The sequence below is a fragment of the Lysinibacillus sp. IITD104 genome, assembly GCF_036698265.2.
Classification (GTDB): domain Bacteria; phylum Bacillota; class Bacilli; order Bacillales_A; family Planococcaceae; genus Lysinibacillus; species Lysinibacillus boronitolerans.
In genome coordinates, this window is the sequence record NZ_JBAHYH020000001.1 from 801,587 (window position 1) to 846,904 (window position 45,318).

Below are 45,318 nucleotides of genomic sequence, written 5' to 3' on the forward strand. Positions count from 1 at the left end.
AGCGCCGATGGTAGTTGGGGGCTTCCCCCTGTGAGAGTAGGACGTCGCTAGGCTATATACTAAAATTATTCCGAAGTAGCTCAGTTGGTAGTAGCACCTGACTGTTAATCAGGTTGTCGCAGGTTCGAGTCCTGCCTTCGGAGCCATTCTTGGAGAGTTGTCCGAGTGGCCGAAGGAGCACGATTGGAAATCGTGTAGGCGGTTAACACTGTCTCAAGGGTTCAAATCCCTTACTCTCCGCCAGCACTTTGATGTGTTCCAAACGATGGCCCCTTGGTCAAGTGGTTAAGACACCGCCCTTTCACGGCGGTAACACGGGTTCGAATCCCGTAGGGGTCACCAATTCAATACCCAGATGGAGGATTAGCTCAGCTGGGAGAGCATCTGCCTTACAAGCAGAGGGTCGGCGGTTCGAGCCCGTCATCCTCCACCATTATTTTTACAACATTATAGTATTATCGCGGGGTGGAGCAGTGGTAGCTCGTCGGGCTCATAACCCGAAGGTCGTTGGTTCAAATCCAGCCCCCGCAACCAAATGGTCCCGTGGTGTAGCGGTTAACATGCCTGCCTGTCACGCAGGAGATCGCCGGTTCGATCCCGGTCGGGACCGCCATTTATTTTAAAATATGGGTCAGTAGCTCAGTTGGTAGAGCATTAGATTGAAGCTCTAAGTGTCGGCGGTTCGATTCCGTCCTGACCCATCTTGTTTTTTTGCCGGTTTAGCTCAGCAGGTAGAGCAACTGACTTGTAATCAGTAGGTCGTGGGTTCGATTCCTATAGCCGGCACCAGATTTTCCCGGAGGGGTAGCGAAGTGGCTAAACGCGGCGGACTGTAAATCCGCTCCTTAGGGTTCGGCGGTTCGAATCCGTCCCCCTCCACCAGTTTTATTATTTTAGGGGCATAGTTCAACGGTAGAATAGAGGTCTCCAAAACCTTTGGTGTGGGTTCGATTCCTACTGCCCCTGCCAATTAATTTTATGGCGATTGTGGCGAAGTGGTTAACGCACCGGATTGTGGTTCCGGCATTCGTGGGTTCGATTCCCATCAGTCGCCCCATCTAATATAAAATTAATAAACATCATAATACAATGGCGATTGTGGCGAAGTGGTTAACGCACCGGATTGTGGTTCCGGCATTCGTGGGTTCGATTCCCATCAGTCGCCCCATTGTTGGGGTATAGCCAAGCGGTAAGGCAACGGATTTTGATTCCGTCATGCCTAGGTTCGAATCCTAGTACCCCAGCCATTTTTGCGGAAGTAGTTCAGTGGTAGAACACCACCTTGCCAAGGTGGGGGTCGCGAGTTCGAACCTCGTCTTCCGCTCCATGTATGACGGCGGCATAGCCAAGTGGTAAGGCACGGGTCTGCAACACCCTTATCACCGGTTCAAATCCGGTTGCCGCCTCCATATTTTAACTGTTAATCGGTTTATCCGATTTTTTTTATCTCCATTATGCCGGTGTGGCGGAATTGGCAGACGCGCACGACTCAAAATCGTGTTCCTTTGGAGTGTCGGTTCGACCCCGACCACCGGTATCTAAAAAGAAGCTATTTATTCTGTAATTTAATCGTGAATAATACCGTAATATCAACCGTTTCTCACAGTGTGGGGAACGGTTTTTTCGTGTTCATCTTCAGTTATTTTGTCTTTACTGAACATCTTCAAATCGTGTGAACTAATCGTACGTATAGGAGGATACCATATTGGCAAGACGTAAAAACGTTCTGAATGAAGCTGAACTAAGTATTGTCAGTCATGAAAAACAATCGTACTTGGAAACGTTTAAAGAAGCTTTTGATTTATTTGAGAAGGATTGTGATATAAGAAATTTAAGACCGTACACTATTAAATTTTATCGCAATGAAATATCAGCATTCCTTACTCACTTATCCGAACAAGGAATTGATTTAACAACACTAAAACCTTCTGATGTAACCGAAGAGTATATTAAGGAAAAAGTGATTCTTTATATGCGTAATTACAAGGGTTCAAAGGTAGTATCGGTAAACACTCGTTTACGTGGCTTGCGTGCATTTTTTAACTTTCTGTATAAACAAAAGTACATTCCAAAAAATCCAATGGAGAATATAAAGCTTTTAAAAGATAGAAAGCGTGTTATAGCTACGTTTACAAAAGAACAATTAAACAAGTTATTTAGACAACCTGATTTAACAACATTTATTGGTGTTAGGGATTATACGATAATGTTGTTGTTTTTGGAAACTGGTATACGAGTAAATGAACTTATAGGAATAACTCTTGCTGATATTCGTTGGGAAGATAACCTTATTTGTATTAGAAACGCAAAAACATATAGAGAAAGATTAGTTCCAATCCAAAATGAAATGAAAAGCCAACTTAAAAAGTATGTTTCTATTCGTGGTTATGTTGAAAGTGACGCTTTATTTGTCACAATGGATGGAACGGCTTTAACAAGACGCGGGATACAGAACCGAATAGAAAAGTATGGTGTACTTGCTGGTGTTAAAGGGGTTCGTTGTAGTTGTCATACCTTTAGACATACCTTTGCAAAGATAAGCGTTCAGCAAGGTGCAAACATCTTTGAGTTACAATCCATTCTTGGTCACACCAGTATGGAAGTTGTAAAAATTTATGTGAATCTTTTTGGCACAGATGTACGTGAAAGTCACAAGAAATTTTCACCATTAAAAGTGTTAGAAAAAAGATAAAAAGAAAAGCCACCTACTCGCAATAGGTGACTTAACAGTAAATCGAACTTCTAGTTCACGCAAATAAACTGAATACGATATACCTTATCTTGCTTTAATTTTACCGAAAAAAATTAAGATTAGCAAGGTTTATTAAGTGCACCCTTTTTTAGGTATATCCAACGTGGAACGCCAAATAATACGTTGTAAATCAAACCTTGATAGGTTATGACTTAGCCGATGCAATAATTAAGTCTAGGACACAAATAAATAGTACCCTTGTTTACTATAGTGTCTGAAAGGTGCTGACAACCAATTTGAAAGGTCAGGAGTGGAAGGTCTGATTAGTTACGGCTATGCAGAATACATAATACATTGTAATTGTTGCCGAGTTTCTCACAACAGTAGAATAAGCATTTACGATACACGCAGAAGGCATGTAGACGGATTACAAGACGTTTCGGGGGCAGAAGTAGAAACTATGTGTATTGTTCGAGAGAACGCATTTAACAAGGGCATACATACACGGAATACCTCAAATGACGGATTCATGTACATACATAATGCAATGGCTGTCTACGTTTTAGATTCTTGTTTATTAGTTTCTGAAATGTAGGCAGTCATTTTTGCACCAAGCCGTTGTCCTCAACTCTGGCTTCATGGTGAAGGGAACTGCTTAAACAGTAAAGAACTATATTACTGAAAGTGAGATTCAATGAAGTGTATTTATAATTGTGACAAGGTTGTGCAGTCGATTCGTCTCATGTACTATCGTTATACTTTATAAAGTAGTGCTTGAAAATAAATTATTACTTTCATAAAGGAATTGAATTAAGCTAGATGTATATATTTTTATTTATGAAGGAGAAGGCTTTTTATGTACTGGAATTATAGAGTTGTTGAATTCACTAGTAAACAGAACAAACCATACTTTGAGATATGTGAAGTTCATTATGATGAAAACGATAAGCCTTATGCGTGGGGTGAAATAATGCCTGCTGAATCATTGGATGAATTAAAAGATGATTACGAGTATATGCGTAAAGCATTTGAAAGTCCTGTATTGAAAGTAGTTGATGATAAATTAGTACAAGTGACAGAATAATGTGTAGTATGTATATAATGTGTAATAAAAGAGAAGGTGCTTCTGCAACTAACAGGTGCTTTAATTCAATAAGATTCAATAAGAAAAGTCGATTCCTTAACATACTGGAATTCGACTTTGTTTTTTATGATTATTGCATGAACTCTTGAGAGTTATTACATATGTGTTTCTATCTATACTTAAATCAGATAAGTTCAGGGAACAAAGCCAATACTTTTTTCGGTTCACGTTCCATGTAGTCCATAAATGAATAGTAACAGTCTTTTCTGCTTTTCCCATTTACAATGTTTTTAATGGTGGTTCTTGATACTGGAAATTGTTTTTCTATCTGATATGGAAGAAGCTTTTTAACCTTGTTTAGATATAAGATTTTGTAAACATCCTTATCAGTAAGTTTTACGTTATATATGTTATTTGACATGCTACAAGTCCCCTTCCAAATAGTCAGTCAGAAGTGTTCTCATACGCTTTGATGGGATATACAGGTTTATGGGCTGTTTATCACGTATACGACTTCTCCATATCCACTGGATAAGTTCAGATAGTGCATACATATCTTCTTTTACTTTAACACCCTTTGAAGTAAAGAATTTCTTTTCATAAGGGTTCATAAAGCGATTTACTGCATATGCCAGGGATTCTTTTCCTTTAAACTCATTAGTAGCACGGGCATTACAAGCAACAAAACCTTTTGTGTATCCTTTTCCCTTTAGCTTTGATACATCAGCTTCATAGCAAGTCCACATATTTGATTCTGTAGGTGTTTTAACATTATTTTTGAAGTAAGTGGTGATATTCTTCTTTAGTTTTTCAGTTAAATGCTGGTTCTGTTCTTTACCGAACCAAGACTTTGAAAAAGCAAATTTATTATCACCGACATTATTCAATTTACCTTCATAAATGTATATTAGCGACTTCAGATGGGTTTTATCATAGGATTCTTTATCCGCATGGTTTATCAATTTATATTCACCAGTTGGTAGCTTTTGAACGGCTTTATAACTGTATTCAAGGTTATACATATCGTAATAATATTTTTGCTGTTGGCACTGAAAAAGGTATGTCATGATATACACCTCTTTAAAGGCTTGAAATACTGAAATTGGGAATGTCCAAAACAGCACTGTGTTTTCAAAGAAATACAAGTTTTCCGATTCAGCAAGTAATTTAATATCTTTGTATCGTGTTTTTTGATATTTACCTTCACTATTCCAACTGATTAAATCAGTTTCTTTATCTACTTTAACCATCCCACCATCAAGCAACCACTGAAAATCATCTTTGTTTAAATCATGATGTTCAACAACATTCATTACTTCATCAAGAATCAACGTGTAGTTTCCAGCTTTAATTAATTCAATCAATTCATCATCAGCTTTCTGGAATAGTTTATGTGTTGCTGCAATGTCTCGTTCATTCAATAATAGTTCTTTTAGATTTGCTAATTTACCCTTATTTTTGCCACTTGGTTCTGGTGTTACGAACTTTCGACTTGTTACACATTCTTTAATGCGTCGTGTTTCTGACAAGAATGGTGTGATGTAAAGAAAATTCTTGTCAGAATCAGCTTCATTCATATATTGAATTGCCCAACTGGTTTTACCTGAACCCATAATACTATCAACAATGTTTACTACTGTTTGTGGTTTAACCTTTGTGTAATTTGTTTCTTTTACTAAATTATTCATGTACAATTTCCTCTCTATTTTGGCTACAACCCTTAAACAAGAAAAGGTGTACATTCAGACAGGTGAAATTTGTGATATTACAAAGTATAAACACATCAAAAGTTCTTAATTTATCTAGAAACGTTGATATATCAAGGGTTATAGCGTCCACCCTTAAAGAAGATATATAGGAAAAGGGTTATGCCGTTCTCTATGCTTCGCATTGGAAAGAAAAGCACTTCCCAAAAATAAAGTAGTAATCTGCAAAGCAAAACATGCATTGTTCAGAACAAGCAATTCAATGTTTTAGTTTGAAGATGCTTCGAGAACATTGTTCGAGAAGAATGTTTTGCACTATTACGCTTTTAAAGGTGGAGGATTGTTCAGACACAAAGTAGAGTGACTATATGGTGTCGTAAGTATAGAAATATTTAACGTGTGTACCAATTGTGTCTGATGTGTGTCTACGTGGACAGTGAATATCGTGGTGAACCCCCCATGTATCGTGCCTTGCTTGTGGACAAGGAAATAATGTGTAAAGTGTTTTCCCTTGATATTTAAAAGCTATAGAAAGCCGTGTGGGGGGCAATTTTAAATAAGATAAAAGTATCACGAACAGCTTTGAGTACCGCTGGTGACGTTATACGAGGTGCTGAAAGCTAATAGAAAACAAAGAGAAAGAGAACCAGCAAAAGCCGATTCTCTATAGTTTAAAATTCAACAAGCTGTTTTCAATTTCTTCTTCAGTGATGCCGATATACTTCAATGTTATGTCAGGGTGTGAGTGGTTGAGTATCATCTGCAATTTAGCTACATCTTTTGATTGTTTATAGTACCAGTAGCCGAATGTTTTCCTCATTGTATGAGTACCGATTCCGTCAGGTATATCTACCATGTCAGACGCTTTATTTAGCTGTCTGTACGCTTGAATTCTACTTATAGGCTTATCACCTTTACGAGAAGGGAAAAGCCATTCAGTGCCCTGTAGGGTGTCGATATAGGCATTCAATTCTTCATAAACGTTATTTAATTGAATAGTTCGTTGCTTCTTCGTTTTCCCTTCCTTAATGACAAAATCCTTCTTCTTCTTCACGTCACTAATTTTTAACGCCAATAAATCACTTACACGTAAACCAGTATTGATTCCTAAAAGGAAAAGTATGTAATCACGTTCTCCACACCACTTCTTCAATGACCATTTCATGTCCTCTAACTTTTCTAATGACCGTATCGGTTGCACATCTTTAATTTCATCTTTTTTACTTGCCATTACTGTAGCCCCTTTAAAATCAATGTTTTGAATGTAACATATTTTTTATTAAAGTTAGAATACCACTTATTATCATGATAATCCAGTATTTTAGGTAAAATGAATGTAACTTTTTATGTATTTTGTTACATTGGAAAAATAATCTGTTTATTCATTTACACAATATGACTGATGTGTTACATTAGCATCATAGTACACATCAGTCATATTAGTCTGATGCGTAAAAATTAATGGGGGTGTAAATTTTATGGCAACTTCTGCTAGAGTACAGGTGATAAATGAGATTGCTTACGATGAAAGCAAGGTAGGAAATGATTGGGTTCTTTGTTTACAGTGGTGTCGTTATATTTATGATGATGGCACTATGCAAATGGGCTTTCGATTTATCTGGAGACGACCAGACGGAACTCTACAAGCAGCAAGGGGGCAAGCAAGAATACCTGATTTAGGTATTGCTACAACTCTTATGGAAAAAGCCAACGAATTGGGTTGGGGTCATAACGCAGGCAGTAGCGACAGAACTGATAACACTTGATACGTGGAGGTGCATTAATTGCACCTCTTTTTTATTACACTACTATAAAGCTACAAAGTTTAATTATCAGTAGAAATATTAACCTTTAAACTTGCTTGAGACCAATCGAAGTGCAGTTAAGTGGGGAAGGCATAGTCTCAATTATTCCCACATCGATTTTGATGTTTTTTTGCTATAATAGGAAAGCAATTTACATAAAAATTTTGCGAAATTATCTTTATAATTTTTTGGAGGTACATCATGACTGACATAGAATCTACAAATAAAATCGAGTTAGACCAGTTCTATCAAAAGGAAAAACAAGTTGAAAAGAAACAGGTGTCTATCTACTTAGACATTGACGTTATCGATTCTTTGAAACAGTTCGGTAAGCAAAAGGGAAAGGGTGCAAAGAGTGACCTTGTTAACAACTTTTTAAAGAATGTTTTCGGTATTAGACAAGGGAAGCAGATAGAAGTGTCTAAGACAAAAACGTCTAAGACAGCTGAACAAATGATTTCATTAGTTAAAGATATGGAGAATGGAGAACGTAATAAATTTTTAGAATACCTTTTCCATGCCCATTTTGATTCGAGGACTACAGATGATTATGACTTAGCAACCTTAAATCAAATTGAAGATAATTTAGACCGTGATTTAACGGAAGAAGAGATGCTTATTATGAATATAGCCTATGGGAACGGATACTTTAGAGGTGGGAAAGATGGTATAGATAAAGTACTGAAGGGATATTCTAAGAAATAGGGTTATTCCAATCCAACTAAACCCCTTTTCAATCAATTTGAAAGCCCGCCAATTTCTACTGGTGGGTTTTTCTTATAGCTTAATATTTAAAAGGGGCACTGATTCTATATTACCCCATACCCCAGTCACTTTCCTATTATCCAGAACCTACCAGCAACCACATAAGATACTGCTTAATATTATACTACCCACTGAACACCACCTCTTATTATAATTACGTATTCCATTAGGGAACACGCAACAATATAATATATCCACTTATTCAAACCCTTATTGCACCGTTTAATTCTTTCGTGTTCCCATTCTGAAACAGAATATATTTGTTTCGTGTTCCCTTTTGCAGATAGATAAATAATTTATAATTTAATTTGTAATTGATTATTAATTTTCCAAAGCTGGTAGTGGGGATATGGGGGGAAGGGGGGCTGTTCCCTATAACTTACCAGTTACACAAAATAGCCACCCAATTTTTAATATTTGGAAAATAAATACCAATTATCTTTGCTTAATTCACAGCACCAGGTAGAGTACAGTTGAATGGTATAGAAGTATTTTTTGTATCGGACACCTGATTATTCAAATAATAACTGTCAATTAAGCTTGAAGTTTTAAAAGACCCTGATAGATATCTAGAAATGATTTTTTTACCAGCAGTTAAAGCGAAATATGTACTTGCTTCTTCAACTGGAACCCATTCTTGAGTAGCCATATCTGTTACGATATTTTTAAATTCTTCAGGAGTTTTCCAATCTGCGAATGTAAAGTCTTCGATTGGTCCAAGTTTTAAATCTTTGTCATAATTAGAATTTGTTTCTTCAATAATGGAAACATACTCTTTGTAGCATAATTCTTTTTGTTCTTGTGTGAACCCTGTTGCTGATGCCTTATTTACAAACCCAAATACGATAAATGTTGCAAATAAAGTTATGAAAGTTTTCGTTATTTTTCTCATATTACCCCTCCTTTAGGTAAAATATAGAATAAATTACACCTATAGTAAATAGTTTTGACAAACAAAGATAGCGAGTTTTTATAATTTTTGAAAATCTAGATATATGGAATGGAATTCTTTCACTAGCAGAAGGATAAAAGGCTGATATACAGGTTCTAAAAAATTTTTTCATAATGTGTCTTACTTCGGAGTTCTTTAAAGACCCCTATATATAAGGAACTGTATAGCCGTCAGCTAGTGGGTTGGTGTGGTCATTATTGGCTGCACCTTTTCTTTTTAAGTTGTACTGCCAATTTGAACAGTAAAGGAAGTGAAATAAAAAAATGTTTTCAGTTAAATTATTAAAACAAATGCGGATGTTTGTGGGCTATTCCCAGCAAGACTTAGCGAAAGCTACGAATTACAGTCGCAGTTATATAAGCAAAATTGAACAGGGCACAGTACAACCTTCGTCAATTGTACAGTGGCATATTCTACAGGCATGTAAACGTGCTGGACTACAAGATTGGCAATTTGCGATGTTAAAAATCATTGTAGACGGTGATGAAAAGGACTTGGAGGAACTATTGAATGGACTTAATCGACAAGCTGAAAAAGTGTAAAAAGATGCTAAGTGAAAACTTACATGAAAGCAAACCATTGTTAATTCACTGGTTGTCTGAAATTTATCAGGAAGTTGCAGATACAACTTTTACATATCAAATGGGCTACAAACTTCCAAACATTCAAAATCATATAGAAACCTATAAAAAATACGCTATGAAGCATAAAGCGAAAGCACTCGCTGCTATTCAAGAAATAATGTGTGAATTGAGAAGCCGTTATGCCAACTTCAACCGAGTAAATCAACTTATCACTACATTAATTGTAACTAACCTCTACAGTACCAATGCACAAAGGAAGCTAGCTGGATTTAAGTTAACCGTGGGCAAGATGCAGTACACAGAATTAACGATTTAAAGGGGACGAATAGCCATGGATAAAATTAATGAAATACCAGTACCGCTAACACTTTCCGAGAAAATGGTCAGCTTTGCTAAGAAGTACGTGAAGCTTCGTATAGTTGATGGTTTAAGCATTGGCGACATCTGCAAAGAGTTGAAAGTTTCCACACAAACTTTTTACAAGTGGGATAAGATAGATGCCTTTAACGAATACCTGAAGGCGTTGGAAGCTACTTACGTGAATGCTGACGAGGTAGAAGCATACGACAAAGTTAGACAATATATTCTCAAAATGGTCTCTAAAGATAATCCAAGCGACAAGCACGTGGAAATGTTTTTAAAGCATTTTAACCATGTAGTTGAAGCAGAAAACCATAAGAGAATGCAACAGCTAGGTATCAATACAAACGGAACTTCTGATTCTAAAACAGTTGAAGAACGCAAGGCTAGCTTACTGGAAAGGTTGCAAAGTCCAACTATGAAGTAATGACTAACTATTGAACGATTGAAAATTAATATTCAAAAAGGGGAATAGAGACTATGAGTGCGTACATGAACATATTAGCTGGGGTAACAGAACAAGCAAGAAAGCGTGCAGAAAGAGAAGCAGATATTTTAAATCAACGTGAAAAAGAAGCATTTACTAAGGAGAAAAAAGCTAAAGCTGAAGTAGTTACTGAAACAGTTGAAGAATTGAAAGAACAACTAAAGGTACTAGAAAAGGCTACTGCTGAAGTTACTGAAAAACTAAAAAAGGCTGGTGCTAAATAATGGCGACTTTAAAAGAAAATTTCCTTTCATTAATAGGCAAGGTAGGTACAGTTGAATCAAACTACGAAAAAGCACTTGAAAAAAAGCATACTGAATTGGTAGAAACACAGCTGGACCGACAAACGAAAGAAGTTGAATACAAGGAATTAGAGAAGATGGTTTTATTAGGCGAAGTATCAGAAAGCACTTTCGATAAAGAACGGTCTGCACTTGAAAACCTACAAGAGAAAGAAGCGAAATTGACAAAGGAGATTCAGCTTATCCAAGAATACAAAACTGACGATATAGAAAAGGTACTTGCTGAACTTTCAAAGGCAAAGTCTGCATATGTTGCTGATGAAAGTGACGCAGTTTCAAACCTACGTTTTGAATTAATGGAAGCTAAACTTGCATACTTTGAAAAACTAGTAGAGGTGTCAAATAAGTATAAAGCTATTGCAGAACCCGAACATAAATTTCAAAGTATATTAGTGAAGTTTGGTAAAAAACGTGGAGTTTATATGTCAGATGCACATGGTGCTTTAAGCATGGTGTCTGTACCAAACGGTGGCTATGTAAATCTTCTTGTAGAATCACATGCCGTATATGAAGCGTTAGCTTACGGTAGAGTTCCCTATGATGTTAAAACCATTGTAGAAAAGGGAAAGAAACAAGGCTGACTGTCTAGTTGAATATTAATAAACAAGCACCCCTATTAGTTCGCTATATGAACTGGTAGGGGATTTTTTTGTATTCTTTTCCTTGTTGTGTTCCTACTACCCAAGTTAGATAATTTCCTTTAACCGAAATCTCTAATTTAAAAATATCCCATAATTAAAATTAAGCAATCTTGCTTACAGATTAAAATGATATTATTGAATTTGGGGTGAACTGTATTGGAAAACGAACTTAAGCAGATTATGGAAATGCTTCAAGGTATGCAAGCTGAAATGAAAGAACTGAAGCAAGACATGCACCAACGCTTTGATGGTTTGGAAAAGGAAATCAAAGAACTACAAATTGAAGTAAATGAGTTCAAACAGGTTTCTATGGAAGAATACAATAGAGTAGTTGAAAATGTTGACACTATCACACAGAAAACAGCTAAACATGCAGGGTATATTAATTACCTAGCTGGTGAAGTAGGCAAGCACAGCATGATATTAAATGTAATAGACAAGCAGTAAAAACAAGGCACTCGAAAGAGTGCTTTTTTTCTTCTAATTGAAAGGCGGAATTTAACAATGGTTGATATGAATGATAATGAAGCTAAAAAAGCGTTTATGGACATGCTACTGGAGGCATGGACGACATGAAAGCCTAATTTAAAGCTGAAATGGCAGAAATGAAACAAAAAATGAACAAACGCTTTAATTGAGTAGACAGTGAGAGTCGAGATAGCTGAAGTGGAAAAAGTTGAAAAGAAAATTGATAGTCTTGGTTAAATGTTGAACAAGATGAACTTAAAAAAGTACAAAATTTCTGAACACCCCACCCAATTCTTATATAGAATTAGATGGGTGGATTTCTTTTGAAATTTCAATCGTAATTAAGCTAAAAAACATTTCCCTATTTGTGAAAGCTTCTGATGATTTATATTGCTATAAGTTTGTAAAGCCTTTCTCTTCGTGGATTACTCTCCTTTTAACATTTTCTCCAAATCTAAAATCTTTTTCCCTATTTCATCTAAGTAGCATGTGGCTTTAAACATACTGATATCCAAATCATTAAATTTTTTAGTTGCATAGCCAATATCAGCCTTTAATTTATCCGCAACTTCTCCAATTTCAACTTGAACACGTTTAAATACAGCTTCTTGGATTGAATTTAACTTCACTTCTTCAGCGTCTTTTAGTTCAACAATATTATTACTTATTTTTTCAATGTCCTTCTGAATGGTAAGTAATAACTCATAGTGTTTCTCATCCATAATATACACCTCTTTAGAATTTTAGTTCGTTAGTACATGCACTATTATGACATAAATAAGTGGGAAAAACTTGAATATTAATATTCAAAAATAGTAAATTTAATGTTTGGAGTGTTGATATATAAAGGTTTATCGCCGTTTTCAATAATGAAAAAAATTTTTAAGTATTACGGTGATGTTGAATAGGCTAAATATTTTGTATTGGTAAACATTTATTTTAATTACTTTATAAAACTAAGCAAATTTGTTTACTAATTTTTCCTATATAATATTTTAGTGAGGTGATTAATTTATATGGAAATGATAACTAAGGAACGGATAAAAAAGATTAATACTTTGGATTCTGATAAACTACCAGTAGTGCTAATAAATCTATTAAGAATGATTTCGAAAGTGGAAACTAAATTTGTAGACAAGGTGGAACAATATAAAGTCGAATCGACTAAAAACTTGAAACATAAACGTCATAAAAAACAAGTAAAAGGAAGTTTTGATGAACTATATATAGACTTTATTGATACTTACAGAAATTCAGGAATAAGTGAATTAATATTAAATGAACTATTGGAGTATTTAAAATTAGAAAATGATAGATTATCTAGAGATATTATTGAAGGATATTGTATGTCAGCAGATATATTTTGGGATATTGATAAGTTAAAAGAACATTTGATTTGGTGGGTTATAGAGTTAGAAAGACAGAAAAGTTTAGATAGTAGTTTAAAAGAATTGAAGTAGTCAAAAAAGCACTGGTTGAAAAACTGGTGTTTTTACTTTAGTTTAAACGGATTTGATGATTATCTTGCAAAATAAGGTGAAAATTAATATAATGAAAAAGTTCAGTAATCGTATGAAGTGTTTCAGTAATAACCACAATTTACTGTTGAATTAACGTAAATATCACGGTATCTCAACGTTTAAATACAGATTAAATAATTTTGAGGCACGACTCAAAATCGTGTTCCTTTGGAGTGTCGGTTCGACCCCGACCACCGGTATCAATTACAACGAAGAATCCTTGATTTATTAGGGATTCTTTTTTTATTGTAAAAAATTATAGAATGTATATAAACATAGATAAAAAAGAGGTAGACTGAATGGGTCTTATTGTTGCCTATACAACAGCTATATTATATGTAATCACGATGATCGTGGTAACGTTAACTAATAGATAAATGTGTGCTTGTCTTCTATTATAGGTACTATATTCATACAACAATTGATATTCACAGTTCGTATAAAATAGTAAGACCGTGATTAGAAATCAAAAAATAGCAATTCATTCAAGGCGAGGTTCTATAACAAAATAAGATTTTAGCAAGTAAAGATAAATAAAATTCACAAAAGAAGCCACTCTATGGGATAAAAATGCCTTTATAGAGTGGCTTTCTATATCATCCCTACATTTTAACGATTAGTTCATGCTCTGTTCATTTAACAATTATAAGCTATGAGTAATCAAAGAAATGGAGGGGTTAGTGATGAATCTTGCCTGGAAAGAAATGAAGAAGAATAAAGTACGGTTTTTAATCTTGGGCTCCATTATCTTCCTAGTTAGTTTTTTAACGTTTATTATCTCGGGTTTAGCAAATGGTCTGTCACAGGATAATGCAGCTTTAATTAAGGATTTGCCGAAGGGACAATTTTATATGGCTGAGGATGCGGATGGCACGTTTAATCTTTCAAGAATCGATAGCAATCTCCAGCAGGAAGTCTTTAGTAAAGAAAAAGAGGCAGTAGCATTTTCGATCCAGATGGGCTTTTTAAACGATCAGGATGATAAACAGCAAAGTGTAGCCTTTGTGACATCAACGGAATCTAAACTTTTTAGCAATGTGCAACAAAACGAGGTGCTTTTGGATCGATCGCTGCAAGATAAAGGAATTCAAGTTGGAGATATATTAACGAATAATCAGTACGGTGGAAAGTTTATTGTAAAAGGTTTTGTAGAGCAAAAAAAATATAGCCATGCTCCCGTTGCTTATATTAGTGAAGAGGCTTATCAGGAGATGTATCGGGTAGCTGATAAACAATTAATTTTTGTACCAAATAGTGAGCCAAATGATATTAAGGGATTGCAAGCATATAGCAATAAAGAGTTTCTCAATACTATCCCTAGTTATAATGCGGAACAATTATCTTTAAATATGATTATATGGTTCTTAGTTGTCATTAGTGGGATGTTGTTTGCTATTTTCTTCTATATGATGAATGTGCAAAAAATTGGCTTGTATGGTATTTTAAAAGCGATTGGATTAAAAACAAGTAAGCTATTTAAAATGATCTGGACACAGATGGCTATTATTACAATCTTTTCACTTGTGGTATCTGTCAGTCTTAGCCAGCTATTTAATATAGTTGCTCCTAAGGGGATGCCATTCACTTTAACAATAGGCACTACAACACAGTTATCCGTTGTATTCCTCCTCATAGGCTTTATTGGTGCGACCTTGTCAGGAATGCAAATTAAAAAAATTGAACCGTTACAAGCAATACAGCAAGGGGAGGCTTAATCATGACGTTATTTACAATTGATGAAGTACGAAAAACGTTTAAGAATGGTGAAGTCGAGGAAGAGATCTTAAAGGGCATCAATCTTTCTTTAAATGAAGGAGAGATTACAGCATTGGTAGGTGCTTCTGGCTCTGGGAAAAGTACATTATTAACGATCGCTGCAGGACTACAACCCGCAACAGATGGGCAAGTGTTATTTGAAGAGCAGAATCTTACGACGATGAAAACCGACCAGGTACGAAAATTACGTGCAAGTAAATTCGGTTTTGTTTTTCAATTTGCTCACCTTGTTCCATTTTTGACAGTGGAGGAACAATTGCTATTAATGCTAGATGTAGCTGAATCTCCATTAAAAAAGAATGAACAGAAATATGAAGTCAATCGGCTATTGGAGTTAGTTGGAATGGAACATCGTAAAACTGCCTATCCCTCCTCCTTGTCAGGGGGAGAGAAGCAACGTGTAGCAATTGCACGTGCTATTATTCATCAACCGAAAGTATTGTTTGCTGATGAACCAACGGCTAGTTTAGATTCACAGCGCTCTAAAGAGATTATGTTGTTATTAAGAACATTAACAAAAACTTTAAATATAACAACATTATTAGTGACGCATGACGAAGAAATGTTGGCATATACAGATCGTATTATTAAAATGAGCGATGGTGTCGTATTATAAAATAAGCAAGGCTCCCATTAGTAGGGAGCCTTGTGAAACATTAGGTTAAACGTGCATTACGACTCACTTTACAAACCATTCTCATTAACGCTTTGTGTAAAAAAGGAAAAATAGTAAAAACAACATCCAGTGTTTTGCGCATTGGCATTGGACAAATGATAGGCTTATTTTGATGAACACCCTCTATAGCCATTTTTGCAATTCACTGAGGTGAGATCATTTTTTGCTGTTTTAATTGTTTGGTGATAATTGATTTATCCATATGAATCGCCTTTGCATTATCGAAAATTGGTGTATCCACAAACGTTGGACATAAAGTACTCACCTTAATCCCGAATTCCTCAGCCTCATAGTGTAGAGAGGTTGTTAGTCCTATAACAGCATGTTTGGTAGTAGCGTATGCAGTAGAAAAAGGAGAAGGTCCTAACCCTGCAGCAGAGGAGGTATTGACGATATGACCAAAACCTTGTTTTTTCATAAGTGGGTAGCCTATTTGAGTCCCATAAATGACACCCCATAAATTAATGGCCATAATTTCTTTCCAATCCTCAATAGTCATTTCACCCATCTCCCCATACATAGCGATACCAGCATTATTAAACAGATAATCTATACGGTGAAATTCTTCAAATACATCATGAATGACAGAAGCTACATTTTTGTAATCGGTTACATTTAAATGTACAAATTTTACATTGGCGATATCCTTATTTAACTCTGCTTCTAACACACGACCCTCATGATCTTGAATATCAGCAATAATGACAAATATATGTCGAGCGATTAATTCTTGGCAAATAGCCTTTCCTATCCCTGAAACACCGCCAGTAACAACAGCAATCTTTCTCATCTTTAGGACCTCCCGATTTTGTCTCCTTCGACTTTATAAAGTTCAATGATAGAGCTATATTGCTGTGCCACTAAATCAGCACCTTTACTATTCAAATGAACACCATCTAAAGTTACATGTAGCCCTCTTTTTTGAGATAATTTATCGATACGTAAAGGACTTTTGTAAAATAAAACATCCAGTAGGACTCTTATTACATTCGTATTAATAAAGCCTGAGCACTCCAAATGTTCTAAATGCTCTTTAAAGAGATTTTGCATATTTACAAAATAAACATTGCCAGATTTCATTGAAATAGACTCCATAACAGACGTTAATTGTGTTATTTCTTTGTTAGAGTGATTTTGAAGATCTTCTCCTACTAATGCTGGAGATACTAACACTACATTTTTAGAAGCGGCATGTGCCTTCTCTACTACTTTGAGGCAGTACTCTTCGAATTCAATATGATCCTTTGCCACTGGTTGTGCTTGCACCTTTAATAATTTTGAATAGACGTCATTGACGCCTATCCAAATAATAAGGAGATCATAGGAAGATTGGAGTGGTGCTTTTTCCAAGCGAGTAAATAAACTTTTAATCGTCTCGCCTGGATTGCCAAGATTATCGAATGAAATATGAGGATATTGAAGTTTCAAGACATTATAAAATGAAACGCCTGGACGACCTTCTGTTAAGCTATCACCTATTAAACCTACTTTCATTTAAATCCCACCTTTTTTAATTTCTTTTAAGAAAATCGTTATTGCCTGTTGAAAGAGTGGTTCTAATGATTTTAAATTTTGAGTATTGGTGAGCTGACATAATCCACCTAGCCATGTACCAAGTAAGATGGTCCATGTATCAACATTGCCATTAATAAATTCGTTTTTGTCGATGCCCTCTTGAAGTATTGCTCGATAAGCATTCATTGGCGTAATAGCTAAATTAAATAACTGTTGTATAGAATCAGGACTTGATTTTGGATTAGATGCCAGTTCCTGACCTGACTTTAGTAAAGGTGTTTGATACTCATAGAGGACATGCATGGCCATACCATACAATTTATCTGTTGATGTGGTGTATGAAGATTCTTGTTGCAACCATTTGTCATGCCAATTTTTCATCGATTGCTGCGCCAAAAGCACAAATAACTTTTCTTTATTTTCGAAATGATAATAAATATGTCCTTTACTATAACCAGAGGCTTTCGCAATATCACCAACAGATGTCTGATTATAGCCATGTTGAGAAAATAATTGGATGGCATGTTTGATAATTTCAATCTTTGCCTTATCACTGTCATAGCGTCTTTTAGTCAATGTTGTACTCCTTTAATGATTTGAACAGTCGTTCTAATTTAATTATACATAATTTTCTAACTAATTAAATACATAAATTTTTTATTCGGAATATTGTCAAATTTCTAAAGCCTTTAGGAAGGGAATTCCAATTAATTGTTGAATTATTTGCTTATGCTAAAAATAAAGAGGAGGCATATGGATGGGAAGAGTGATTGGCTTTGAATTAAATAGTCAGGAACCGGAGAAAGCGGCAGCTTTTTATAGTAAAGTGTTTGGCTGGGAGGTGGCAGCTCCAAATTGGGATTATTGGGCAGTTATGACTGGAAATGAAGACAAAGCTGGAATAAATGGTGGCATTGGTAAAGGACCAAGCGATTTTCCACATGGTACAAGAATTCAAATTGAAGTCGATGCAATTGACGAAGTCATTGCACAGGCAAAACACAACGGTGCTACTATTTTGCGTGACAAAATGGCGTTTGATGATTTCTATCTTGCTTATTTGGTCGATCCGACTGGAATAGGGATTGGATTAATTCAATATAAAAATAACGAATAAAGTCTCTTTTAATAGAGGCTTTTTTCATTTTAAGCATATGAATACGCCTTTATGGGTAAAGAATCGAAGGAGGAGGGATAATGTGAAGAACATATTGAAGCTAGTATGTTTGATCCTGATAACGATTGGTATTTTACCAAAGGAAGTGCAGGCAGCCAACTTTATCGATCTAACGGATGATACATTGACTACAGAAATTCATTATTTAGTAGAACAGGATATTGCGAAAGGGTATTCGAATAACTTGTTCAAGCCGAATGATTATATTACGAAAGCACAGGTAGCTGTAATGCTAACACGTGCTTTAGGATTAAACACGATCCATGTACAAAATCCAAACTATCAAGATGTAACAACCACCCATAAATTTTATAAAGAAATTGCGGCTGTGCAAAATAAAGGTATATTTGATACAGCCCATAAATTTCAACCAGATGCACCGCTTACAAGGGGGGAAATGGCGATTGTGCTAAGTAGGGCCTTTCAATTAAAAGGTTCAGATCCTTATTATTTTACAGATGTGAGTAAGCAGACACCGGGTTATAAAGAAATTTTAACTCTGGCCCATAATCATTTAGTAAGGGGCTATGAGAATGGTTCGTTTAAACCTAATGACCCTGTTACACGCGCCCATTTCTCAGCGTTTTTAGCAAGAGCAATGACGCTATCAAAGCCTAACTTGCTAAAGGACCCCGCATTTGAATATACGTATGCCTATTATTCTTTAAGTGACAATAAGCGTTATACTTTAAACTATCAATATCAGCAACACGACGGTAAAAATGATGTATGGACAGTCAAAAATGTAACTACAGGACAAACTATTTCTGATGAGCTTTTATATGGTCATGATCGAGCATACGGTCAAGCCGTTGCTAGTGAAGCTAACACACATTATGATTTATATATAGAACTGCCACTTAGAATAGGTGTTGTTTTACATGAAGATGATCCAGGGATTTCTGCCGGGGAACGAGTAACTGTAAAATCTACTGATGGCACAGTACAAGCTGGTGAAGTGCAATATACGGGCGTGGTTATAGTAGAGAAAAGGTCAGAATTTAGTGATGTGGTGAAAACTTATTATTTTGTAGATGATATAGGATTAGTCAAAGAGCAACACAATGACATAGTTGTGTTTGAATTGCTCAATCGGACAATGAAATAATCTGAAAAGGAAAGCAAGCCACCGATGGACTTGCTTTCCTTTATTGTTGTAATGAGATATGAAAAAAACGCTGTAGAGCTTGCAGCCATTCCTTCTCAGTGTTTGTTGTATAGGTAGTTAAGGATTGACCTTCATAAATTCTAAATTCGTTGTTCATCATGGTATGACGACCACGAGTGGTTCGAATCATAGCAATTTTATTTATTTGCTTGGAAAGTCGCGGTGCAAATTTTGCATCATTGGCATTATCGTGAAAACTATAAAGCAAACGCCAACTATGTTTAGCTTGTTCCAACAGCATCCAACCATTCGCTTCATCATAATCTATTTTATATAATTCTTTACCTTCACGATGTTGATGGCCAGCAATTAGTGGCACTGGTTTACAGGGCGCTAAGGCACCGACACCTACATCCGAGATATAGAATTGACCACCATCATTCACTAACAATAATTGATGCATGGGGATTTCCTCTGGAGGAGTATTTTCCGTTATGTTGCGCCAAAACTGTGCATAGCGATTGGTGACAGAAAAGCCAAGCTCCCGTAAGAGCCAGCTGAATAAGATATTTAGTTCAAAACAATTGCCACCACGTTTATCAATAATTATTTTTTGAAATAAATCAGGAATAGCGAAGGAGATCCCACGGTTCAAGGCAACATCTAAATTTTCATAGGGAATGTTTAATAGATGTTTAGTTTGTAATTGTCCAAGTAGCTGTATAGATGGCTCTAACGTTCCTTGAAATTGAATATGCTGTAAATAGTGCTGAATCTGTTCATTCATACAATCGCCTCACTTCCTTATTAATAACATAACCGAAATAGTCTAGGATTACACGCATAAAATGAAGTAGGAAATGATAGAAAAATAGATAAATAACTAGTAAGATTAATATATTAGCTACTATAAAGTGAAATATTATACATATTAGTTAATAATATTGATAGTAAGGTAGGTATCGTATAAAGAATGAAATGGATAGAAGTGAATACATACGAGGAACTTAGTGAAGTGGCAGCTACTATTTTCTCCAAACAAATACAAGAGAAACCTGATAGTGTTTTAGGTTTAGCAACTGGTGGATCACCTGTAGGTATGTATAAGAAATTAGTGGCTCGACATCAGGCTGGCCATTTATCTTTTAAAAAAGTACAAACCTTTAACTTAGATGAGTATGTAGGTCTTGAGCAAACAAGTCCAGCAAGCTACTTTACATTTATGCATGAGAATTTATTTAATTTTGTGGATATACAGCCGGAAAATATCCATTTGCCAAATGGGAAGGCAGCCAATTTAGCAGAAGAATGTGCTGCATATGATAAGCGCATTGAAGAAGCAGGAGGCATTGATTTACAGCTTCTTGGCATTGGTGTAAATGGACACATCGCTTTTAATGAACCAGGCACATCGTTTGATTCCAAGACGAATATCGTGGAGTTAACAGAGTCCACAAGAACAGAAAATGCTATTTACTTTGATGATCCATCTGAAGTACCAACACATGCGATTACAATGGGCATTCAATCCATAATGAAGGCAAAGGAAATCATCCTCATTTCCTTTGGTGAAAAAAAACTCCCAGCGATTGAAAAATTGAAAAGTGGTCATATTACAGAAGAATTTCCAGCTAGCCAATTATTAAACCATCCTAATGTTACAATAATTTATGGCGGTACGAATTAGGAAAAATAAGCGAAGACTTCTTAGGATTGAAGTCTTTGCTTATTTGTTTTTCCTGATAGAATAACTCCTGCAACAACCGCTAGTCCACCTATAAGCTGAAATGAATGCAATTTCTCATCAAGAAAAAGGACGGCAAAAATGGAGGAGAAAACAGGAATGAAATTTAAATAAATACTTGCCTTGTTCGCTCCAAGCTGTATAACACCACTGTTCCAGCAGAGAAAAGCAATGATAGAGGCAAAAATACCAACATATAAAATAGCAGCAATGGTTGCCCATTCCCAATGAATTGCTGTTGTACTAGACAGTGTTTCATAGAGAGAAAAAGGGAATAACACAGTAGCTCCAATTCCAATCGTCACTAGAAAGGTAGACTGCCCTGGTAATCGAGTTGCATACAGTTTAATGAGCAATGAATACACGCTCCAACAAAATACCGCTGCGATTACAATTAAGTCCCCTTTGTTGAAAGTAAAATTGACAATCCTTGTAAAAGAGCCACCCATTATAATAAAGGCAACTCCACTCAGTGATAGAACGGTCCCTATTAACTGATATTTTGATAGTTTTTCCTTTAAAAAAATAAAGGAGAGTATGTAAATCATTATGGGCGTAGAAGAGTTCATCAACGATGCATTAATGGATGTTGTGTAATGCAATCCAATGTAAACAAGCGTGTTAAATGCTGTAACACCTGTTAACGATAGAATGATAACAATGAACCAATGATTTTTTAGTATCGGCCATTCGCGCTTTAATTGGCGGAATGCAATGGGAAAAAAGATAATAAAAGCGACACACCAGCGTAAAAAGGCCAGTGTTAGGGGAGGGATAGCTCCACTAACGGCACGTCCAATAACAAAATTACCACCCCATAAAAGAGTTGCCAGTACTAATAATATATATGGTGGAATTTTCATGATGCGATAACTCCTTTATTGTTCGAATATTAAGGTTAATTATAGGCATCTAGCATAGTAATAATCAATGCCTCTAAAGTTTTGCTATGCTAAAATAAGGAAAACAAGAGGAGGAATAACTGTGAAAAGTACCGTACCATGTTTACAAGAAGGAGATTTAGTTGGTGTTGTTGCGCTTTCAAGTCTTGTCGAGCCTGAAAAACTAGGAGAAGCAGTAGCCTTTTTAGACGAATTGGGACTTCGCTATATTGTGGGTGAAACGATTCATGCAAAACATGAATATTTAGCAGGGAGTGATGAAATCAGATTAGCTGATTTTCATGAGATGGTAAAAAACCCAGAAGTCAAAGCAATTTTTTGTGTAAAGGGAGGCTATGGCTCTGCCAGATTAGCTGAAAAAATTGATTATGCCTTAATAGAAGAAAATCCTAAAATTTTCTGGGGCTTTTCTGATGTTACATATTTACATTGTGCGATTAATGAATATGCCAATATGGTAACATTTCATGGGCCAATGCTTATGTCAGCTAAGATGGATGATTTATCAAAGAAAATGTTTTTACAGCTATTCTCTCCGATGGAAATTCAGTATACAGAGGCGATTTCTCCGTTAACAACGATTGCTGGAGGTATCGCACGTGGTGAAGTAATTGGAGGAAATCTCTGTCGTCTTGTCGGCACACTTGGTACCAAATTTGAAGTGAGGACTGAAGGCAGGATTTTATTAATAGAGGATGTAAATGAAACAATTCCAGTTATTGATTCGATGCTTCAGCATTTAAAACAAGCAAGGAAATTTGAGCAATTAGCAGGAGTCGTCATTGGTTCATTTACACAGACAGGATCTGATGAAGCGGCACTTCATTCGTTAATGAAGGAGTATTTTGCAGATTTAGGGATTCCAGTCGTGGCAGGATTTAAAATTGGACATGAAACAACGAATATTGCCATTCCATTAGGAACAGAGGCTATTTTAGATGCACAGGAAAAGATGTTGAGGCTATTACCAGGCGTGCATGAGGAATAAGGAGACGTAAGTAAGATGAATATAGAAAGAAAACTTTATGAAGCAGCGGTAGCATTAGCAGTAAAAAGATACCCCTCTGGATGGGGAGGAGCCGCAGCTTTATATACCGCAGATGGGCAAATTTTAACAAGTGTCGCACCAGAGGTCATGAATGCTGCTACTGAATTATGTATGGAAACAGGTGCCATCCTAGAGGCACATAAATTGAATACAAAGGTTACGCATTCGATTTGTGTTGCTAGGGAAGACGAAACATCTAAATTTGTAGTGCTGACACCCTGTGGAGTCTGCCAGGAAAGACTTTTCTATTGGGGAGAGAATGTAAAGGCGGCGATTACGAATGCAGATGGTGAATTGGTATTTAAATCATTAAAGGAAATTCAACCTTATCATTGGTATAAGGCATATGAACAATAAGCAAAAGACATTACAAAAAATGTAATGTCTTTTCTTAATGTTGCAAAACAGTCAATTGAAAGGTAGAAATGGATTTCCGTTGCAGGCTACTTGCTTTCCTGTGTGAGCGCCGAGCCGCTTCCTCCGCTACCGCTCCGTTTAGAGGCTTGCCTGTCTCGTATCCCACGAGAGGTCTAAATACCGATAATGGGCTATTTGATCGTTTTGCTACTATGAAAAAGTAAAGACCTTTGCAGAATGGTTGATTGGAGTGGAGCCAGCGTCACTCCTAGGAGATTTAGCGTTGCAGATGAGACCCTAGAGCGAACGGAAATGAGTGAAGCGGCTCAGGGACGCCCCCTGGATCATCTTTTTTAGCTTCGTTAATAAGGCTCGGCATCGCGTCCTTTCTTCACTGCATCTTGAGGTGCTTGATCACCATTGATATTGCCAAGTGGTTTTGATGCTGAGGAGTCTTTTTGAGCGTTGTGCAAACCTTCCTTCAGTAAGCGACCATATTCTTCATCGGCTTCTTCTGCCAAAGCAATCATGGCGTTTTGAATGTCCTCATGACAGACCGATAGATCACGTATTAAATTTTCAAGAAGTTCATCGCGCTCCCACTGTTCAAAGTTACGATAAGTTTCACCAGCCTGTTTGGTATTACTTTGACGATCAATTGATTCACGAACAAGGTTTCCTTCAATGAATGGTGTATATTCTTTACCAGCCTGTGTTGCTTCCCTTAATCCATTCAGCATGGATGGCTCATAATTAATATGTGGATTTTGGCCAGGTGCCAAATCACGCTTATACATCATCTGCCCACCATGTTGATTGGTTGCTACACGTTTTTTCGGTGCATTAATTGGAAGCTGTAAGTAGTTGGCTCCCACACGATGACGTTGTGTATCAGAATAAGAGAAAGTACGACCTTGCAACATTTTATCATCAGAGAAGTCTAAGCCATCGACAAGTACCCCTGTGCCGAAAGTAGCCTGTTCTACCTCAGCAAAATAATCTTCAGGGTTTTTGTTTAATACCATTTTGCCCACTGGATACCATGGGAATTGATCGTTAGGCCAAAGCTTTGTATCATCCAATGGATCAAAATCAAGCTCAGGGTGTGGACCATCCTCCATAATTTGAACATGTAGCTCCCATTCAGGGAAGTCTTTACGTTCGATGGCATCATATAAATCTTGTGTAGCATGATTGAAATTCTTCTGTTGGATTTCTTCTGCTTCTTTTTGTGTTAAATTTTTAATTCCTTGAAGCGGTTCCCAATGATATTTGACAAGGACTGCCTTGCCTTCACTATTCACCCACTTATACGTATTAACCCCAGAACCCTGCATCATACGATAATTTGCAGGAATTCCCCATGGAGAGTACACGAATGTTACCATATGGAAGGTTTCTGGTGAGCTAGCACAAAAATCAAAGAAACGTTCAACGTTTTGAATATTAGTAATGGGATCAGGCTTAAAAGCATGAATCATGTCTGGAAATTTCAGCGCATCGCGGATAAAGAAGATTTTTAAATTATTGCCCACCAAATCCCAGTTGCCATCCTCTGTATAAAACTTTACTGCAAAACCACGGGGATCACGTAATGTTTCTGGAGAGTGCCCACCATGGATAACAGTTGAAAAGCGCACAAAGACAGGCGTTTTCTTCCCTTTTTCCTGAAAGACTTTTGCGCGTGTATATTTAGAAATGGGTTCTTTGCCAACAACACCGTAGGATTCAAAATACCCATGTGCTCCAGCACCACGAGCATGCACAACCCGTTCTGGAACTCTCTCTCTGTCAAAGTGGCTCATCTTCTCTAGAAAATCATAATTTTCAAGTGTTGCAGGACCGCGATTACCAACTGTTCTTAAATTTTGATTGTTTGTAATGGGATGTCCCTGTCGATTGGTCAATGTCATATCTTGCTCATGTGTTGAATCATTTTGCTGTGTCATAGTATGACCCCTTTCCTATAGATACTTCCATTTTGTCCTTGAATGGGGCAAACTAGTCATCCAAATTATTCTTTGAGTAAATAAAAAAGCTCTCCATACATAAATGTAGGAGAGCCTTGGATGGCGTTTTCAAATGGAATCAAGTTGTTTTGAGTATGGCCATTGCTTATAGTTGGTCATTAGTCATCGGTCATACAGTAACAGGTAACTTGTTATTGGTTTTTAACTAATTAGCCAAAAAAGCTAGATTTGAAAACAGCACATCCAACTCGGTTTGGAGTCTCACCGCCCCGAGTCTAGAAATAGCGGGAATCGTCAAAATTAATTTGAATACTGTAATTTTTTGAATTGATAAGATTGGATAGTTTATGTGCATCCTTTTCGAGTTGCGTTGCTCGTTCTCGGTATTCATCTGGCTCATACAAAGCGATTTCATATAACATTGTATTTTCGCCATAGCCAAATCTTACACTCTCTTTTTCTCGCATACTGAAATCTTTACACAAATCAGCCTCGGCACGGAGTTGTGTTGCTAGTTCGATGGCTTCTACTAGTGCTAGCTTTTGCCCTTTAAAGTCTACTGTGTTTTGGATGTTTGCTTCGTAAACGAGGCGGTCTAATGTACGAGTATCTAGACGAACTTGGGCTAAGTCAGCTTCAATAAGGGGGAGTGCTCGATTACTTGTTTTAGGGGCTTGTCCCTTTTCAACTGTTACAAAGGCACTGCGATGTAGTTCGTTTACTAGCTCTTGAGTTTTCTTTCCTAAAATACTTTTTAGTTTAACAGCTTCTGCAAGATTAATCACGAAAACACGTCCTTTTTATAGTGTTATAGATGGTACATCATTTGATATAATTGCGATTTGATAATGTCCGCCATGAATTTGATTAAACATTTTCCCAGCTGACGCTAGCAGTTCATTCGCTGCATCATTTGTTAAGGAAGGGCGGAAATAAAAAATATGTAACGCATCAGTTGTTTCCTCTGTGACAGCTGTGCGTTTAGAATCAACAAAAGGTGAGCCAAATGCTCCTACCTCATCACGACTATACAGAATATTTTCTAATGTGTTAAAGCGCCCATTCAAACCTTCATAACCAATTTCATCATGACCAAGATCAATTTCTACAAAACCTTTGATTTGAGCGACATCATATAGCCCAATTGGCATTTCATATTGAAGAGAAAAGAAATTATTTAAATCAACACCCGAATGAATTGGTGTTAAATAGTTTTGCTTACTAATTCGACGCATTAAGCTTTCTGCTGAGTGGCGATAACGATTTGGATCAGCACCAAGCTTTTTCCAGACTTGGCGCCATTCCGCAATACCCTCACGCTGTGTGACAGGAAGTTCCTGCATTTCAAGAAAGAGATTTTCTTGATACAATTGCATACGCCCTTTAATCATTTGAGGGGATTCCGCTACAACAATTTTGGTATAATGAATAATGCCGATTTTTAGCTCGGGATGTTGCGTTAATAGAGTTTGGTTAATGGAAATTTCCAATGAACATCACCTACTTTATCTATTTCTAATATTGTACCATGTAAGGAGTTGGAAATAAAATGAACATACACGACCTACAACGTGATTTTGTGGCATATGCGATGTCCATTGGTGTTGATAAAATAGGTATTACAACTGCAGCTCCCTTTACAGAATTAAAAAACAGATTGCGTCGCCAGCAGGAGCTCGGCTATCAATCAGGATTTGAAGAAAGTGATATTGAAAAGCGTACAGAACCCCTTCAATTACTAGATGAAGCAGAGAGCATTATAGCAATAGCTGTTGCTTACCCTTCACGTATGCAAAATGCACCAATTGGTAAAAAGGGTGCGCGACGTGGAATTTTCTGCCGTGCTTCATGGGGTGTCGATTATCATACAGCATTACGTGAGCGTTTAAAGCTATTATCTGCTTGGCTTGAGAAACATGTCGAAGGTGTACGTATTGAATCAATGGTTGATACAGGAGCACTGGTAGATCGTGCGGTAGCTGAACGAGCAGGCATTGGGTGGAGCGGAAAAAATTGCTCGATTATAACGCCTGAATTTGGTTCCTATGTGTATTTAGGAGAGCTTATTACAAATATTCCGTTTGCGCCAGATAAGCCAATGGAGGATGAATGTGGAGATTGTCGCCTGTGCTTGGATGTTTGTCCAACAGGAGCATTAATCCAAGGTGGACAATTGGATGCACAGCGCTGTATTGCTTTTCTAACTCAAACGAAGGGAACATTACCAGATGAGTTTCGTAGTCATATCGGTAATCGACTCTATGGCTGTGATACATGCCAGACAGTATGTCCTAAAAATAAAGGGAAAATTAATTGGATACATGAAGAATTTGTGCCAGATCCAGAGCTAGCCAAACCATTATTGACACCGCTTTTAACGATTTCTAATCGAGAATTTAAGGCAAAGTTTGGACATGTTTCAGGCTCATGGCGTGGGAAAAAGCCTATTCAGCGTAATGCCATCTTGGCACTAGCTCATTTTAAAGAGGAAGCCGCCATACCAGATTTGATTGCTCTACTTCATAAAGATGACCGTCCTGTCATTCGAGGCACAGCAGCATGGGCTTTAGGTAAGATTGGCGGGGATACAGCACAAACTGCCTTACATGAAGCAGAAGCTACAGAGCAGGACGAAGAGGTGCTAAGTGAAATTTATAAAGGTTTGCAGTTTTTTAAGTAACATTGGATGTAGAAGCAAATGACTAACTACAATTTAGGGATGAAATCAATTGCTTGGAGTTCCTATGATTGAGAGCGGAGCCGCTCCAAAAGAATAAGCCTTCGTTAACTTTTTAAAGAGCCAACTTAAAGAATTTTTTAATAAGGAAGTGTGTCGTTATGCCATTGCATATCGTTTTATATCAACCAGAAATACCAGCTAATACGGGGAATATTGCCCGTACCTGTGCGGGTACTAATACATCGCTCCATTTAATTCGTCCGCTAGGTTTTTCAACGGATGATAAAATGCTGAAACGGGCGGGCTTAGATTATTGGCATAGTGTAAATATTGTCTATCATGATTCACTTGAGGATTTTATAGCGTACTCTAAAAATGGAGATGTTTATTTAATCGAAACATACAGTGATGAGCCATTTACGAAAAATGATTTTAGTGATCAAGATCGTGATATTTATTTTATGTTTGGAAAAGAAACTACGGGTCTGCCGAAGGACTTTGCTTATGAACGCCGAGATATGTGCTTACGTATTCCACAAAGTGATCATGTGCGATCACTTAATTTGTCCAATACGGCTGCGATTGTTATTTATGAGGCATTACGTCAACAAGGATATCCAGGTTTACATTAAAAAGCAGTTCTCCGCTGAGAGAACTGCTTTTATACTAAAACTTTAATAACACAACATTCCCCGCAGGATCCTCTGTTTGAAACCCTCCGACGATTTCTGTAACAGGTGCGCCTATACCACGAAGATTATTTTTCATCGTTGCCGCTTGTTCTTCGTTATCTAAACGCAATGAGAACGTTTTTAAGCCAACTTGATTTTTTCCAAGCCTTGGTGCATTCTCTGAGTGCCAAGTATTTAAACCGATATGATGATGGTAACGGCCTGTAGAAATAAATAATGCTTGGGACCCGTAGCGTGTGACAATATCATATCCTAATCCCTTTGTATAAAATTGCTCGGCTTCAGCCAAGTTAGAGACCGATAAATGAATATGGCCCATTACTGTGCCAGCAGGTAGACCAAGCCAGTTTCCATCTCCCTCTTCTAAAATAGAACGAATATTGAGTGGTTCTGTCACCATATGCACCTGATTGTTATGCCATGCCCATTCACTTTCAGGACGATCGGCATAAATCTCGATTCCATTATGATCAGGATCATTTAAATAGAGTGCTTCACTTACAGCATGGTCAGAAGCCCCAAGGTATACACCTTTTTCGTGAAAATGAGAAATGACATTAGCTAAGTCACGTCGACTAGGTAATAATAGGGCGAAGTGATAAAGTCCTGTCGTCATGCTAAGCTTATCTTCCACGGTTTTAGGCTGAACAATAGTTAATAGAGCTGTTTCACCATCGGCAGTTAACATAGCTTTATGTGAATCTTGTTGTAACACGTTAAAGCCAATAATTTCTTGATAAAAGGTTAGAGAGCGTTGTAAATCACTCACTTTAATTTCAACATTCGTTACATACGTGTTAGGTTTTTCATGAAAATGCATTTAGAATACCTCCATGTAGTTATCTTTTTTCATTAAGTTACTTTATGTAAGTTAGTTTATTTTAAAAATAAAGGAAAGTCAAGTATTTCTATTGTTCCACAAAAAAAGAAAATCACTAAGCTTTTCTAAAAGCTTAGTGATTTTCTTGAGATATTATTTGTCAGCTTTGTAGTCGCCTTCGTATCCAGCAGTGAAAATAGCTGTTAAGAAAGCAACTGTTACACCAATGATTAATAATAATTTCATGGAAGTAACCCTCCTCATGTTATAAAGAAATCTCTTTTTAGTATAGCCTATCTACTTAAAAAATGAAACGACATAGCAGAATAAAATATGTCAGAAATGGTTCAAACAGCTTGATATCGGGAAAACTAAAAGTGAGGTGATCAGTATGGAAAAAAAGGTGCCAAATATTGAAAATGGGACAATGGTGAGAGATATGAAGGAATTAAAAGATTTGGGCAAGCAGATGGAGCATTTACGTGATGGGCTAGAGCTTGCAGAGGATGAGCGCATCGCTGATCCAATTCAATTGGAAGATGTTGAACAGAAGAAAAAATAGTATTAACTAGCCGCTTTATTTTTCTTAAATCCAATTTTTTGTATAATGGTACTAGGAAAAGAAAGGGGTTGTGCTTTTTGAATTTACAATCAACGAAAACATTATCAAATGGTGTAGAAATGCCTCGTTTTGGCTTAGGTGTTTACAAAATGACAGAACGTGAGGAAACATTACAGGCTATTGATAAAGCCCTTCAATACGGTTATCGAGCTATTGATACAGCATCCTTATATGGTAATGAGGTAGAAGTAGGAGAAGCAATTCGACATTCAGGCATTCGTCGTGAAGATATTTTTGTTACAACAAAAGTATGGAATAATGACCAAGGATATGATGCAACATTACGTGCCTTTGAGGTTTCGCTAAAGAATTTAAATATGGATTACTTAGATTTATATTTAACTCATTGGGCTGTCCCTGAAACATTTGAAGAAACATATCGAGCTATTGAACGCCTTTACGATGAAAAGTTAATTCGCGCAACAGGAGTATCGAATCATCATGAGCATCATTTAGAAAAAATATTGGCAAAGGCAAATACTGCGCCAATGGTCAATCAAGTGGAGATACATCCCTATTTACAGCAGCAGCCATTAAGCGAATTTTGTAGTGAACACCAAATTGCTGTTACTGCATGGTCTCCACTAGGGCGTGGTGGCGTACTTGCCGATCCTACTATTATTGAAATTGGGAAAGAAATCAATAAAACCCCTGCTCAAGTAGTACTGCGTTGGCATTTACAAAATGATACACTCGTTATTCCAAAATCTGTAACACCGAGCCGAATTGAGGAAAATGCACAAATTTTTGATTTTGAATTAACACAAGAACAAATGAAGAAAATGGCAACATTAAATCGTAACCAACGATTTGGACAAGATCCTGATCATTTTAAATTTGATTTTTAAAAAATGATTAAATCCCGCTCTCCAATAGAGGCGGGATTTTTCTTATTGCTCGTCCTTGACGATAATACGTTTATTTAAAAATGGATGGTCAAATTCTAATTGAATGGCATGCAGTTCGTAGTCATCACTTGCAGTTTCTCGTGCACCATACATTGTATCCCCAATAATTGGATGGCCGATATAGGCTAAATGCACACGAATCTGATGTGTTCGCCCAGTCTCAAGTATGAGATGAACAACACAGGAATTTTTGTAACGCGCCACCACTTCATAGTGTGTTACAGCATGCTGTCCAGTTTTGGACACAACACGTCTTGTGGCATGGTGTCGGTCTTTGCCAATTGGTTCAGCAATCGTTCCAGAAGACGTTCGTAAATTACCTTGCACCTCTGCTGCATACGTACGAATAATGGTTTTTTCCTCAATCATTCGATCGAAAATGGACTTTGCTAAAGGGTGCTTTGCTACTAGCAATAAGCCCTGTGTCCCTTTATCAAGACGATGAACATGTTCAGCATAAATGCCACCTTGTTCTTTGATATGTGCCATGACATGGTTCATACATGTATGTGTATCTCGAGCATCATTAGGATGTGTTGCCATACCTTTTGGCTTTGATACGATTAAACAATGGTCGTCCTCATAGACTACATCAATAGCACATACAGGTGTTGGTTTGTAGCTAGATGTTGGAACAGGAAACGTAAATTTGATTATTGTTCCAGCTTGTAAAGGTGTATTCCATTGAATCAGCTCATCATTTGCCAATGTGATGGCTTTGGCCATACGCAATTCATGTACGAGCTTTTTACCAAGTCGCCACTGGTTACGTAGCAATTCTTCCACACTTAAGTTATCTTCAGCGATTTCATAATGAAACATAGATCTTCCTCCGTAGAAAAAACCGTATTCCAAAGGTAGAACACGGTCTTTCGATTATTTTGCAGCTTTAGCAGCTTTTATTAAATAAAAGCTTGCCCCTGCGATTAAAATAAATGCAGTTAATGCTAAAAACGGAATAGTAATAAAGCCTAACCAGTTAATGTATTGTCCTGTACAGGAAACTGCGCCACAGGAAGGAGCATTTTCAGCTAAAAAGCTAAGCTTTTGAATTCCATAATGGTAAAGTGAAATACAGCCGCCAATCACAGAAAAGACAGCTGTTGTGACAGCAATACGCGCATTTTTTTGAATAAATGCTACTGTCGTCATAATAACAATTGGATACATAAAAATACGTTGAATCCAACATAATTTACAAGGTTCATAATGACGAATTTCAGAAAAATATAATGAACCTAATGTTGCTATAGCAGAAACAATCCAAATAAATAATAAGCCATTTTCCTCTTTTTTAGACATATCCAATCTTCCCTTCATAAAACCATGTCCTTGTTCGATTATAGTGGTTCTAGTTTTATATGTAAATCAACTTACACAAAATAAGGAATGCGATGAATTTCAGTCTAAAGTATGAACGGTGGAAGCAGACGCCTTCAATAGCTTAATGGTATCATTAACAATAGTAATGCTAAAGAAGAGGTGTTTTCGTGAGGGAGAATGAGCATTCCAATATCAGTATTTTAAAAGAAATTGCTGAACTATTAAATGAAGAAACTGAAATTGTCACAATGCTAAAGGGTGCACTCATCAAATTTTTAAATGGCACAAATTTTGAAACAGGCTGGATTTTTTTTATTGATGCAAAGGGGCGCTCAGAACTTGTTGTCCATGAAAATTTACCAGAGGCATTGGAATATAACAATTGCCATTATTTAAAAAAGGGTGGTTGTTGGTGTGTATCGCGTTATCGTAATGAAGAGCTAAAAAAAGCCTCCAATATTATCGAGTGTCAGCGTATTGAAAGTGCCATAGCCGCTAATGTTGGGGATCATGAAGGAATCACACATCATGCGACAGTACCTCTTCAATCTGGACAAGAACGTTTTGGGGTATTAAATGTCGCATCGAAGGATACAGTGCGCTTTTCAGAGGAGGAGCTTGCTTTATTAGAATCAGTTGCCTTTCAGATGGGTTCAGCTATTAAGCGAATTTTACTGACAAAACAGGAGCAGGAAATGGCACTTGTGAAGGAGCGTAATCGTCTAGCTCGTGATTTACACGATTCAGTCAATCAACTACTATTCTCAGTTACGTTAACTGCCAGAGCTGGTATTGAAATGACGGATGATTGTGAAGTGAAAGAAACGTTTAAAGAGATTCAGCATTTAACACAAGACGCACTTACAGAGATGCGTGCGCTAATTTGGCAATTGCGGCCTAAAGGGTTAGAAAATGGTTTGCTTGAGGCCATTAAAGTATATGCCGAAATGCTTGGCTTAAAACTACATGTAACAGTTTCAGGCGTATTGCAATTTCCCTCACGCATTGAAGAAACATTATTTCGTGTAGCTCAAGAGGCGTTAAATAATGTACGTCGCCATGCAGGTGTATTAGAGGCAGCATTGTATATTACTGTTACATCGACAGATATTTTGTTGGTTATTCGTGATGAGGGACGAGGCTTTGTCATTGACAACAATACAAAGTTGCTTTCAATGGGCTTACAATCTATTAAGGATCGTGCAAAATCAGTGGGTGGAACTGCCGACTGGGTAAGTGAAATTGGTAAAGGTACGGAGTTGCTAATCCGCTTGCCATATTAAGGGGGAGAGGACATGATACGTGTATTAATTGCAGACGATCATCACGTGGTGCGTAGAGGACTACTGTTTTTCTTAAAGACACAAAAGGATATTGAAGTTGTTGGAGAGGCAAAAAATGGGCACGAGGCTGTAGCACTAGCTGAAAGCATCCAACCAGATATTATCTTAATGGATTTAGTAATGCCTGAAATGGATGGCATACAGGCGACGAGACGCATCAAAGCGAAGTTTCCGCAAATAGAAATTTTAATGCTTACTAGCTTTTCTGATCGAGATCATGTGATTCCAGCTATGGAGGCAGGAGCGGCAGGCTATCAGTTAAAAGATATTGAGCCAGATGAATTGGTTTTATCCATTCGTCGTATTATGCGTGGCGAAAACACCTTGCATCCTGAAGCAACGACCACGCTTGAAATGGATCGCCAGGAGTCACAGAATGCACCTCATTTATTAAATCCGCTGACACCTCGTGAACAGGATGTGCTAGCAGAACTTACAAAAGGAAAGAGTAATCGGGAAATTGCATCCTCACTCTTTGTCACAGAAAAAACGGTGAAAACCCATATTTCAAATATTTTTACAAAGCTACAAGTCCAAGACCGTACCCAGGCAGCGCTGTATGCTGTTAAGCACGGGCTAACTGAGGGTAGCGGTATGTAAAAAAACGGCGAGCTTCTACTCACATAGTAGCACTCGCCGTTTTTTACATTATTTATGTTGAGCAAATAATTTTTTGGATATCTCTAATAATGTAGAGCTTGGTGATAGTGCTAAATCTTCCTCTAGTTTTTGCTTATATGTTTGGAAAATTTTGAGCGCCTGTTCATGAAGTCCTGCCTGTATTAACGTATATAAATAGTGCTCAAGCTTTTGTTCATTATAGGGATCATATTCTATTAATGCATGTAAAAATTCCATAGCTCTTTCCGTATCTGAAAAAATCGTTGTTTGAAACCCTTTTTCTAATAGCTCTATGTATGATTTCATTAATTTATCTTTATAGGCAGTTGCCCATTCATAATCATCAAAAACAAATAAGCCATTCTTATAAATTGAAAGACATTGATTAATCAAAGAAATAGAGGGAATTTCGAGTCGTGAAAAATCTTCATGAAGTTTTTGAAAGTCGTATAAATCACATACAATATTTGGCTTTTCGAAGATATAGTATTTATTTGAAAAGACAATACAGTTTTCATAGCCAATTGTATTTAGCGTTTTCCTTAAATAAGATAGAGCTGTATGAAGATTTGATTTGGCTCGTACATAATCTAAATCTGGCCATAGAATTTCAATTAAATAATCTCGATGAATTGGTATATTTGGATGCAAAATAAAATAAGCAAACAATTCTTTCGTCTTTTCTGTTTTAAACGCCACTAAACTATTGTTACTATAGACGGCAAATTGATTGAAGCATTGGACATTTAATACAGTTTGTGAAGCCTGTTGAAGCATTTGCTGAATAGAAAATTCATGCTCAATACGTGCTACTGTTTTTTCTAAACGTGCATGACTAATAGGCTTTAATACATAGTCGAGACTGCCAATTTCATAGGCTTGTAATGCAAATTCATGATAGGCGGTAATGAAAATAACACTGACTTGTGGACGCTCGGTTTTGATAATATCAGCAACCTCAAGTCCTGATAATTCTTGAAGTTTTACCTCTAAAAAGATAGCCTCAAACTCCATAGATGGCAGTTCATTCAGAAATACTTCTACGCTTGTAAAGGTTTGAATCACCTGTATTTGTTGAAAGGCATGTAGTTTATTTTGAAAATAGTGTAAAGCTAAAGGTTCATTGTCTATTAAAACGGCTCGAATCACATCAAACTCTCCTTTATACAATTAAATTAAAAACATTAAACTCTAGTTCATTTTGGGTGAAGAGGCTTCCTATATATAGTGAAGGGCAAGAAAAGTGAAAATCACTCAACTTTTCTATTAAAAATTTGATACTAGAAAAAAGCAATTTATGTGGTAGTTCTTTCACGGGTGAGAGTCAATGAATCCTGATATGTGTTGTCATATCTTGTCAAATCCATTCAAAGAAAGTTCGCCGTTCATTATATAGAAGATAAAAGTTTTTTATGTTGTGTTAAGAGAATTGAAATAATTGTTTAGGCGTTAAAATCAAACTATTCTTATACAAAAATGAAACAACATAGTATTGGGAATATAAGATGTATAGGAGTAAAAGCCTTGTTTTTTCTTTTATTGTTAAAATAGTATAATTGTTGTAACAATAATTAGGCGTTATTATAGTACATTTGTCTTAAAAAATACTCAAAAAGTACTTAAAAAATACTTAAAAAGATAGGTTGTTAATTAAAATAGAAGGTATATATAGGAATAATGGGATAGCATGAAAGGAGATTTTACCATGAAATTAGAGCGTCTTCTCACAATGACAATGACTTTAATCAACCGAAAAAAAGTTAAGGCACAAGAATTAGCAGAGCTATTTAATGTGTCAATTCGTACAATTTATCGAGATATTGAAACACTGAGCTGTGCTGGTGTACCTGTTATTAGTCAGCAAGGCGTAAACGGTGGCATTAGTTTAATCGATGGCTATCGTGTTGATAAACAAGTGTTGACGAAGGATGAGCTCACATCACTTTCTATCGCGATTAAAAGTGCTTTGACTACCTATGAAGATTCCCACGCTGAAGCAGTGCTTGAGAAAATAACGAGTATTGCGGATGATCATGTAAAACAATCGATGGACCATCTATTCGTGGATCTTAGTCCATGGGGACCAAACGCTCTCTTTAAAGAGCATATTACGACGCTCAAGACAGCAATACAGAGTAAGCGTTGTATAAGGTTTCATTATTCTACTACTTATGGTGAGCAAACAAGCAGAATAGTCGAACCACATACAATTGTTCAAAAAGGGAAGATATGGTATTTGTATGGCTATTGTACATTAAGAAAGGACTTTCGTTTATTTAAGCTTGCGAGAATGAAACATTTGCTTCAAGTTGATTCTACCTTTGAGCGTAAGGAAGTGAATTTAAGTGAACTCCCTTGGGGTAAAGAATGGCATCAACCGCAAAACGTAGTCGATTTAGTCATTTCTTTTGATAAAGACATTACAACATTGGTGGAGGAATCCTTTGGTGCAGAGCATATAGACCATGAACGATCCATGATTTATATATCTATACCCGAAGATGAATGGCTTTATGGCTTCTTGTTAAGCTTTGGGCATCGCATTAAAATTATGGAACCACCTTATATAAGAGATATAATCCAAAATCGAGCTTTAGAAATTGTTCAATTATATAAAAATCTAGATAATTGATGACAGACAGTTGTCAGGTTTCCTTTGCTATAGTAAGTACAAATAAAGTGAAAGGTGGAATGACGATGCAAAGCTATTGTCAAAGCTGTGGTATGCCTTTAGTAGAAGAGGCATTATTGGGTACTGAAAAAGAAGGAGACAAAAGTCTGGAGTATTGTATATATTGTTACGAGGGAGGCAAGTTTAAACAACCCCAGTTAACAGTAGAAGGAATGATCGAAATTTGTGTACCACATCTTAAGGACGGCGGTATGCCGGAAAACGAAGCACGTAATATGTTGACTTCCTTTTTACCAAGTTTGAAGCGATGGAGAAAAAGTGAGGGGAAGGAACCAAAAGTAGTTGAATTAACCGCATTTAACATCGTAGGTATTTCAACTCAAACAAGTAATGCAAATGAAATAACAGAGCATGCTAAAATTCCACAATTATGGGATCACTTTTATCAGCAAAATATTGCGGGCCAAATAGCCGAACGAAAAAATGGTCATGTCTTTGGTTTGTATTCAGACTATGAGACGGATATGAATGGTAATTATACTCTTACACTAGGAGTAGAGGTAAATAATGATGACATTCCAACTGATTTAGTAGTTAAAATGATTCCAGCAGCTAAGTATCTAGTATTTACATCAGATAAAGGCACGATGCCTGAAGTTGTCATCCAAACCTGGCAAGAGATTTGGGCATGGTTTGCAAATTCTAAAGTTGAACGAACATATACAGGCGACTTTGAACTGTATGATGAACGATGCGCTAATCCACATGAATCGCAAGTGGATATTTATATAGCTATTAAATAAAAAAAGTCTCTTACCATTCAATTGGTAGGAGACTTATCTTCGTTTTATTGAGAAATTATATGTGGCTCAATATGCACAAGAACCTGACAAAAGCGATTTTCACGCATAATGGTATGTTCGATTTCTTCGGTTATGCGATGACTTTCAAAGACATTTAAATAAGGATCCACTGTAACAGTTACGTCGATGAAGTACATATTGCCATGTGCACGTCCTTTAAAATCTAAAAGCTCTATCACTCCGTCCACGTTACGGATTAACACCGATAACGTTTCAACTTCATCAATATCAAATGCATCTGTAAGATTTTGAACAGCTTCCCAAAAAATTTCTACTGCTGTTTTAATAATTAAAAAGGCAACAATGAGAGCTGTAAGTGAATCAATGATCGGAAAGCCGAAAATGGCTCCAAAAATACCAATGGCTGTACCTATACTGACAAGTGCATCAGAGCGATTGTCAAAGGCAGCTGCTTTAACAGCGGCACTTTTTATTTTTTTAGATAGTGCTAAATTATAGCGGTAAACCACATACATCACAACTGCACTACCTATTGCTACATAGGCAGTTAACAGTGAAGGTGTTGTACCAGTGGGCTCCCACAAGCTTTTTAGTGAACTAACTAATACTTGGAGACCAACAACAAGCATAATGAACGATGCTACTAAAGAAGCAACAGTCTCAGCACGTAAATGTCCGTATTGGTGGTTGGAATCAGGTGGTCTTTGGGCAATGCGTAAACCAATCAGTACCGCGATGGATGCAATGATATCAGTGGTGTTGTTTAAACCATCTGCCTTCAGTGCCTCTGATGTACCAATATAGCCTATTGTAAGCTTAGCAGAGCTTAGGATTAGATATGTACCAATGGATAGCCATGCACCTTTTTCCCCTTGACGTAAATTTGTATAGAGCTCCATTTTGTTTCCTCCTCGCAAAACTTTCGGACATTAGAAAACGACCCCCTTTTAAAAAGGGAGTCGTTTTCATCTATTTATTACGGACGTTGCTCCCACCTCTATAAGGTGTGAAGAAAAGACCATATTTATAGCCTAGATTACAAGCGTGCTTCTAATAGTACCACGACGAGTATGGCAATTCAATTCAATTTTAATCAATGACTGCGTCATATTCATTTGATAAATCACTGTTAGGTAATTTCAGAACTTCTAAGTATAAAATATGGTGACCATCTAATTCTTTTGCGATAAATTCAAAACCTTGCTCTTGAATACTGTCTCCTTCGACCGCATCAAAACGCTTCGTCATGAACCAACCACCGATAGTATCAATATCATCATCTTCTATGTCAGTACCAAGCATATCATTTACATTTTCAAGAAGCATCTTCGCATCTAAAATAAAATGATTTTCTGCAATTTCTTGTACTTCCGGGATTTCGTCTTCATCAAATTCATCTTGAATATCGCCGACAATTTCCTCAATAATATCTTCAATCGTCACTAAACCAGATGTTCCGCCATATTCATCCATTAAAATGGCCATATGAATACGCTCACGTTGAATTTTTAATAATAGATCGTTAATTTGCGTTGTTTCCATCACTCGAATAATAGGTTGCATATAATCAATGACTGGCTTATCACCATTTTTAGAATCCTTAATGTAAGCGGTTAATAAATGCTTCATGTTAACTAAGCCAATAATATGATCTTTATCTCCATCCAGAATTGGATAACGAGTATATTGCTCAACACCCATTAAATCAAAAACTTCTTTAATCGTTAGCTCTTTTTCAATGCCGACAATTTCAGTTCGAGGAACCATAATTTCTTTTGCAAGACGATCTGAGAACTCGAAAATACTGTTAACATATTCATATTCTGAGTTATTAATTTCTCCACCTTTTAAACTATCCGACAAAATCATACGCAACTCTTCCTCTGTGTGAGCTACTTCTGATTCTGACATCATTTTTAAGCCGAAAAGACCTGTTAAACCACGGGCAGAGCCGTTTAATAGCTTAATGATAGGATACGTAATATTGTGGAAGATAATTAATGGGCCAGAAAAGTTTAATGTGACAAATTCTGCTTTTTGGATGGCTAATGTTTTTGGCGCCAATTCCCCAATAACAACATGCATAAACGTAACGATTGAGAATGCAAGTATGAATGAAAGGATAGATGTAATACTACCATTCAAATTTAGAAATTCAAACACTGGGTGCAAAATGATTTCAAATGTAGGTTCACCTAACCAACCTAAACCAAGTGCAGTGATGGTAATACCTAGCTGACAGGCAGATAAGTACTCATCTAAATCTGAAACAACACGTTTTGCATTTTTCGCTTTTTTATGCCCTTCCGCGAGCAATTGATCAATGCGGGTAGATCTCACTTTTACGATTGCAAATTCAGTTGCAACGAAAAATCCAGTCATTATAATTAGTAGGGCGAATGCCGCCAACCTAATGGTTATCTCCAATATGTCTCCGTCCAAATAATTCCTTTGTTCCCGCCCGAATGAGGGAAGTAAACAAAGTGTACACCTCCTATGATTTAAAAAATTGTTGGATGTTTCAATCATAAATTATTTAAAAGAAAAACACAAATATTGACAACGATTTTTTCGTTTGTTTATTAAGAGGCATTGCGAAAAAAGTCGCTAGATTCAACTACCAAAAGATTGTATTTACCAGTACTATATGCTAACTTTAAAAAGATCAAAGATAGTTTGTTTAGGGAAAGAAGCATTTTGCATCTCATATAATACGACACGTCAAAAATCTCAAGAGTGCTTTAGCTTGCGGATTTTTTTAAATGAATTATTTTTTATAGTAAAGGGGGAGTCTCAAATGCTCATTGAGACTCCCCCTTTCTAAACGTTTACCCTATTTATTCTTGCTGGAAGCGTAATTTTAAACACGCTTTTTCAACATCATGGACCGTTTCCTTGAAAGGTATCACACCTGTAAACGGTGCGATAGAAACAGGTGCTTTTTCAGTTATGCCTTGCTGTGTTAGAACATAGTTCTTATTATTATACGTTAAATAGAACGTTTTAATCGATTTCTTGCCGAAAGAGCTAGTAGAAGAATCAAAAAAGCCCTTTAATTGACTGCAATACTCATTGTAAAAGTCGCTTTTATAGCCAGAAAGTTCCTCGAATTTCTTACTATTAACAGCTCCCGCTTCATCCGCTAATTCGAATATTTTAGCGGAAAATTCTGAAAAAAATTCTTTTACTTTTACACGAATTAACGCTTTTGAATTATAGCTATTTAAGTCATCCGAAAGTGTGACTTTACTCATTGAAATGGCCCCCTGCATAAAAAACATTTACTCTTAAGCTGATATCATAAATGTATAAGAAAAATATACAAATTTCAACATGATTCAACATAATTAGCTTAAATGATGTGCTATTTATAGTAAATATAGGTATTTTTATACGGGTTCAGAATGAAAAATTGACTACGGATTTTAATCGTATACATGAAACAGCATAAGCTCATGTATCATTTTTTTAACAGCCTCCTCGTCTGACGGAATGGCCCCTATCCACTCAATCGTACCGTCCTTTAAATACTCCGCTTGGTATCGTTCTCGTTGATAAAAAAATGAAATAGTCCAACCAGGTAGTTGCGTGTTTTCAAATAGTGGTTTAAAACTGAAATGTTGAATCATCATCAAACCTCGTTTCTATAGTATGTAGTCATATTATTCAAGTATAACGGTATTTTTGCAACTATTCACTTTTCATAGAAGTAAATAGGATGACATTGAAATTCTAAAGAGGTATTTCTTTCGTTGAAAATCATTGCTCTGCTATAATGGGTGCAGAAGGCGACAAAAAACGCCAATCTTGAATACAATTGAAATGAGAGGATACTAATGGATAATTTTATAGTGACATTACTTTTCATGGCTTTCATTGGGGCTGCAATTGGGGGCGTTACAAATCACTTAGCCATTAAAATGCTTTTTCGCCCATATAAAGCGATATATATTAAAAATTGGCGATTACCGTTTACACCCGGTCTTATACCCAAACGACGTGATGAATTAGCGAAACAGCTGGGTCTTACAGTAGTAAATTATTTACTAACTCCCGAAACATTTAGAAAAAAGTTTTTCTCAAAGGATATTCAAGACAAAGTAGAACACTTTGTACAATCAAAAGTTGAAGAAACAATCTTTACAAACGACAAAACAATTCAGGATTGGCTAAACTTAGCCGGGTTTTCACATATGCCTGCTACCATTGAGCAGAAGGTTGAAGCAATTGTAGAGGGACAATTTTCGTCAGTAAAGAATACACTATCAACAAAATCAATTCGTACATTGCTATCTGAGGATATCCAAAATACGATTGATGCTAAAATTCCAGTAGCGGTTCAGCATATCTTAGAAAAAGGCGAGGATTATTTTTTATCACCTGAAGGCGAAATGACGATTAAGGCAATGATTGATGACTTTTTATCATCCAAAGGATCTCTAGGCGGCATGATCAATATGTTCTTAGGTGATTCCACTTCACTAGTTGGGAAAGTTCAACGTGAGCTTGTGAAGTTTTTACAAGCACCAGGAACAACAACATTACTAACAAAAATATTTTCACAGGAATGGGAAAAATTCAAAGATCGACCAGCTATGGACTTTTTGCAAGATGTTCAATTTGACCCCATTTTATCGAAATTACAAGTGTACGTGAAAGAACAATTAGCAATCTCTGAACGTTTAAATCAACCGATTTCTTATTATTGGCCTGAAGGAAATGAGTGGGCAAAGTATACCGTGATTCCACAGGTTATAGAAAAGGCTTTTGTGAAGGCAGAGGAAAAACTTGAGGATGTACTAAAACGTTTAAACTTACAAGAAGTAGTGCGAGAGCAGGTAGACTCATTCCCAGTAGAGAAATTAGAGGAACTTGTATTAGGCATTTCTAAACGTGAGTTTAAAATGATTACTGTATTAGGTGCAGTGCTTGGTGGATTGATTGGGATTGTGCAAGGCTTGATTGTTTACTTTATTTAAAAGGAGATTGTATGAATGATTAATATTTATAATGACATTAATGCGCTAGAAGCAACTTTCCGTAAGATTCCAGAATTTGAAGCGTTAAAAGCTGCTGTTGAAGTTGTTAAAAATGATGAAGAGGCATTAAATGTCTTTAAAAACTTCCGTAAAATCCAAATCGAATTACAGAAAAAGCAATTAGCTGGTGAGGATATTTTGGAAGATGAGCTTGTCTATGCACAAAAAGCGGCACAGCTTGCACAGCAAAATGAAAAAATTTCAACGATGCTTGAGGCAGAAATGAAGGTAAGCAAAGTAATCGAAGAAGTAAATCGCATTTTAATAAAACCTATCCAAGGTTTATATGAAGGAATTCAATAAAAGGTGATAATCGCAATTTAAAAGGGAATAATTTTTCTAGGAATTGCACATATAACAAGTGAGAGGAAAACGTGTATCCGCTATTGGTCGGTACACGTTTTTGCTTTATGTACCAGTTAAAGAGTATTGGAGGTTATGACTATGCATGTCATCATTGAATGGATCTATAAAACACCAAAAGGAGCAACAACCGTTTTACGTTCCGCTGAAATGCCTGCAGCTCAAGCACTATTACTTGCAGAGGATATGGAAAGAACGGGAAGAGTAAAATCGCTACATTGCATTGATCGGCAAGATACAAATTGGTCACTTAAAGAGCTAAAAGCCTATTTAAAGGAAATTGATACTGAGCCACATAATATTACGGTCTATTTTGATGGAGGTTTTGATCGTGGGACAAGGCAAGCAGGGCTAGGCTGCGCCATTTATTACGAACAAAATGGTAAGCCTTTACGATTAAGAAGAAATGCCTTTTCGTCTGAATTGAAATCAAATAATGAGGCAGAGTATGCAGCGCTTTATTTAGGCTTAGTAGAGCTTGAACTTTTAAATGTCCACCATTTGCCTGTGCGTATTATAGGAGATTCACAAGTGGTCATCAATCAGCTAAATGGGGAATGGCCAGCATTGGAAAAGGAATTAGCAAGTTGGGCAGATAAAATTGATGCTAAGTTGGAGCAGCTTCACATTCAAGCAGAATACCAGCTTGTCTCACGTAAGGAAAATTCTGAAGCGGACCGCCTTGCTACTCAAGCTTTAAATGGCATCGATATTACTGGTTTGAGCGAGATTGTTAAAGAATAGCTAATAAGAGGTGGTAGTATCTACTGCCACCTCTTCTTATAAAATCCTCTGCTTGCACTGAAACTTTTTCCATTTTAAAACTACTACTCCTTTGAATCCAAACAATAAGGAGAGATTTTATGAACATGAAAAAAATAGCACCTGTAGCTATATCAGCATTATTATTTGGAAGTGCCCTTGTACCGGTAGCTTCAGCAAATGAGCAGCAATCGACAGAAGCAGAGGTACCACAAATACAAATTGATCCCGTACACATTTTTAATGATACTCGTGGTACTGTGGAAGATGTTCGTGTTGGGGAAAATATTACATATTACACAGTAAAAGAAGGCGAGCAAACAAATGTATTAGAAATGACTAAAGATACTCTTGTGTTCGACAATACTGGGAAGAAAGTGGAGCTTCAAAAGGGTGATAAAATAGTAGCTTATACATTTGCTAACAAACCTCAAAAATATATATATCCACCACAATTCAATCCAGAGGTTGTCATCGTTGAAACAGAAAAAGCAGGCTTTGTAGAAGTGGATTATTTCTTTGAAGATTTAACTAATACGTATGATATTTTAAAATTAAATATCGGGAAAGAAACAGAGCTATTCAATGAAAAAGGTGAAAAGGTGGACGCTAAAGATTTAGCAGAGAAGCATCTAGTTGTTTTCTATACGGCCTCTACTAAAAGTATTCCAGCGCAAACAACACCATCTAAAGTAATTGTACTGGACGATGATTCCTCAGCTACTAAGAATCCAATAAATGAAGAAATTGATAATATTATCGCATCAGATTCTTATGAAGTAGCTGGTACAAAAATGGTGCCATTGCGTGTGATCGCTGAAAAGCTTGGCTTCAAAGTGGATTCTACAGGCAAGGGGGCAATCCTTTCAAAAGGGAATATGTCTTATACAATTACTCGCGGTGAAAAAACATTTGGCTATAATAAGGCATTACGTACACTAACAGTCGCACCGACCTTAAAAGATACAAAGACATATGTACCTGTTGAATTTGTGGATGGATATTTAAAATAATTAAGAAAATAGTATGCCAACAATGCTTGGCATACTA

The 45,318-nt window shown here is 36.5% G+C and carries 50 protein-coding genes, 16 tRNA genes and 1 pseudogene; 46 read left to right on the plus strand and 21 right to left on the minus strand.

The window, feature by feature from the left end:
• Positions 1 to 69: 69 nt before the first annotated feature.
• The 18 genes from V1L66_RS04090 to V1L66_RS04175 all read left to right on the plus strand — a co-directional run bounded on the left by V1L66_RS04090 (position 70) and on the right by V1L66_RS04175 (position 3,776).
• Positions 70 to 146, plus strand: a tRNA-Asn gene (locus V1L66_RS04090).
• 5 nt (positions 147 to 151) lie between these two features.
• A tRNA-Ser gene (locus tag V1L66_RS04095) sits at positions 152 to 243 on the plus strand.
• Positions 244 to 267: 24 nt separating this feature from the next.
• A tRNA-Glu gene (locus V1L66_RS04100) sits at positions 268 to 342 on the plus strand.
• A 15-nt stretch (positions 343 to 357) separates the two neighbouring features.
• Positions 358 to 433 (plus strand) — tRNA-Val (locus V1L66_RS04105).
• Positions 434 to 459: 26 nt separating this feature from the next.
• Positions 460 to 534: transfer RNA gene (locus V1L66_RS04110), tRNA-Met, on the plus strand.
• 3 nt (positions 535 to 537) lie between these two features.
• Positions 538 to 613: transfer RNA gene (locus V1L66_RS04115), tRNA-Asp, on the plus strand.
• Positions 614 to 628: 15 nt separating this feature from the next.
• Positions 629 to 701 (plus strand) — tRNA-Phe (locus V1L66_RS04120).
• Between the two features lie 12 nt (positions 702 to 713).
• Positions 714 to 789: transfer RNA gene (locus tag V1L66_RS04125), tRNA-Thr, on the plus strand.
• A gap of 9 nt (positions 790 to 798) precedes the next feature.
• Positions 799 to 882, plus strand: a tRNA-Tyr gene (locus V1L66_RS04130).
• A 13-nt stretch (positions 883 to 895) separates the two neighbouring features.
• Positions 896 to 969: transfer RNA gene (locus V1L66_RS04135), tRNA-Trp, on the plus strand.
• A gap of 12 nt (positions 970 to 981) precedes the next feature.
• Positions 982 to 1,057 (plus strand) — tRNA-His (locus V1L66_RS04140).
• Between the two features lie 35 nt (positions 1,058 to 1,092).
• Positions 1,093 to 1,168: transfer RNA gene (locus V1L66_RS04145), tRNA-His, on the plus strand.
• A gap of 4 nt (positions 1,169 to 1,172) precedes the next feature.
• Positions 1,173 to 1,247: transfer RNA gene (locus tag V1L66_RS04150), tRNA-Gln, on the plus strand.
• 5 nt (positions 1,248 to 1,252) lie between these two features.
• Positions 1,253 to 1,327, plus strand: a tRNA-Gly gene (locus tag V1L66_RS04155).
• Positions 1,328 to 1,335: 8 nt separating this feature from the next.
• Positions 1,336 to 1,409: transfer RNA gene (locus V1L66_RS04160), tRNA-Cys, on the plus strand.
• Positions 1,410 to 1,456: 47 nt separating this feature from the next.
• Positions 1,457 to 1,537: transfer RNA gene (locus V1L66_RS04165), tRNA-Leu, on the plus strand.
• A 168-nt stretch (positions 1,538 to 1,705) separates the two neighbouring features.
• Positions 1,706 to 2,692: a tyrosine-type recombinase/integrase gene (locus V1L66_RS04170; protein WP_333006998.1), complete on the plus strand. Its 987-nt coding sequence runs from the start codon at positions 1,706 to 1,708 to the stop codon at positions 2,690 to 2,692.
• 856 nt (positions 2,693 to 3,548) lie between these two features.
• Positions 3,549 to 3,776, plus strand: a complete 228-nt coding sequence (locus V1L66_RS04175; protein WP_339280341.1) for a hypothetical protein — start codon at positions 3,549 to 3,551, stop codon at positions 3,774 to 3,776.
• Positions 3,777 to 3,960: 184 nt separating this feature from the next.
• On the opposite strand, the gene V1L66_RS04180 is transcribed toward V1L66_RS04175, so the two are convergent.
• From V1L66_RS04180 to V1L66_RS04190, 3 genes are all read right to left on the minus strand, one after another.
• Positions 3,961 to 4,197, minus strand: a complete 237-nt coding sequence (locus tag V1L66_RS04180) for a hypothetical protein (RefSeq protein ID WP_333006800.1) — start codon at positions 4,195 to 4,197, stop codon at positions 3,961 to 3,963.
• A 1-nt stretch (position 4,198) separates the two neighbouring features.
• Positions 4,199 to 5,464, minus strand: coding sequence for a hypothetical protein (locus tag V1L66_RS04185; RefSeq protein WP_333006798.1), 1,266 nt, complete (start codon positions 5,462 to 5,464; stop codon positions 4,199 to 4,201).
• Between the two features lie 682 nt (positions 5,465 to 6,146).
• On the minus strand, positions 6,147 to 6,713 hold the full coding sequence (locus V1L66_RS04190) for a site-specific integrase (protein ID WP_333006797.1): 567 nt from the start codon (positions 6,711 to 6,713) through the stop codon (positions 6,147 to 6,149).
• 247 nt (positions 6,714 to 6,960) lie between these two features.
• On the opposite strand from V1L66_RS04190, the gene V1L66_RS04195 reads away from it, so the two are divergent.
• Entirely contained in the window at positions 6,961 to 7,248 is a 288-nt protein-coding gene (locus V1L66_RS04195; RefSeq protein ID WP_333006796.1) for a hypothetical protein, read from the plus strand.
• A gap of 240 nt (positions 7,249 to 7,488) precedes the next feature.
• Positions 7,489 to 7,992 carry a hypothetical protein gene (locus V1L66_RS04200; RefSeq protein ID WP_333006795.1) on the plus strand — a complete coding sequence of 168 codons (504 nt, stop codon included), beginning with the start codon at positions 7,489 to 7,491 and terminating at the stop codon, positions 7,990 to 7,992.
• Between the two features lie 505 nt (positions 7,993 to 8,497).
• Here the strand turns inward: V1L66_RS04200 and V1L66_RS04205 are convergent.
• A complete protein-coding gene (locus V1L66_RS04205; RefSeq protein ID WP_333006793.1) occupies positions 8,498 to 8,944 on the minus strand; it encodes a hypothetical protein in 447 nt (148 codons plus the stop codon).
• Between the two features lie 323 nt (positions 8,945 to 9,267).
• On the opposite strand from V1L66_RS04205, the gene V1L66_RS04210 reads away from it, so the two are divergent.
• The 6 genes from V1L66_RS04210 (at position 9,268) to V1L66_RS04235 (ending at position 11,825) form a co-directional block, all read left to right on the plus strand.
• The gene (locus V1L66_RS04210; RefSeq protein WP_333006792.1) at positions 9,268 to 9,546 is read left to right on the plus strand and encodes a helix-turn-helix transcriptional regulator; all 279 of its coding nucleotides are present in this window, start codon (positions 9,268 to 9,270) and stop codon (positions 9,544 to 9,546) included.
• Positions 9,515 to 9,904 carry a hypothetical protein gene (locus V1L66_RS04215; RefSeq protein WP_333006791.1) on the plus strand — a complete coding sequence of 130 codons (390 nt, stop codon included), beginning with the start codon at positions 9,515 to 9,517 and terminating at the stop codon, positions 9,902 to 9,904. Before V1L66_RS04210 ends, V1L66_RS04215 begins: the two co-directional genes overlap by 32 nt.
• Positions 9,905 to 9,919: 15 nt before the next feature.
• A complete protein-coding gene (locus V1L66_RS04220) occupies positions 9,920 to 10,375 on the plus strand; it encodes a phBC6A51 family helix-turn-helix protein (protein ID WP_333006790.1) in 456 nt (151 codons plus the stop codon).
• Positions 10,376 to 10,428: 53 nt separating this feature from the next.
• Complete coding sequence (locus V1L66_RS04225; RefSeq protein WP_333006789.1) at positions 10,429 to 10,659, plus strand: hypothetical protein; 231 nt, start codon at positions 10,429 to 10,431, stop codon at positions 10,657 to 10,659.
• Positions 10,659 to 11,318, plus strand: coding sequence for a hypothetical protein (locus tag V1L66_RS04230; RefSeq protein ID WP_333006788.1), 660 nt, complete (start codon positions 10,659 to 10,661; stop codon positions 11,316 to 11,318). Before V1L66_RS04225 ends, V1L66_RS04230 begins: the two co-directional genes overlap by 1 nt.
• Before the next feature lie 216 nt (positions 11,319 to 11,534).
• Positions 11,535 to 11,825 carry a hypothetical protein gene (locus V1L66_RS04235; RefSeq protein ID WP_333006786.1) on the plus strand — a complete coding sequence of 97 codons (291 nt, stop codon included), beginning with the start codon at positions 11,535 to 11,537 and terminating at the stop codon, positions 11,823 to 11,825.
• Positions 11,826 to 12,271: 446 nt separating this feature from the next.
• Here the strand turns inward: V1L66_RS04235 and V1L66_RS04240 are convergent, their stop codons facing one another.
• Positions 12,272 to 12,568 carry a hypothetical protein gene (locus V1L66_RS04240; RefSeq protein ID WP_333006784.1) on the minus strand — a complete coding sequence of 99 codons (297 nt, stop codon included), beginning with the start codon at positions 12,566 to 12,568 and terminating at the stop codon, positions 12,272 to 12,274.
• Positions 12,569 to 12,862: 294 nt separating this feature from the next.
• Here V1L66_RS04240 and V1L66_RS04245 point away from each other — a divergent pair, with 294 nt between their 5' ends.
• From V1L66_RS04245 to V1L66_RS04255, 3 genes are all read left to right on the plus strand, one after another.
• Positions 12,863 to 13,306: a hypothetical protein gene (locus V1L66_RS04245; protein ID WP_333006782.1), complete on the plus strand. Its 444-nt coding sequence runs from the start codon at positions 12,863 to 12,865 to the stop codon at positions 13,304 to 13,306.
• Between the two features lie 743 nt (positions 13,307 to 14,049).
• Positions 14,050 to 15,081, plus strand: a complete 1,032-nt coding sequence (locus V1L66_RS04250; RefSeq protein ID WP_333006780.1) for an ABC transporter permease — start codon at positions 14,050 to 14,052, stop codon at positions 15,079 to 15,081.
• 2 nt (positions 15,082 to 15,083) lie between these two features.
• The gene (locus V1L66_RS04255; RefSeq protein WP_048391842.1) at positions 15,084 to 15,758 is read left to right on the plus strand and encodes an ABC transporter ATP-binding protein; all 675 of its coding nucleotides are present in this window, start codon (positions 15,084 to 15,086) and stop codon (positions 15,756 to 15,758) included.
• A 40-nt stretch (positions 15,759 to 15,798) separates the two neighbouring features.
• Here the strand turns inward: V1L66_RS04255 and V1L66_RS04260 are convergent.
• The 3 genes and pseudogenes from V1L66_RS04260 to V1L66_RS04270 form a co-directional block, all read right to left on the minus strand.
• Positions 15,799 to 16,608 (minus strand): annotated as a pseudogene (locus V1L66_RS04260) (SDR family NAD(P)-dependent oxidoreductase).
• Between the two features lie 2 nt (positions 16,609 to 16,610).
• Positions 16,611 to 17,312, minus strand: a complete 702-nt coding sequence (locus V1L66_RS04265; protein ID WP_312124340.1) for a GDSL-type esterase/lipase family protein — start codon at positions 17,310 to 17,312, stop codon at positions 16,611 to 16,613.
• A complete protein-coding gene (locus tag V1L66_RS04270) occupies positions 17,313 to 17,909 on the minus strand; it encodes a TetR family transcriptional regulator C-terminal domain-containing protein (protein ID WP_333006778.1) in 597 nt (198 codons plus the stop codon). It abuts the gene before it with no gap.
• Between the two features lie 181 nt (positions 17,910 to 18,090).
• On the opposite strand from V1L66_RS04270, the gene V1L66_RS04275 reads away from it, so the two are divergent.
• Together V1L66_RS04275 and V1L66_RS04280 are read left to right on the plus strand one after the other, a co-directional pair.
• Entirely contained in the window at positions 18,091 to 18,450 is a 360-nt protein-coding gene (locus V1L66_RS04275) for a VOC family protein (protein WP_016992092.1), read from the plus strand.
• Between the two features lie 82 nt (positions 18,451 to 18,532).
• A complete protein-coding gene (locus tag V1L66_RS04280; protein WP_312124341.1) occupies positions 18,533 to 19,618 on the plus strand; it encodes an S-layer homology domain-containing protein in 1,086 nt (361 codons plus the stop codon).
• Between the two features lie 40 nt (positions 19,619 to 19,658).
• Here V1L66_RS04280 and V1L66_RS04285 read toward each other — a convergent pair whose 3' ends face one another.
• Positions 19,659 to 20,405, minus strand: coding sequence for an arylamine N-acetyltransferase (locus V1L66_RS04285; protein WP_016992093.1), 747 nt, complete (start codon positions 20,403 to 20,405; stop codon positions 19,659 to 19,661).
• A gap of 186 nt (positions 20,406 to 20,591) precedes the next feature.
• Here V1L66_RS04285 and nagB point away from each other — a divergent pair, with 186 nt between their 5' ends.
• Positions 20,592 to 21,305, plus strand: a complete 714-nt coding sequence (nagB, locus tag V1L66_RS04290) for a glucosamine-6-phosphate deaminase (RefSeq protein WP_333006776.1) — start codon at positions 20,592 to 20,594, stop codon at positions 21,303 to 21,305.
• 20 nt (positions 21,306 to 21,325) lie between these two features.
• Here nagB and V1L66_RS04295 read toward each other — a convergent pair whose 3' ends face one another.
• Complete coding sequence (locus V1L66_RS04295; protein WP_312124342.1) at positions 21,326 to 22,225, minus strand: DMT family transporter; 900 nt, start codon at positions 22,223 to 22,225, stop codon at positions 21,326 to 21,328.
• A gap of 121 nt (positions 22,226 to 22,346) precedes the next feature.
• On the opposite strand from V1L66_RS04295, the gene V1L66_RS04300 reads away from it, so the two are divergent.
• A complete protein-coding gene (locus V1L66_RS04300) occupies positions 22,347 to 23,252 on the plus strand; it encodes an LD-carboxypeptidase (protein WP_016992095.1) in 906 nt (301 codons plus the stop codon).
• A gap of 15 nt (positions 23,253 to 23,267) precedes the next feature.
• Positions 23,268 to 23,669 (plus strand): cytidine deaminase, encoded by a 402-nt coding sequence (locus V1L66_RS04305; protein ID WP_016992096.1) that lies wholly within the window; start codon positions 23,268 to 23,270, stop codon positions 23,667 to 23,669.
• 362 nt (positions 23,670 to 24,031) lie between these two features.
• Here V1L66_RS04305 and V1L66_RS04310 read toward each other — a convergent pair whose 3' ends face one another.
• The 3 genes from V1L66_RS04310 to V1L66_RS04320 form a co-directional block, all read right to left on the minus strand.
• Positions 24,032 to 25,618 (minus strand): catalase, encoded by a 1,587-nt coding sequence (locus V1L66_RS04310; protein WP_312124343.1) that lies wholly within the window; start codon positions 25,616 to 25,618, stop codon positions 24,032 to 24,034.
• A 296-nt stretch (positions 25,619 to 25,914) separates the two neighbouring features.
• Positions 25,915 to 26,424 (minus strand): hypothetical protein, encoded by a 510-nt coding sequence (locus V1L66_RS04315; protein WP_016993723.1) that lies wholly within the window; start codon positions 26,422 to 26,424, stop codon positions 25,915 to 25,917.
• A gap of 15 nt (positions 26,425 to 26,439) precedes the next feature.
• Positions 26,440 to 27,129, minus strand: a complete 690-nt coding sequence (locus V1L66_RS04320; protein ID WP_016993722.1) for a B3/4 domain-containing protein — start codon at positions 27,127 to 27,129, stop codon at positions 26,440 to 26,442.
• A gap of 59 nt (positions 27,130 to 27,188) precedes the next feature.
• Here V1L66_RS04320 and queG point away from each other — a divergent pair, with 59 nt between their 5' ends.
• Complete coding sequence (queG, locus tag V1L66_RS04325) at positions 27,189 to 28,319, plus strand: tRNA epoxyqueuosine(34) reductase QueG (protein WP_312124344.1); 1,131 nt, start codon at positions 27,189 to 27,191, stop codon at positions 28,317 to 28,319.
• Between the two features lie 158 nt (positions 28,320 to 28,477).
• Positions 28,478 to 28,951 (plus strand): tRNA (uridine(34)/cytosine(34)/5-carboxymethylaminomethyluridine(34)-2'-O)-methyltransferase TrmL, encoded by a 474-nt coding sequence (gene trmL, locus V1L66_RS04330; RefSeq protein ID WP_016993721.1) that lies wholly within the window; start codon positions 28,478 to 28,480, stop codon positions 28,949 to 28,951.
• Positions 28,952 to 28,985: 34 nt separating this feature from the next.
• Here the strand turns inward: trmL and V1L66_RS04335 are convergent, their stop codons facing one another.
• Positions 28,986 to 29,831 (minus strand): VOC family protein, encoded by an 846-nt coding sequence (locus tag V1L66_RS04335; RefSeq protein WP_016993720.1) that lies wholly within the window; start codon positions 29,829 to 29,831, stop codon positions 28,986 to 28,988.
• Positions 29,832 to 30,222: 391 nt separating this feature from the next.
• On the opposite strand from V1L66_RS04335, the gene V1L66_RS04340 reads away from it, so the two are divergent.
• Positions 30,223 to 30,393: a hypothetical protein gene (locus V1L66_RS04340; protein ID WP_004230831.1), complete on the plus strand. Its 171-nt coding sequence runs from the start codon at positions 30,223 to 30,225 to the stop codon at positions 30,391 to 30,393.
• Between the two features lie 77 nt (positions 30,394 to 30,470).
• Entirely contained in the window at positions 30,471 to 31,301 is an 831-nt protein-coding gene (locus V1L66_RS04345) for an aldo/keto reductase (RefSeq protein WP_016992136.1), read from the plus strand.
• 42 nt (positions 31,302 to 31,343) lie between these two features.
• Here V1L66_RS04345 and V1L66_RS04350 read toward each other — a convergent pair whose 3' ends face one another.
• Entirely contained in the window at positions 31,344 to 32,183 is an 840-nt protein-coding gene (locus tag V1L66_RS04350; protein WP_016992135.1) for an RluA family pseudouridine synthase, read from the minus strand.
• 54 nt (positions 32,184 to 32,237) lie between these two features.
• Positions 32,238 to 32,663: a disulfide oxidoreductase gene (locus V1L66_RS04355; protein WP_016992134.1), complete on the minus strand. Its 426-nt coding sequence runs from the start codon at positions 32,661 to 32,663 to the stop codon at positions 32,238 to 32,240.
• A gap of 188 nt (positions 32,664 to 32,851) precedes the next feature.
• Here V1L66_RS04355 and V1L66_RS04360 point away from each other — a divergent pair, with 188 nt between their 5' ends.
• The gene (locus V1L66_RS04360) at positions 32,852 to 33,967 is read left to right on the plus strand and encodes a GAF domain-containing sensor histidine kinase (protein ID WP_036075884.1); all 1,116 of its coding nucleotides are present in this window, start codon (positions 32,852 to 32,854) and stop codon (positions 33,965 to 33,967) included.
• A 12-nt stretch (positions 33,968 to 33,979) separates the two neighbouring features.
• Positions 33,980 to 34,627: a response regulator transcription factor gene (locus V1L66_RS04365; protein WP_016992133.1), complete on the plus strand. Its 648-nt coding sequence runs from the start codon at positions 33,980 to 33,982 to the stop codon at positions 34,625 to 34,627.
• 48 nt (positions 34,628 to 34,675) lie between these two features.
• Here V1L66_RS04365 and V1L66_RS04370 read toward each other — a convergent pair whose 3' ends face one another.
• Complete coding sequence (locus V1L66_RS04370; RefSeq protein WP_016992132.1) at positions 34,676 to 35,797, minus strand: response regulator; 1,122 nt, start codon at positions 35,795 to 35,797, stop codon at positions 34,676 to 34,678.
• A gap of 556 nt (positions 35,798 to 36,353) precedes the next feature.
• Here V1L66_RS04370 and V1L66_RS04375 point away from each other — a divergent pair.
• Together V1L66_RS04375 and V1L66_RS04380 are read left to right on the plus strand one after the other, a co-directional pair.
• Positions 36,354 to 37,280, plus strand: coding sequence for a YafY family protein (locus tag V1L66_RS04375; protein ID WP_333006806.1), 927 nt, complete (start codon positions 36,354 to 36,356; stop codon positions 37,278 to 37,280).
• 65 nt (positions 37,281 to 37,345) lie between these two features.
• A complete protein-coding gene (locus tag V1L66_RS04380; RefSeq protein ID WP_312124345.1) occupies positions 37,346 to 38,083 on the plus strand; it encodes an effector binding domain-containing protein in 738 nt (245 codons plus the stop codon).
• Between the two features lie 44 nt (positions 38,084 to 38,127).
• Here V1L66_RS04380 and V1L66_RS04385 read toward each other — a convergent pair whose 3' ends face one another.
• The 4 genes from V1L66_RS04385 to V1L66_RS04400 form a co-directional block, all read right to left on the minus strand.
• Positions 38,128 to 39,003, minus strand: coding sequence for a cation diffusion facilitator family transporter (locus V1L66_RS04385; RefSeq protein ID WP_312124346.1), 876 nt, complete (start codon positions 39,001 to 39,003; stop codon positions 38,128 to 38,130).
• A 190-nt stretch (positions 39,004 to 39,193) separates the two neighbouring features.
• On the minus strand, positions 39,194 to 40,513 hold the full coding sequence (locus V1L66_RS04390) for a hemolysin family protein (protein ID WP_016992129.1): 1,320 nt from the start codon (positions 40,511 to 40,513) through the stop codon (positions 39,194 to 39,196).
• 428 nt (positions 40,514 to 40,941) lie between these two features.
• Complete coding sequence (locus tag V1L66_RS04395) at positions 40,942 to 41,358, minus strand: hypothetical protein (RefSeq protein WP_016992128.1); 417 nt, start codon at positions 41,356 to 41,358, stop codon at positions 40,942 to 40,944.
• A gap of 171 nt (positions 41,359 to 41,529) precedes the next feature.
• Positions 41,530 to 41,733, minus strand: coding sequence for a YheE family protein (locus V1L66_RS04400; RefSeq protein WP_016992127.1), 204 nt, complete (start codon positions 41,731 to 41,733; stop codon positions 41,530 to 41,532).
• A 207-nt stretch (positions 41,734 to 41,940) separates the two neighbouring features.
• On the opposite strand from V1L66_RS04400, the gene V1L66_RS04405 reads away from it, so the two are divergent.
• The 4 genes from V1L66_RS04405 (at position 41,941) to V1L66_RS04420 (ending at position 45,281) form a co-directional block, all read left to right on the plus strand.
• On the plus strand, positions 41,941 to 43,083 hold the full coding sequence (locus tag V1L66_RS04405; protein ID WP_333006809.1) for a DUF445 family protein: 1,143 nt from the start codon (positions 41,941 to 41,943) through the stop codon (positions 43,081 to 43,083).
• A gap of 15 nt (positions 43,084 to 43,098) precedes the next feature.
• A complete protein-coding gene (locus tag V1L66_RS04410) occupies positions 43,099 to 43,446 on the plus strand; it encodes a YlbF family regulator (protein ID WP_004230811.1) in 348 nt (115 codons plus the stop codon).
• A gap of 141 nt (positions 43,447 to 43,587) precedes the next feature.
• Positions 43,588 to 44,250, plus strand: coding sequence for a ribonuclease H family protein (locus tag V1L66_RS04415; RefSeq protein ID WP_036075878.1), 663 nt, complete (start codon positions 43,588 to 43,590; stop codon positions 44,248 to 44,250).
• Positions 44,251 to 44,369: 119 nt separating this feature from the next.
• On the plus strand, positions 44,370 to 45,281 hold the full coding sequence (locus V1L66_RS04420) for a copper amine oxidase N-terminal domain-containing protein (RefSeq protein WP_333006810.1): 912 nt from the start codon (positions 44,370 to 44,372) through the stop codon (positions 45,279 to 45,281).
• The last annotated feature ends 37 nt before the right edge of the window (positions 45,282 to 45,318 follow it).

What these genes read in the sequence shown, in the direction of transcription:
- V1L66_RS04350 (WP_016992135.1), bottom strand. Translation starts at nt 32,183, where the DNA reads ATGTTTCATTATGAAATCGCTGAAGATAACTTAAGTGTGGAAGAATTG.
- V1L66_RS04395 (WP_016992128.1), bottom strand. Translation starts at nt 41,358, where the DNA reads ATGAGTAAAGTCACACTTTCGGATGACTTAAATAGCTATAATTCAAAA.
- V1L66_RS04175 (WP_339280341.1), top strand. Translation starts at nt 3,549, where the DNA reads ATGTACTGGAATTATAGAGTTGTTGAATTCACTAGTAAACAGAACAAA.
- V1L66_RS04305 (WP_016992096.1), top strand. Translation starts at nt 23,268, where the DNA reads ATGAATATAGAAAGAAAACTTTATGAAGCAGCGGTAGCATTAGCAGTA.
- V1L66_RS04240 (WP_333006784.1), bottom strand. Translation starts at nt 12,568, where the DNA reads ATGGATGAGAAACACTATGAGTTATTACTTACCATTCAGAAGGACATT.
- V1L66_RS04265 (WP_312124340.1), bottom strand. Translation starts at nt 17,312, where the DNA reads ATGAAAGTAGGTTTAATAGGTGATAGCTTAACAGAAGGTCGTCCAGGC.
- V1L66_RS04310 (WP_312124343.1), bottom strand. Translation starts at nt 25,618, where the DNA reads ATGACACAGCAAAATGATTCAACACATGAGCAAGATATGACATTGACC.
- V1L66_RS04215 (WP_333006791.1), top strand. Translation starts at nt 9,515, where the DNA reads ATGGACTTAATCGACAAGCTGAAAAAGTGTAAAAAGATGCTAAGTGAA.
- V1L66_RS04285 (WP_016992093.1), bottom strand. Translation starts at nt 20,405, where the DNA reads ATGAATGAACAGATTCAGCACTATTTACAGCATATTCAATTTCAAGGA.
- V1L66_RS04195 (WP_333006796.1), top strand. Translation starts at nt 6,961, where the DNA reads ATGGCAACTTCTGCTAGAGTACAGGTGATAAATGAGATTGCTTACGAT.
- V1L66_RS04405 (WP_333006809.1), top strand. Translation starts at nt 41,941, where the DNA reads ATGGATAATTTTATAGTGACATTACTTTTCATGGCTTTCATTGGGGCT.
- V1L66_RS04210 (WP_333006792.1), top strand. Translation starts at nt 9,268, where the DNA reads ATGTTTTCAGTTAAATTATTAAAACAAATGCGGATGTTTGTGGGCTAT.
- V1L66_RS04275 (WP_016992092.1), top strand. Translation starts at nt 18,091, where the DNA reads ATGGGAAGAGTGATTGGCTTTGAATTAAATAGTCAGGAACCGGAGAAA.
- V1L66_RS04380 (WP_312124345.1), top strand. Translation starts at nt 37,346, where the DNA reads ATGCAAAGCTATTGTCAAAGCTGTGGTATGCCTTTAGTAGAAGAGGCA.
- V1L66_RS04190 (WP_333006797.1), bottom strand. Translation starts at nt 6,713, where the DNA reads ATGGCAAGTAAAAAAGATGAAATTAAAGATGTGCAACCGATACGGTCA.
- V1L66_RS04255 (WP_048391842.1), top strand. Translation starts at nt 15,084, where the DNA reads ATGACGTTATTTACAATTGATGAAGTACGAAAAACGTTTAAGAATGGT.
- V1L66_RS04205 (WP_333006793.1), bottom strand. Translation starts at nt 8,944, where the DNA reads ATGAGAAAAATAACGAAAACTTTCATAACTTTATTTGCAACATTTATC.
- V1L66_RS04355 (WP_016992134.1), bottom strand. Translation starts at nt 32,663, where the DNA reads ATGTCTAAAAAAGAGGAAAATGGCTTATTATTTATTTGGATTGTTTCT.
- trmL (WP_016993721.1), top strand. Translation starts at nt 28,478, where the DNA reads ATGCCATTGCATATCGTTTTATATCAACCAGAAATACCAGCTAATACG.
- V1L66_RS04220 (WP_333006790.1), top strand. Translation starts at nt 9,920, where the DNA reads ATGGATAAAATTAATGAAATACCAGTACCGCTAACACTTTCCGAGAAA.
- V1L66_RS04295 (WP_312124342.1), bottom strand. Translation starts at nt 22,225, where the DNA reads ATGAAAATTCCACCATATATATTATTAGTACTGGCAACTCTTTTATGG.
- V1L66_RS04230 (WP_333006788.1), top strand. Translation starts at nt 10,659, where the DNA reads ATGGCGACTTTAAAAGAAAATTTCCTTTCATTAATAGGCAAGGTAGGT.
- V1L66_RS04385 (WP_312124346.1), bottom strand. Translation starts at nt 39,003, where the DNA reads ATGGAGCTCTATACAAATTTACGTCAAGGGGAAAAAGGTGCATGGCTA.
- V1L66_RS04200 (WP_333006795.1), top strand. Translation starts at nt 7,489, where the DNA reads ATGACTGACATAGAATCTACAAATAAAATCGAGTTAGACCAGTTCTAT.
- V1L66_RS04410 (WP_004230811.1), top strand. Translation starts at nt 43,099, where the DNA reads ATGATTAATATTTATAATGACATTAATGCGCTAGAAGCAACTTTCCGT.
- V1L66_RS04180 (WP_333006800.1), bottom strand. Translation starts at nt 4,197, where the DNA reads ATGTCAAATAACATATATAACGTAAAACTTACTGATAAGGATGTTTAC.
- V1L66_RS04400 (WP_016992127.1), bottom strand. Translation starts at nt 41,733, where the DNA reads ATGATTCAACATTTCAGTTTTAAACCACTATTTGAAAACACGCAACTA.
- V1L66_RS04415 (WP_036075878.1), top strand. Translation starts at nt 43,588, where the DNA reads ATGCATGTCATCATTGAATGGATCTATAAAACACCAAAAGGAGCAACA.
- V1L66_RS04420 (WP_333006810.1), top strand. Translation starts at nt 44,370, where the DNA reads ATGAACATGAAAAAAATAGCACCTGTAGCTATATCAGCATTATTATTT.
- V1L66_RS04340 (WP_004230831.1), top strand. Translation starts at nt 30,223, where the DNA reads ATGGAAAAAAAGGTGCCAAATATTGAAAATGGGACAATGGTGAGAGAT.
- V1L66_RS04375 (WP_333006806.1), top strand. Translation starts at nt 36,354, where the DNA reads ATGAAATTAGAGCGTCTTCTCACAATGACAATGACTTTAATCAACCGA.
- V1L66_RS04335 (WP_016993720.1), bottom strand. Translation starts at nt 29,831, where the DNA reads ATGCATTTTCATGAAAAACCTAACACGTATGTAACGAATGTTGAAATT.
- queG (WP_312124344.1), top strand. Translation starts at nt 27,189, where the DNA reads ATGAACATACACGACCTACAACGTGATTTTGTGGCATATGCGATGTCC.
- V1L66_RS04185 (WP_333006798.1), bottom strand. Translation starts at nt 5,464, where the DNA reads ATGAATAATTTAGTAAAAGAAACAAATTACACAAAGGTTAAACCACAA.
- nagB (WP_333006776.1), top strand. Translation starts at nt 20,592, where the DNA reads ATGAAATGGATAGAAGTGAATACATACGAGGAACTTAGTGAAGTGGCA.
- V1L66_RS04245 (WP_333006782.1), top strand. Translation starts at nt 12,863, where the DNA reads ATGGAAATGATAACTAAGGAACGGATAAAAAAGATTAATACTTTGGAT.
- V1L66_RS04225 (WP_333006789.1), top strand. Translation starts at nt 10,429, where the DNA reads ATGAGTGCGTACATGAACATATTAGCTGGGGTAACAGAACAAGCAAGA.
- V1L66_RS04365 (WP_016992133.1), top strand. Translation starts at nt 33,980, where the DNA reads ATGATACGTGTATTAATTGCAGACGATCATCACGTGGTGCGTAGAGGA.
- V1L66_RS04250 (WP_333006780.1), top strand. Translation starts at nt 14,050, where the DNA reads ATGAATCTTGCCTGGAAAGAAATGAAGAAGAATAAAGTACGGTTTTTA.